Annotated in this window: 60 protein-coding genes and 1 pseudogene (1 of these 61 only partly in view); 20 read left to right on the forward strand and 41 right to left on the reverse strand. The window is 60.8% G+C overall.

From position 1 onward, the window contains the following. Nucleotides 1-55: 55 nt before the first annotated feature. Both KGB20_RS16280 and KGB20_RS16285 read right to left on the reverse strand, forming a co-directional pair. Entirely contained in the window at nt 56-868 is an 813-nt protein-coding gene (locus KGB20_RS16280) for a class I SAM-dependent methyltransferase (protein ID WP_057715441.1), read from the reverse strand. Between the two features lie 45 nt (nt 869-913). Continuing rightward, nucleotides 914-1,183 carry a DUF4242 domain-containing protein gene (locus KGB20_RS16285; RefSeq protein ID WP_057715442.1) on the reverse strand — a complete coding sequence of 90 codons (270 nt, stop codon included), beginning with the start codon at nt 1,181-1,183 and terminating at the stop codon, nt 914-916. A gap of 178 nt (nt 1,184-1,361) precedes the next feature. Between KGB20_RS16285 and KGB20_RS16290 the strand changes: the two genes are divergently transcribed. Continuing rightward, nucleotides 1,362-2,354 carry an AraC family transcriptional regulator gene (locus KGB20_RS16290; protein ID WP_150814995.1) on the forward strand — a complete coding sequence of 331 codons (993 nt, stop codon included), beginning with the start codon at nt 1,362-1,364 and terminating at the stop codon, nt 2,352-2,354. Between the two features lie 9 nt (nt 2,355-2,363). On the opposite strand, the gene KGB20_RS16295 is transcribed toward KGB20_RS16290, so the two are convergent. The 3 genes from KGB20_RS16295 to KGB20_RS16305 form a co-directional block, all read right to left on the reverse strand. Further along, entirely contained in the window at nt 2,364-3,581 is a 1,218-nt protein-coding gene (locus KGB20_RS16295; RefSeq protein ID WP_154910982.1) for a cytochrome c biogenesis protein DipZ, read from the reverse strand. A gap of 145 nt (nt 3,582-3,726) precedes the next feature. Beyond that, nucleotides 3,727-3,939 (reverse strand): hypothetical protein, encoded by a 213-nt coding sequence (locus KGB20_RS16300; RefSeq protein ID WP_150814952.1) that lies wholly within the window; start codon nt 3,937-3,939, stop codon nt 3,727-3,729. 48 nt (nt 3,940-3,987) lie between these two features. Then, nucleotides 3,988-4,251: a DUF2790 domain-containing protein gene (locus tag KGB20_RS16305; protein ID WP_057715446.1), complete on the reverse strand. Its 264-nt coding sequence runs from the start codon at nt 4,249-4,251 to the stop codon at nt 3,988-3,990. A 306-nt stretch (nt 4,252-4,557) separates the two neighbouring features. On the opposite strand from KGB20_RS16305, the gene KGB20_RS16310 reads away from it, so the two are divergent. Together KGB20_RS16310 and KGB20_RS16315 are read left to right on the forward strand one after the other, a co-directional pair. After that, nucleotides 4,558-5,298 (forward strand): response regulator, encoded by a 741-nt coding sequence (locus KGB20_RS16310; RefSeq protein ID WP_008050458.1) that lies wholly within the window; start codon nt 4,558-4,560, stop codon nt 5,296-5,298. Continuing rightward, the gene (locus tag KGB20_RS16315) at nt 5,295-6,626 is read left to right on the forward strand and encodes an ATP-binding protein (protein ID WP_150814953.1); all 1,332 of its coding nucleotides are present in this window, start codon (nt 5,295-5,297) and stop codon (nt 6,624-6,626) included. The genes KGB20_RS16310 and KGB20_RS16315 overlap by 4 nt, the downstream gene beginning before the upstream one ends. A gap of 81 nt (nt 6,627-6,707) precedes the next feature. Here the strand turns inward: KGB20_RS16315 and KGB20_RS16320 are convergent, their stop codons facing one another. Beyond that, nucleotides 6,708-8,033: an OprD family porin gene (locus KGB20_RS16320; RefSeq protein ID WP_154910981.1), complete on the reverse strand. Its 1,326-nt coding sequence runs from the start codon at nt 8,031-8,033 to the stop codon at nt 6,708-6,710. Nucleotides 8,034-8,362: 329 nt separating this feature from the next. On the opposite strand from KGB20_RS16320, the gene KGB20_RS16325 reads away from it, so the two are divergent. Next, nucleotides 8,363-8,983: a glutathione S-transferase family protein gene (locus KGB20_RS16325; RefSeq protein ID WP_154910980.1), complete on the forward strand. Its 621-nt coding sequence runs from the start codon at nt 8,363-8,365 to the stop codon at nt 8,981-8,983. Nucleotides 8,984-9,052: 69 nt separating this feature from the next. Here KGB20_RS16325 and KGB20_RS16330 read toward each other — a convergent pair whose 3' ends face one another. Then, nucleotides 9,053-10,459, reverse strand: coding sequence for a purine-cytosine permease family protein (locus tag KGB20_RS16330; protein WP_154910979.1), 1,407 nt, complete (start codon nt 10,457-10,459; stop codon nt 9,053-9,055). Between the two features lie 323 nt (nt 10,460-10,782). On the opposite strand from KGB20_RS16330, the gene KGB20_RS16335 reads away from it, so the two are divergent. From KGB20_RS16335 to KGB20_RS16355, 5 genes are all read left to right on the forward strand, one after another. Then, nucleotides 10,783-11,268, forward strand: coding sequence for a flavin reductase family protein (locus tag KGB20_RS16335; RefSeq protein ID WP_057715451.1), 486 nt, complete (start codon nt 10,783-10,785; stop codon nt 11,266-11,268). A gap of 208 nt (nt 11,269-11,476) precedes the next feature. After that, nucleotides 11,477-12,520 (forward strand): LLM class flavin-dependent oxidoreductase, encoded by a 1,044-nt coding sequence (locus tag KGB20_RS16340; RefSeq protein WP_046043514.1) that lies wholly within the window; start codon nt 11,477-11,479, stop codon nt 12,518-12,520. Between the two features lie 166 nt (nt 12,521-12,686). Continuing rightward, nucleotides 12,687-12,836 carry a hypothetical protein gene (locus KGB20_RS16345; RefSeq protein ID WP_167362844.1) on the forward strand — a complete coding sequence of 50 codons (150 nt, stop codon included), beginning with the start codon at nt 12,687-12,689 and terminating at the stop codon, nt 12,834-12,836. A gap of 90 nt (nt 12,837-12,926) precedes the next feature. Next, nucleotides 12,927-13,604 (forward strand): isochorismatase family cysteine hydrolase, encoded by a 678-nt coding sequence (locus KGB20_RS16350; RefSeq protein WP_154910978.1) that lies wholly within the window; start codon nt 12,927-12,929, stop codon nt 13,602-13,604. A 5-nt stretch (nt 13,605-13,609) separates the two neighbouring features. Further along, complete coding sequence (locus tag KGB20_RS16355) at nt 13,610-14,974, forward strand: purine-cytosine permease family protein (RefSeq protein WP_154910977.1); 1,365 nt, start codon at nt 13,610-13,612, stop codon at nt 14,972-14,974. Between the two features lie 183 nt (nt 14,975-15,157). Here the strand turns inward: KGB20_RS16355 and KGB20_RS16360 are convergent, their stop codons facing one another. From KGB20_RS16360 to KGB20_RS16375, 4 genes are all read right to left on the reverse strand, one after another. Beyond that, complete coding sequence (locus KGB20_RS16360; RefSeq protein ID WP_154910976.1) at nt 15,158-16,504, reverse strand: glutamine synthetase family protein; 1,347 nt, start codon at nt 16,502-16,504, stop codon at nt 15,158-15,160. A 20-nt stretch (nt 16,505-16,524) separates the two neighbouring features. Further along, nucleotides 16,525-17,079 (reverse strand): helix-turn-helix domain-containing protein, encoded by a 555-nt coding sequence (locus tag KGB20_RS16365; RefSeq protein WP_008000492.1) that lies wholly within the window; start codon nt 17,077-17,079, stop codon nt 16,525-16,527. Between the two features lie 25 nt (nt 17,080-17,104). Further along, a complete protein-coding gene (locus tag KGB20_RS16370) occupies nt 17,105-18,394 on the reverse strand; it encodes an NAD(P)/FAD-dependent oxidoreductase (protein WP_154910975.1) in 1,290 nt (429 codons plus the stop codon). Nucleotides 18,395-18,532: 138 nt separating this feature from the next. Beyond that, on the reverse strand, nt 18,533-19,735 hold the full coding sequence (locus KGB20_RS16375) for an NAD(P)/FAD-dependent oxidoreductase (protein WP_154862409.1): 1,203 nt from the start codon (nt 19,733-19,735) through the stop codon (nt 18,533-18,535). 313 nt (nt 19,736-20,048) lie between these two features. Between KGB20_RS16375 and KGB20_RS16380 the strand changes: the two genes are divergently transcribed. Beyond that, on the forward strand, nt 20,049-20,609 hold the full coding sequence (locus tag KGB20_RS16380) for an RrF2 family transcriptional regulator (RefSeq protein ID WP_154862408.1): 561 nt from the start codon (nt 20,049-20,051) through the stop codon (nt 20,607-20,609). Between the two features lie 93 nt (nt 20,610-20,702). On the opposite strand, the gene KGB20_RS16385 is transcribed toward KGB20_RS16380, so the two are convergent. After that, the gene (locus KGB20_RS16385) at nt 20,703-21,038 is read right to left on the reverse strand and encodes a hypothetical protein (protein ID WP_057715459.1); all 336 of its coding nucleotides are present in this window, start codon (nt 21,036-21,038) and stop codon (nt 20,703-20,705) included. Between the two features lie 381 nt (nt 21,039-21,419). Here KGB20_RS16385 and KGB20_RS16390 point away from each other — a divergent pair, with 381 nt between their 5' ends. Both KGB20_RS16390 and osmE read left to right on the forward strand, forming a co-directional pair. After that, the gene (locus KGB20_RS16390) at nt 21,420-21,659 is read left to right on the forward strand and encodes a hypothetical protein (protein WP_008053783.1); all 240 of its coding nucleotides are present in this window, start codon (nt 21,420-21,422) and stop codon (nt 21,657-21,659) included. A gap of 13 nt (nt 21,660-21,672) precedes the next feature. Further along, nucleotides 21,673-22,023, forward strand: a complete 351-nt coding sequence (osmE, locus tag KGB20_RS16395; RefSeq protein WP_150814964.1) for an osmotically-inducible lipoprotein OsmE — start codon at nt 21,673-21,675, stop codon at nt 22,021-22,023. 130 nt (nt 22,024-22,153) lie between these two features. On the opposite strand, the gene KGB20_RS16400 is transcribed toward osmE, so the two are convergent. Then, a complete protein-coding gene (locus KGB20_RS16400; RefSeq protein ID WP_150814965.1) occupies nt 22,154-22,342 on the reverse strand; it encodes an SPOR domain-containing protein in 189 nt (62 codons plus the stop codon). A gap of 217 nt (nt 22,343-22,559) precedes the next feature. On the opposite strand from KGB20_RS16400, the gene KGB20_RS16405 reads away from it, so the two are divergent. Next, nucleotides 22,560-22,922, forward strand: a complete 363-nt coding sequence (locus KGB20_RS16405) for an NUDIX hydrolase (RefSeq protein WP_154910974.1) — start codon at nt 22,560-22,562, stop codon at nt 22,920-22,922. A gap of 3 nt (nt 22,923-22,925) precedes the next feature. Here the strand turns inward: KGB20_RS16405 and KGB20_RS16410 are convergent, their stop codons facing one another. The 9 genes from KGB20_RS16410 to KGB20_RS16450 form a co-directional block, all read right to left on the reverse strand. Further along, the gene (locus tag KGB20_RS16410) at nt 22,926-23,624 is read right to left on the reverse strand and encodes an alpha/beta hydrolase (RefSeq protein WP_154910973.1); all 699 of its coding nucleotides are present in this window, start codon (nt 23,622-23,624) and stop codon (nt 22,926-22,928) included. Between the two features lie 42 nt (nt 23,625-23,666). Then, nucleotides 23,667-24,440 (reverse strand): 1,6-dihydroxycyclohexa-2,4-diene-1-carboxylate dehydrogenase, encoded by a 774-nt coding sequence (locus KGB20_RS16415; RefSeq protein WP_090454739.1) that lies wholly within the window; start codon nt 24,438-24,440, stop codon nt 23,667-23,669. Nucleotides 24,441-24,715: 275 nt separating this feature from the next. Continuing rightward, nucleotides 24,716-25,729 carry a benzoate 1,2-dioxygenase electron transfer component BenC gene (gene benC / locus KGB20_RS16420; RefSeq protein WP_154910972.1) on the reverse strand — a complete coding sequence of 338 codons (1,014 nt, stop codon included), beginning with the start codon at nt 25,727-25,729 and terminating at the stop codon, nt 24,716-24,718. Nucleotides 25,730-25,739: 10 nt separating this feature from the next. Beyond that, on the reverse strand, nt 25,740-26,228 hold the full coding sequence (gene benB, locus KGB20_RS16425) for a benzoate 1,2-dioxygenase small subunit (RefSeq protein ID WP_102672557.1): 489 nt from the start codon (nt 26,226-26,228) through the stop codon (nt 25,740-25,742). After that, entirely contained in the window at nt 26,225-27,589 is a 1,365-nt protein-coding gene (gene benA, locus KGB20_RS16430; protein ID WP_057715469.1) for a benzoate 1,2-dioxygenase large subunit, read from the reverse strand. Before benA ends, benB begins: the two co-directional genes overlap by 4 nt. 236 nt (nt 27,590-27,825) lie before the next feature. Beyond that, the gene (locus KGB20_RS16435) at nt 27,826-28,785 is read right to left on the reverse strand and encodes an AraC family transcriptional regulator (protein ID WP_057715470.1); all 960 of its coding nucleotides are present in this window, start codon (nt 28,783-28,785) and stop codon (nt 27,826-27,828) included. A 216-nt stretch (nt 28,786-29,001) separates the two neighbouring features. Beyond that, a complete protein-coding gene (gene catA / locus KGB20_RS16440) occupies nt 29,002-29,931 on the reverse strand; it encodes a catechol 1,2-dioxygenase (protein ID WP_057715471.1) in 930 nt (309 codons plus the stop codon). 53 nt (nt 29,932-29,984) lie between these two features. After that, a complete protein-coding gene (catC, locus tag KGB20_RS16445; protein ID WP_008053771.1) occupies nt 29,985-30,275 on the reverse strand; it encodes a muconolactone Delta-isomerase in 291 nt (96 codons plus the stop codon). Nucleotides 30,276-30,285: 10 nt separating this feature from the next. Beyond that, the gene (locus KGB20_RS16450; RefSeq protein ID WP_174245512.1) at nt 30,286-31,434 is read right to left on the reverse strand and encodes a muconate cycloisomerase family protein; all 1,149 of its coding nucleotides are present in this window, start codon (nt 31,432-31,434) and stop codon (nt 30,286-30,288) included. A 124-nt stretch (nt 31,435-31,558) separates the two neighbouring features. On the opposite strand from KGB20_RS16450, the gene KGB20_RS16455 reads away from it, so the two are divergent. Further along, nucleotides 31,559-32,446 carry a LysR family transcriptional regulator gene (locus KGB20_RS16455; RefSeq protein WP_057715474.1) on the forward strand — a complete coding sequence of 296 codons (888 nt, stop codon included), beginning with the start codon at nt 31,559-31,561 and terminating at the stop codon, nt 32,444-32,446. 232 nt (nt 32,447-32,678) lie between these two features. On the opposite strand, the gene KGB20_RS16460 is transcribed toward KGB20_RS16455, so the two are convergent. Next, nucleotides 32,679-33,578, reverse strand: a complete 900-nt coding sequence (locus tag KGB20_RS16460) for a polysaccharide deacetylase family protein (RefSeq protein WP_154910970.1) — start codon at nt 33,576-33,578, stop codon at nt 32,679-32,681. A 207-nt stretch (nt 33,579-33,785) separates the two neighbouring features. On the opposite strand from KGB20_RS16460, the gene KGB20_RS16465 reads away from it, so the two are divergent. Continuing rightward, complete coding sequence (locus KGB20_RS16465) at nt 33,786-34,466, forward strand: SOS response-associated peptidase family protein (RefSeq protein ID WP_154862405.1); 681 nt, start codon at nt 33,786-33,788, stop codon at nt 34,464-34,466. 159 nt (nt 34,467-34,625) lie between these two features. On the opposite strand, the gene KGB20_RS16470 is transcribed toward KGB20_RS16465, so the two are convergent. From KGB20_RS16470 to KGB20_RS16480, 3 genes are all read right to left on the reverse strand, one after another. Next, nucleotides 34,626-34,772 (reverse strand): hypothetical protein, encoded by a 147-nt coding sequence (locus KGB20_RS16470; RefSeq protein ID WP_167362858.1) that lies wholly within the window; start codon nt 34,770-34,772, stop codon nt 34,626-34,628. Between the two features lie 64 nt (nt 34,773-34,836). Then, the gene (locus KGB20_RS16475; protein ID WP_167362889.1) at nt 34,837-35,148 is read right to left on the reverse strand and encodes an AzlD domain-containing protein; all 312 of its coding nucleotides are present in this window, start codon (nt 35,146-35,148) and stop codon (nt 34,837-34,839) included. Continuing rightward, nucleotides 35,148-35,846 (reverse strand): AzlC family ABC transporter permease, encoded by a 699-nt coding sequence (locus KGB20_RS16480; protein WP_007978998.1) that lies wholly within the window; start codon nt 35,844-35,846, stop codon nt 35,148-35,150. Before KGB20_RS16480 ends, KGB20_RS16475 begins: the two co-directional genes overlap by 1 nt. Before the next feature lie 167 nt (nt 35,847-36,013). Here KGB20_RS16480 and KGB20_RS16485 point away from each other — a divergent pair, with 167 nt between their 5' ends. The 3 genes from KGB20_RS16485 to KGB20_RS16495 all read left to right on the forward strand — a co-directional run bounded on the left by KGB20_RS16485 (nt 36,014) and on the right by KGB20_RS16495 (nt 38,533). Then, nucleotides 36,014-36,949, forward strand: a complete 936-nt coding sequence (locus KGB20_RS16485; RefSeq protein WP_090457832.1) for a sensor domain-containing diguanylate cyclase — start codon at nt 36,014-36,016, stop codon at nt 36,947-36,949. Between the two features lie 285 nt (nt 36,950-37,234). Further along, nucleotides 37,235-38,110 carry a 4-hydroxy-tetrahydrodipicolinate synthase gene (gene dapA, locus KGB20_RS16490; RefSeq protein ID WP_154862404.1) on the forward strand — a complete coding sequence of 292 codons (876 nt, stop codon included), beginning with the start codon at nt 37,235-37,237 and terminating at the stop codon, nt 38,108-38,110. 60 nt (nt 38,111-38,170) lie between these two features. Then, on the forward strand, nt 38,171-38,533 hold the full coding sequence (locus KGB20_RS16495) for a DUF2784 domain-containing protein (protein ID WP_154910969.1): 363 nt from the start codon (nt 38,171-38,173) through the stop codon (nt 38,531-38,533). 19 nt (nt 38,534-38,552) lie between these two features. Here the strand turns inward: KGB20_RS16495 and KGB20_RS16500 are convergent, their stop codons facing one another. Next, nucleotides 38,553-40,097, reverse strand: a complete 1,545-nt coding sequence (locus KGB20_RS16500; protein ID WP_154862402.1) for a sensor domain-containing diguanylate cyclase — start codon at nt 40,095-40,097, stop codon at nt 38,553-38,555. Nucleotides 40,098-40,179: 82 nt separating this feature from the next. Beyond that, a complete protein-coding gene (locus tag KGB20_RS16505; protein WP_154862401.1) occupies nt 40,180-40,707 on the reverse strand; it encodes a DUF3087 family protein in 528 nt (175 codons plus the stop codon). A 233-nt stretch (nt 40,708-40,940) separates the two neighbouring features. Between KGB20_RS16505 and ppnN the strand changes: the two genes are divergently transcribed. After that, a complete protein-coding gene (ppnN, locus tag KGB20_RS16510; protein ID WP_057715483.1) occupies nt 40,941-42,314 on the forward strand; it encodes a nucleotide 5'-monophosphate nucleosidase PpnN in 1,374 nt (457 codons plus the stop codon). Between the two features lie 89 nt (nt 42,315-42,403). Beyond that, a complete protein-coding gene (locus tag KGB20_RS16515) occupies nt 42,404-42,844 on the forward strand; it encodes an NUDIX hydrolase (protein WP_154910968.1) in 441 nt (146 codons plus the stop codon). Between the two features lie 168 nt (nt 42,845-43,012). On the opposite strand, the gene KGB20_RS16520 is transcribed toward KGB20_RS16515, so the two are convergent. From KGB20_RS16520 to KGB20_RS16580, 13 genes and pseudogenes are all read right to left on the reverse strand, one after another. Further along, entirely contained in the window at nt 43,013-43,336 is a 324-nt protein-coding gene (locus KGB20_RS16520) for a DUF6124 family protein (protein ID WP_102672802.1), read from the reverse strand. Between the two features lie 901 nt (nt 43,337-44,237). After that, nucleotides 44,238-44,777, reverse strand: coding sequence for a type II secretion system protein (locus KGB20_RS16525; RefSeq protein WP_154910967.1), 540 nt, complete (start codon nt 44,775-44,777; stop codon nt 44,238-44,240). Next, nucleotides 44,752-45,126: a type II secretion system protein gene (locus tag KGB20_RS16530; protein ID WP_057715487.1), complete on the reverse strand. Its 375-nt coding sequence runs from the start codon at nt 45,124-45,126 to the stop codon at nt 44,752-44,754. Before KGB20_RS16530 ends, KGB20_RS16525 begins: the two co-directional genes overlap by 26 nt. A 4-nt stretch (nt 45,127-45,130) precedes the next feature. Then, the gene (locus tag KGB20_RS16535; RefSeq protein ID WP_090454714.1) at nt 45,131-45,604 is read right to left on the reverse strand and encodes a type II secretion system protein; all 474 of its coding nucleotides are present in this window, start codon (nt 45,602-45,604) and stop codon (nt 45,131-45,133) included. 2 nt (nt 45,605-45,606) lie between these two features. Then, the gene (locus tag KGB20_RS16540; protein WP_154910966.1) at nt 45,607-47,433 is read right to left on the reverse strand and encodes a secretin N-terminal domain-containing protein; all 1,827 of its coding nucleotides are present in this window, start codon (nt 47,431-47,433) and stop codon (nt 45,607-45,609) included. Next, nucleotides 47,430-47,948, reverse strand: a complete 519-nt coding sequence (locus KGB20_RS16545; protein WP_154910965.1) for a hypothetical protein — start codon at nt 47,946-47,948, stop codon at nt 47,430-47,432. Before KGB20_RS16545 ends, KGB20_RS16540 begins: the two co-directional genes overlap by 4 nt. Beyond that, nucleotides 47,948-48,496: a GspMb/PilO family protein gene (locus KGB20_RS16550; protein WP_150814696.1), complete on the reverse strand. Its 549-nt coding sequence runs from the start codon at nt 48,494-48,496 to the stop codon at nt 47,948-47,950. Before KGB20_RS16550 ends, KGB20_RS16545 begins: the two co-directional genes overlap by 1 nt. After that, complete coding sequence (locus KGB20_RS16555; RefSeq protein WP_057715492.1) at nt 48,483-49,028, reverse strand: PilN domain-containing protein; 546 nt, start codon at nt 49,026-49,028, stop codon at nt 48,483-48,485. The genes KGB20_RS16550 and KGB20_RS16555 overlap by 14 nt, the downstream gene beginning before the upstream one ends. 1 nt (nt 49,029) lies before the next feature. Then, a complete protein-coding gene (locus KGB20_RS16560) occupies nt 49,030-49,833 on the reverse strand; it encodes a hypothetical protein (RefSeq protein ID WP_057715493.1) in 804 nt (267 codons plus the stop codon). Beyond that, nucleotides 49,814-51,520, reverse strand: coding sequence for a GspE/PulE family protein (locus KGB20_RS16565; RefSeq protein ID WP_150814697.1), 1,707 nt, complete (start codon nt 51,518-51,520; stop codon nt 49,814-49,816). Before KGB20_RS16565 ends, KGB20_RS16560 begins: the two co-directional genes overlap by 20 nt. An 83-nt stretch (nt 51,521-51,603) precedes the next feature. Beyond that, entirely contained in the window at nt 51,604-52,137 is a 534-nt protein-coding gene (locus KGB20_RS16570) for a response regulator (protein WP_154910964.1), read from the reverse strand. Nucleotides 52,138-52,501: 364 nt separating this feature from the next. Then, entirely contained in the window at nt 52,502-54,052 is a 1,551-nt protein-coding gene (locus tag KGB20_RS16575; RefSeq protein ID WP_154910963.1) for an ABC transporter substrate-binding protein, read from the reverse strand. Between the two features lie 9 nt (nt 54,053-54,061). Then, a pseudogene (locus tag KGB20_RS16580) lies at nt 54,062-54,234 on the reverse strand (hypothetical protein) (its annotated part continues 196 nt past the right edge of the window); the annotation flags it as partial.

Consider the following 54,234-nt stretch of genomic DNA (forward strand, 5'->3'; position numbering starts at 1 on the left):
GGCTGATACACCGCTTTCGCGAGCAAGCCCGCTCCCACACTGGACTTGTGTCAACTCAACGCCGCGTGATCACCACCTCCAGGTATTCACTCGGCACCACCAGCGACTTGTTGCCCGCCCGGTTCAACCGGTTGATCAGCTCGGTCAAGTCGGTCTCCAGGGCCTTGGCGCCATCCTCGGGCAGCGCGGCGAAGGCCTTGTGCACCGGCCCGTACCACTGGCGGAAGGTGTCGATGAAATGCGCCGCCGAGCGATAGCGGAAATTGAACGTGCGACGCGTCACCTGGAGCAGGAATTCACGCTCGTCGAAATGCTCGTGCAGCCAGGCTTCGGTGCCCCAGCGTGAGGGTGGATTGGCACCCGGAGGGGGTGGCAGGTGCTGGCCAAGGGTCTTGAACATCTGGCCGACGAAACCTTCCGGCGTCCAGTTGGCCAAGCCAATCCGCCCGCCCGGGCGACAAACCCGTGCCAGTTCCGCGGCGGCTTTGGGCTGGTCCGGCGTGAACATCACACCAAAGGTCGACAGCACGGCATCAAAGCTGCCGTCGGCAAAGGGCAAGGCTTCGGCATCGGCGACCTGGAAGGAGACATTCAGCCGTTCTGCCCGGGCCCGTTCTTCGCCGCGTTCGAGCAAGGCGGCGACATAGTCGGTGGACGTCACCTGGCAGCCACGGCGCGCAGCCGCGAGGGTTGCGTTGCCGTTACCGGCGGCAACGTCGAGCACGCGCTCATCGCACAACAGGTCACAGGCTTCGGCCAGTTGCTCGCCGACGATCTGCAGGGTAGTGCCGATCACGGCGTAGTCGCCGCTGGCCCAGGAGGCCATCTGGCGGTTTTTCAAGGCAGTCAGATCAATAGGTGTACTCATGGAGAAGGTCTCTGGGTTGAAACACGAGTCGGGCCTGGCGGGCATTCACTCCGCCGTTGTCGGATCGATGATGTTCATGACCTGGGAAATGCGATTGGCGGGAAACCCGCTCACCCGAGCGTGCTCCCTGATCTGCTCTTCGTTCGGCGAGATGTACACGCAGTAGAGCTTGTCACCGGTGACATAGCTCTGCAGCCACTGCACCTCAGGCAACTCACGCAACGCCCGGCAGGACTTTTGCGAAGCGGCTTTCAAATCCCTATCCGATAATGCTCCGGCGCCCTGGATCTCACGTTCAATGACGAACTTAGGCATGGCAACCTCTCTTTATTGTTCTTGATGGCAGGGCGGCACTCACCCTGTGATCAAACTATCGCCCTGACGGGCGCTGGCGTCCTGTCCGATCGTCGCCCAACCCTGCCCGATCGTCCGGAGATTCCACGTTGCGCGCCGAGGCGCTCACAATCAGAAATCCTTCCACGGGAAACCCCCAATGGACGCTCTGTCGCAGACCCTGCGCGTCGTGCATCTGGTCGGCGCGATCTTTATCAACGCCCGGTTCACCGCGCCCTGGTGCTACCAGTCGCCCAGCGCCGACACCGCCGCGCCGTTTCTGGAGCCCGATGCGGAACGGGTAGTGATCTTTCACCTGATAACCGAAGGTGAGTGCTACGTTGAACTGGGCGATGACCCGCCGCTGCATCTGAGTGCGGGCGATGTGGTGATCTTCCCCCAGGGCGACGCCCATCGCATGTGCTCACGTCCCGGATTGCCCCCCGCCACGGGTGCGCGACTGGATGCCGTGCTGGCGCGCCGGCCCCGGCAGTTGAGTTATGGCGGGGGTGGCGCGGTCACCCGGTTGGTGTGCGGTTACCTGGCGTGCGACACGCGCCTGGCGGGCATATTGCTCAAGGGCTTGCCGGCGGTGGTGCGGGTCAATGTGCGCGGTTCGGATGCCGGTATCTGGCTGGAATCCTCCGTGCGCTATGCCCTCGCCGAAGCCCGCTCGCCCCGCCCTGGCGGTGAAGGGGTATTGGCCAAACTGGCCGAAGTGCTGTTCATCGAAGTGTTGCGCCTGTACATGAACGAACAAGGCGAAGGCCGCACCGGCTGGCTGGCCGGTGTGCGCGACCGCATCGTCGGCGCCGCCCTCAACGCCTTGCACAAAAAACCTTGCCACGCCTGGACGCTGGACGAACTGGCGCGCACCGCCAGCACCTCAAGATCGGTGTTGGCCGAACGCTTCCAGCAACTGGTGGGGGTGTCGCCGATGCAGTACCTGACGCAATGGCGCATGTTGCTCGCCGCCAACCTGTTACGCAGCAGCAACAGCTCATTGACGCGCATCGCCGAAGAAGTGGGTTACCAGACCGATACCGCTTTCAGCCGCGCCTTCCGTCGCGAGTTCGGTGCGCCACCGGCGGCGTGGCGGCGCGGACAGGAGAAAAAAACCATGGCCCACGGGGCAAGACCCGTGAGCCATTGATCGAGCAAGTTACGCCGCTGGCGTGCCGGCCTTGGCCTCCTCCAGCAACTGCTGAATCATTTTTTCCTGAGTGTCGTAACTACCTTCGCCGAAGTGGGTGTAACGCACTTGCCCCTTGGCATCGATCAGGTAGTGCGCCGGCCAGTACTGGTTGTCGAAGTTGCGCCAGATCGCGTAGTTGTTGTCGATCGCCACTGGGTAGGTGATGCCGTATTCCTTCACCTTGGCCCTGACGTTGTCGATGATGCGCTCAAAGCCGTATTCAGGCGTGTGCACGCCGATCACCACCAGTCCGTCCTTTTCGTATTTCTTCGCCCATTCCTTCACGTACGGCAGGGTGTGCTTGCAGTTGATGCAGTCGAAGGTCCAGAAGTCCACCAGTACCACTTTGCCTTTCAGGGCTTCGTTGCTCAGTGCCGGCGAGTTGAGCCATTCCACCGCGCCGGACAGCGAGGGCATGGCGCCTTGGGCATCGCCCATGGTGCTGTCTGCCTTGACCTTGCTGACCAGGTAATCGACGACTTTCGGCACGGCTTCCAGCACGCCTTTCTCCACACTGTTGACACCTTGCGATGAGGTGTTGGCCAGCAACAGGTCATTGGCCCCCGTTGCAATCACCGCCGCACCGGCGAGCACCGCAACCCCGGCGCCACGGCGCAACCAGCCGGTGACCGGAATCGACGGTTTCAAGCGATTGACCAGGCCGCGCCCGGCAAAGATCAAGATGCCCAGGGACAGCGCACTGCCCGCGCCATAGGCCACCAGCAACAGACTGGTGCCGGCGTTCGCACCTTGCAGCATGGCGCTGGTGAGAATCACCCCGAGGATCGGCCCCGCGCAGGGTGCCCAGAGCAGCCCGGTGGCGACACCGATCATGATCGAAGCCAGCGGCCCGGACATCTTGCGCGAGTCCGGGTCGATGCGATTGCCCAGCAGCACGAAGGGACGGGCCAGCCAGTCACCGACCCGGGCGGAGATCAGCGACAGGGCGAACAGCACCATCACCGCCAGCGCCACGTGGCGGCCGGTGTTGCTGGCCTGTATCACCCACTCACTGCTGACCACGGCCAGGCTGGAGACCAGGGCAAAGGTCAGGACCATGCCGCCGAGGGTCAGCAGGATCGAAGAGCGTGTACGGTCGGCCCCGGCAAACAGGAACGGCACGACCGGCAGGATGCACGGGCTGAGGACGGTCAATATGCCGCCCAGGAAAGCGATGAGTAACATGGGATCACCTAATGCAAATTAGAGGGCAACACAGAACCCATGTGGGAGCGGGCTTGCTCGCGAATGCGTCGGGTCAGACGACACATCGTTGATTGAACAATCGCTTTCGCGAGCAAGCCCGCTCCCACAGTGGATCGAGGTGTTTTCAAGCGGTCTGCTCATCCAGTAACTGCCCTTGCGGCGTGCGGCTGGAACCGTCTTGCGCCAGGAAACCCTGGGTGCCCTTCTCTGCCACCGGCGTGAGCTGGAAGCAGGTGTTGCTGGCGCAGGCGCTTTGCTCGACAGCGGCGTTGGCATGGGCCGCCGCACCGGCGGCGGAAAAGACGATGGCGGTCAGGTAGCGGGTAACGTTGTTCATGATGTCCTTCCTGTTGCAAATGGATTTGGCGGGGGTTGATCGCGACACTCAGTTTTCCGAGTTGCAGTTGTCGGCGAATTTGCTGTAATCCAGCACCTGGGTTTTTGACTGGGAGTCGAGGTACGTCAGCCGCGCATTCACCACGCCGCAGGAAGGCGTAGTGTCCTCGGTCAGCGACACCACTTTCCTGATATCCAGTTGGGTGCCATAGGTGTAGGTTCTGGGAGCGACATCGGCTTCGGCACGGGCCGACAAGGTGCAGATGTTCAGTGCGGCAAACAGGCAGGCTGCGTAGATGGCTTTGGTGTTCATGGCGGACTCCTCAAGGTTTCAACAGGTCAACTGTTCGTTGGGCCGAGGCGCTCTGGTTTGCCTCGATGGAACCTATTAAAAGCCTGCGAGGTATCTCGTCTGTGTCGGGAATCGGCGTGAATCAATCGCTGCGTATCAGAACGGTGCCTGGATACAAAGCAATACAAAACCGCTGAAAATCGGCTTTTTTGCCTTCGTGTGTATCCGCAGGCAAGCCGGATACACTGCAATACAAAGGGCGGCAGGCGAGCCCGCCCAGGCTCGATAGACTGTGTGGCATTCCCCATTTACCAGAGGTTTGGCCCAATGGATCACGTTGATCACATCCTCATCGTTGACGATGACCGCGAAATCCGCGAACTGGTCGGCAACTACCTGAAGAAGAACGGCCTGCGCACCACGGTCGTGGCGGATGGACGGCAAATGCGCGCCTTTCTGGAAACCACCCCGGTGGACCTGATCGTGCTGGACATCATGATGCCGGGGGACGATGGCCTGCTGCTCTGCCGCGAACTGCGCGCCGGCAAGCACAAGGCCACGCCAGTGCTGATGCTCACCGCCCGCAACGATGAAACCGATCGCATCCTCGGCCTGGAAATGGGTGCCGACGACTATCTGGTCAAGCCATTCGCTGCCCGTGAACTGCTGGCGCGGATCAACGCGGTGCTGCGACGCACGCGCATGCTGCCACCGAACCTGGTGGTGACCGAAGCCAGCCGCCTGTTGGCCTTTGGGCGCTGGCGCCTGGACACCTCGGCCCGTCACCTGCTCGATGAAGACGGCACCATGGTGGCCCTGAGCGGTGCTGAATATCGTTTGCTGCGGGTGTTTCTCGACCATCCACAACGGGTGCTCAACCGCGATCAATTGCTCAATCTGACCCAGGGCCGCGACGCCGACCTGTTCGACCGCTCCATCGATCTTTTGGTCAGTCGTCTGCGCCAGCGCTTGCTCGACGACGCTCGCGAACCGGCCTACATCAAGACCGTGCGCAGCGAAGGCTATGTGTTTTCCCTGCCGGTGGAAATCCTGGGCGATCAATCATGACCCTGGCGCTGCATTGGCCGCGGACCCTGGCCTCGCGGCTGTCGCTGATATTCCTGATCGGCCTGATCCTCGCCCAGGCGCTGTCCTTCGGCGCGCAGTACTACGAACGCTACGAGTCCTCGAAAAACACCATGCTCGGCAACCTGGAAACCGACGTTTCCACGTCCGTTGCCATCCTCGACCGCTTGCCCGCCGATGAGCGAGCCGCCTGGCTCAAACAACTGGAGCGGCGCAATTACAGTTACATGCTCAATGAGGGTTCGCCGGGCACGCCCATCCGCACCGACATGCCCGATGCGCCCATTGCCATTGCCTCGATCAAAGACGCCATCGGCCACGATTACCCGATGACCTTTACCGACATCCCCGGGCCGAAAAAACATTTCCAGGTGCACTTGAACCTGGCCGATGGCAGCCCGCTGACCATCGACGTCCGCCCGGCGATGGTGCCGTTGTCGCCCTGGCTGCCCATCGTGTTGCTCGGGCAACTGGCGCTGATGCTGGCCTGCTCCTGGCTGGCGGTCAGAATCGCCATCCGCCCCCTCACCCGCCTCGCCGGTGCCGTCGAAACCCTGGACCCCAACGCCCATCCCGTACTCCTGGACGAAAAAGGCCCGACCGAAGTCGCCCACGCCGCCAAGGCCTTCAACGCGATGCAGGCACGCATCGCGGCGTACCTGAAGGAACGCATGCAATTGCTCGCGGCAATCTCCCACGATCTGCAAACCCCGATCACCCGCATGAAACTGCGCGCCGAGTTCATGGACGACTCCAGCGAAAAAGACAAACTGTGGAACGACCTGGGCGAAATGGAACACCTGGTGCGCGAAGGCGTGGCCTACGCCCGCAGCATCCACGGTGCCACCGAAGAAAGCCGCCGCACCGACCTCGACTCGTTCCTCGACAGCCTGGTGTTCGACTATCAGGACGTGGGCAAGGATGTTCAGCTCAGCGGCAAGAGTGCCGCCGTCATCGACACCCGCCCCCACGCCTTGCGCCGGGTGCTGGTCAACCTGACGGACAACGCATTGAAGTTTGCCGGTGCCGCCGAGTTGCGGGTGCAAAAGCAGGCCGATGGCAATCTCTCGATCAAGATCCTCGACCGTGGTCCGGGGATCGCCGAGGAGGAACTCAAGCAAGTGATGGAACCGTTCTACCGCGTTGAGAATTCCCGCAACCGCAGCACCGGCGGCACCGGGCTGGGGCTGGCGATCGCCCAGCAACTGGCGGTCGCGATTGGAGGCTCCTTGACCTTGAGCAATCGTGAAGGGGGCGGGTTGTGTGCGGAGTTGCGATTGCCGGGGCAGAAGGGTTTGGCTCAGGGGTGAGAATGCCGGACCAACCGTAGAAAATGGTCGGCTGTCAGGCTGCCTTCGCGGGCAAGCCCGCACACAGGGGGGGCGCCGTGATTACAACAACGACAAGGTGTAATTGATGATGAACCGGTTCTGATCCACGTTGCGCCCGGCATCGGTATTGGACCTGGCGTTACGCAGTGTGAACCCCACCCCCTTGAACGTACCCGATTGCAACACGTAGTCCAGGGTCATGTCGCGCTCCCACTCGGACTGGTCACTGGCGTTTTCCGCCTTGATGTCCGTGCCCTTCAGATACACGATCGAGGCTTTCAGGCCCGGCACGCCCAGGGGCGCGAAGTCGTAGGTGTATTGGCCGAAATTCGTCTGCTCGCCGGCCCGGGCAAAGTTCTGGATCATCTTGTCGGTGGGCAGGTAGACACTGCCGCCGCCCGCCCCCTTGTCCACCAGGCTGCCCTGGTTGGGCTGGACGAAGTTGCTGCCATCGCCCACACGTTGATGCCCCACCGACACTGCGTGACCGCCGTGGCTGTAGGTGACCATCGCGGCCCAGGTGCTGTTGTCGATTTCACCATCGTTGTCGTCGGTGTAGCCCGATACCCGATAGCCTTGCGCGCGGCCGGAGGCAGAGCTGTTGGCACCGCTCGATGTGGTACGGAAGTAACGCAGGTCGGTGGTGAGCGAGCTTGCGCTGTCGATGAACAGGATGTGCGTCAGGCCGAGAAAGTTCTGGTTGTAGAAGTCTTCCAGCTGCGCGAAGTAATACTGGGTCTTCAGGTTCCTGGCGAGGTTGTAGTCACCGCCGGCGTAGTAGAACTTGTTGCTGTCCTGCGTGCTGCCGGCGACCGACAAGCCTGTGCGGTCCGTCGAGGCGCGCCCTACCGCGTGCTCCAGCACACCGCCGGTCAACGTCAGGCCATCGATGTCGCTCGAGGTGACCTGCGCGCCGGTAAACGATTGCGGCAACACACGGGCATCGTTCGCCAGAAGAATCGGCAATTTCGGCAGCAAGGTACCATAGCGAAATTCAGTCTTGGCCACGCGCATTTTCGCCGTAGGGCCGAAGCTGCTCCAGGCATCGGCCGCGCCATCGCCGTCAGAGGGAATCATGCCGCTACCGACGTGGCGCCCCGCTCCGCTGTCCAGCGTGATGCCGAGCAACGCCTGGGCATCGAGCCCGAACCCCACCGCGCCCTGCGTAAACCCGGACTCATAGCGCAACACGAAACCCTGGGCCGCCTCTTCGGTTTTCGAGGGGGCAGCGCTGCCATCGCGATTGTCGCTGTTGAAGTACAGGGTGCGCATCGACAAGCTGGCCTTGCTGTCTTCCAGAAAGCCATGGCCTGCGGTATCGGCAGCCTGTGCGCACACCGAACTGGTGACCAGCAGGACTGCGGTGGGAATCGCTCGTTTGAACATAGGGGGCTCCTGGGTGTTTCTTATCGTTATTTGAAGGTTTCACCGCCAGACAAGACTCGATTACCGCCCACGCAACAGCGCTCGATGAGTGACATGAGTCATCGGACGTTCGAGGCGAGGGTTGACTGACTGGCTTGTGAAACTCTTAAAACACTTCGAGAGGCTATTATCAAACGCGGTGAAAGTAGTTTTCGTACAGGGATAAGCCTTGTCGCACAGGGGTATGGACGATCACTGTTTTTGAATATCGGTGCGGCGGATTTTCATCATACTGACTTCATCGGCAGCGATCGGTGGCTGCTGGTATGTCACTACAAGAGCAATGACCCATGAACGATCAAATCGAACTTTACGGCGCGAACACCGGCAACAGCCTGAGGGCCGCGATTGCCCTGGAAGAGTCGGGCATCGCCTATACGGCACGCAAGCTCGACTTGTATGCACAGGAACACCGTGGTCCGGCCTTCCTGGCGCTTAACCCGGCCGGGAAAGTGCCGACCCTGATCGATCACGGGACAACTCCGGTGCTGGTCATCAACCAGTCCAACGCCATCATCCAGTACGCCGATTCCATTGCGCCCGGAAGGCTGGCACCGGCGCAGCCAGGACCTGATCGCACCCGGGTGATCGACCGCTATTTCTTTTTCGTGACCGATGTCATCGCCCCCAGCCACGCCGCCTTTTTCCTGCACCAGGCGGGGCAGACCAAGGCGGCGGCGATCATCGATCTGCGCGTGATTGAACAGCTCACCTACTCGGAAAGCTTTCTGACGGACGACTTCATGGCCGGAGCGCAGTTCTCCATGGCCGACATTTCGGCCTTCACCATTGCCACGGCGTTCCGTGATCGGCTGGACTGGAAGCAACTGCCTCAGCTATCACGCTGGTTCGACACAGTCGAAGCCAGGCCGGCGGTTCAACGCGGCCTGAATGTGTTCAACCATTCCTGAGCGTTCGCCGAAAACAAAAATGCCCCCATGTCGCCGGGCATTTTCTGACGAACACGAAACGACTTTTCCTCAGTCGGTGTAGCCGAACTTCACCGAAGGGCTTTCCTGCGCCTGGCTTCGCGTAGCGAGGCAGTAATACAACGGGCACGTCACCACCAGCCCCACCAGCCACGACAGGTCCGCGCCCGCCACCAGATTGGCATACGGTCCGACGTACAGTGAAGTATTGGCGAATGGCAGTTGCACGATGATGCCGATGAAGTAGGCAATGATCGCATGCAGGTTGAAGCGACCGTAGATGCCGCCGTCAGCCCGGAAGATCGAGGCGATGTCATAGCGACGACGCTTGATCAGGTAAAAGTCGATCAGGTTGATCGAGGCCCAGGGCACCAACACCAGCAACAGCGCCAGAATCAGGCCGATGAACTGCGAAATGAAATTCGCCGAGGCTCCCAGCGCCACCACGCAGCAACCCGCCAGCACGATGCCCGACAACACCACGCGCACCTTGATGCTGGGCGTCCATTGGCTGGCGAAGGTCTGGATCGAGGTGATGATCGACAGCACTGCGCCATACAGATTCAAGGCGTTGTGGCTGATGATGTTGAGCAGGAACAACACCATCAGGATCGGCCCCAGCCAACCGGTGGACTGCTTGACCGCCGCCATCGCCTCGGTGCCTTCCGGGGTCGCCAGTACCGCCACGGCGCCGAAGGTGAACGACAGGATCGTGCCCAGGGTCGCCCCCAGATACGTGGCCCAGAATGGCTTGGCGATCCCAATATCCGCAGGCAGGTAACGCGAGTAGTCCGACACATACGGCGAGAAGCTGATCTGCCAGATGATGCCCAGCGACACCGTGGCCAGCCAGCCGGACAGGTTGAATCCGCCGCGGGTGAAGAAGTCCGCCGGCAGATCATGGGCGAAGATATAGAGGAAACCGGCGAGCAAGGCACTGCCCATCACCCAGGTGCCGATGCGGTTCAGGGTATGGATGAAGCGATAACCGATCACCCCGATGGCCGTGGCGCTTAAGGCGCCGATGAGAATGCTGGCCGGCACCGGAACCGACGGCGCAATGCCGACAATCGATTTACCTGCCAGCACGATGTTGGAAATGAAGAAACCGATGTAGATCAATGCCGCGAAGAACACGATCAGCAGCGCGCCATAGCGGCCGAACTGACCACGGCTCTGCACCATCTGCGGGATGCCCATGCACGGTCCCTGGGCCGACGCCAGCGCAATCACTACGCCGCCGACCATGTGCCCGAGGGCAATCGCCAGCAACCCCCAGAACAGATTGAGGTGGAACACCTGGACCACCATGGCGCCGGTGACGATGGGCAGTGGCGCGATATTGGTGCTGAACCACAGGGTGAAGAGATCGCGGGCCTTCCCGTGGCGCTCTGCGAGTGGAACGTAGTCGACCGTGTGGTTCTCGATCAACGGGTCTTGCCGGGACATCTGGGACATGTGCATGAACTCGAGTTTGTCTGTTCTTATCTTTGTATGAAGCCAAACCGGGGGGACTCTCTGGCCGCCCCTCAGATGCGGACCATATTATGGTATTCCAAACTTTAAACAAGACTGATCCGGTCTTTGAACAAGCATCTGAGCCGGCATCCTGCCCGATCCACGCCAGCGTTTGCTAGCTTAAAGCCCAGCAATCATTGGGTTTAAGACGAAAGCCTTACGTTTATCGGTTCACCTAAAAAGACCTTGCAATCGATGTATTACGGTATACCATCAGACCTATAAACACATAAAAACGCGTCACACCACCCGAGGACCGTCCAATGATCGATGCCGCCATCTACAAACAAGTCATGGGTTCGTTCCCGTCCGGAGTGACCGTGATCACCACCCTGGATGACGACGGGCAAATCGTCGGCCTGACCGCCAGCGCCTTCAGTTCGTTGTCGATGGACCCGGCTCTGGTGCTGTTCTGCCCCAATTACAGCTCCGACTCCTACCCGGTCCTGATCAAGAACAAACGTTTTGCCATCCACGTGCTTTCCGGCGGCCAGCAAAGCGAAGCCTATGCCTTCGCGCGCAAAGGCAAGGACAAGGCCCAGGGGATCGAGTGGACGTTGAGCGAGCTGGGCAACCCGATTCTGGCCAATGCCACGGCGGTCATCGAATGTGAGCTGTGGCGCGAATATGAAGGTGGTGACCACGCCATCATGGTCGGCGCGGTGAAAAACCTGATCGTGCCCCGCCAGAGCAGCGGGCCACTGGTGTATTGCCACGGCAAGATGGGCGCGTTGCCGGTCCTGGCCTGATCCCCTTGTGGGAGCGGGCTTGCTCGCGAAGAGGCCGGCACACCCAACATCAATGTTGTCAGGCATACCGCTTTCGCGAGCAAGCCCGCTCCCACAGGTTGCTCACTGACCAGTGAGAAACATTTGCACAGATTTCGTATTATGGTATACCAATAATCAACAGGCCCGCGATCGACTGGCCGACAACAATAGATCCGAGGTAAGCGTCATGAAGTTTTCCCTGTTCGTACACATGGAACGTTGGGACGAAAGCGTCAGCCACCGCCAGTTGTTCGAAGACCTGACCGAACTGACGCTGATGGCCGAGGCCGGTGGTTTCAGCACCGTGTGGATCGGTGAACACCACTCCATGGAATACACCATCTCGCCAAGCCCGATGCCGCTGCTGGCTTACCTGGCGGGCAAGACCACCACCATTCACCTGGGTGCCGGCACCATCATCGCGCCGTTCTGGCATCCGCTGCGGGTGGCCGGTGAATGCGCGTTGCTCGATGTGATCAGCAACGGACGCATGGAAGTCGGCCTGGCCCGTGGCGCCTACCAGATCGAGTTCGACCGTATGGCCGGCGGCATGCCGGCCTCCTCCGGCGGCCAGGCGTTGCGGGAAATGGTTCCGGTGGTGCGGGCATTGTGGAACGGTGACTACGCCCATGACGGCGACATCTGGAAATTCCCGACCTCCACCAGCGTACCCAAGCCGATCCAGCAGCCGAACCCGCCGATGTGGATCGCCGCCCGCGACCCGGACTCGCACAACTTCGCCGTGGCCAACGGTTGCAACGTCATGGTCACGCCGTTGATGAAAGGCGACGAGGAAGTCCTCGACCTGAAGAACAAATTCCAGGCCGCGCTCGACAACAACCCCGGCGTGCCGCGGCCGCAACTGATGGTACTGCGTCACACCCACGTGCACACCGCCGACGATCCTCAAGGCTGGGAAGTCGGGGCCAAGGCAATCTCCAGGTTCTATCGCACCTTCGATGCCTGGTTCGGCAACAAGACCACCCCGGTCAACGGCTTCCTCGCACCGAGCCCGGAAGAGAAATTCGCCGGTCGCCCTGAGTTCGAACTGGAAAGCCTGCACAAGACCGCCATGATCGGTACCCCGGAAGAAATCATTCCGCGCATCAAGTACTACCAGGAACTGGGGGTCGACGAATTCAGCTTCTGGTGCGATAACAGCCTGCCCCACGCGGAAAAGAAAAAATCCCTGGAGCTGTTCATCAAGCACGTGGTGCCAGCGTTCCGCTGATTGCGCCGCCCTGCTCCCCGGACGCGAAGCCGGGGGTCAGCACACCTCAACTGTGGGAGCGAGCTTGCTCGCGATGGACGCCAACGATAACGCGGGCCATCTGAAACACCGCGTTGCCTAGAGTTTTTCGCGAGCAGGCTCGCTCCTACATGGGTCGATTCCAATGATGACTGGTCACCTCCCATCACTCGCCCTTCCCTCCGGCGCCGCGCGGGCTTACCTGCGCGGTGAATGGACCGCTTCGCACCTGCATTTCAAGCGCCTGCGCGCCAGCGTTTCGGCCAAGCAGAACGGTTTCTGGCAAATAGTTCACTGAGCCCACCCGAACAGCCAATCACGCACCCCGCGTCTCGCCATTGCATGGCGCGTACGGTGCATCGTGTTTCGTCTTGATCAGGTTTGCCCAATGAACAATAACAACGCGCTGTTGATCATCGACATGCAGCAGGAGGACGGCTTCGTCCTGGAAAACTTCGACACAGTGGCTACCAATACCGCCACCCTGCTCGATACCGCCCGCCGTCAGCGGATGCCTGTCCTCTATACCCGCCACATCAATCAGGCCGACGGCAGTGACCTGCCCCACGGCGAACCTCTGGCCGCCGACGGTGGCCCCGGCAGTTACCGCGCCGGCACCCGCCAAGTGGAAATCATCGAGTCGCTGACGCCGCAGTCCGGTGAATTGATCATCGACAAGGGCCGTTACAGTGCCTTCCACCGCACCGACCTCGATGCCCGACTCAAGGCAATGGAGGTCGACACGCTGATCGTCTGCGGCGTGTTGACCGACGTCTGCGTGCTGACCAGCGTGTTCGATGCCTTCGCCCTGGGTTATCGCGTGCGCCTGGTCAGCGATGCCTGCACCACGACCACCGAGGCCGGGCATTACTCGGCCCTGCTGATCATGGCCAACTGGGTCTACGCGCTGGAAATCCTCACCACGTCCGAGTGCCAGCGCGCCCTGCAACAGCTCGATCACATCAGCCTGATCCCCGAGCAGCCGGACCTGTTTGCCCACCAACCCCATGAGCTGCAAAGCACCATCGCCCGTCTGCAATCCCACCTCGTCCGGACTCAGGAGTGATCGCCATGCAAGTCGAAAAAAGAAGCATCGATTTCATCCCCGAAACCGAACGTCACGGCAAACCGGGTTCGCTGTTCTACATCTGGTTCGGCGCCAACATGAACATCACTACCATTGCATCCGGCGTGTTGCCGGTGGTGATGGGACTCAACCTGTTCTGGAGCGCGCTGGCGATCATCATCGGCTCGTTGCTGGGGGCGATTTTCATGGCCTCCCACTCGGCCCAGGGACCGAAGCTGGGCATTCCGCAAATGATCCAGAGCCGGGCGCAATTCGGCGTGTTGGGGGCGGTGTTGCCGCTGCTGTTCGTGATGCTGATCTACCTGGGTTTCTTTGTCAGCAACACCTTGCTCGCGGCCCAGGCGCTGGAGTCCGTCAGCCCACTGCCGATGTCCGGCAATATCTACCTGATCGGCGCGTTGTGCTTCGTCGTCGCGCTCTATGGCTATCGGTTGATTCACCGCTTGCAGAAGCTGCTGTCGATTCTGTCGCTGGTGGTGTTCGTGGCCGCCACGGTGCTCGCCTTGCAGTTGCCGATCCCGGCCGAACAATGGCTGCCAACAGGCTTCTCGCTGTCGAAGTTCCTGGTGGCAGTGAGCATTGCCGTGACCTGGCAACTGTCCTATGCACCTTATGTCGCCGACTATTCGCGCTACCTGCCTAGCAACACGCCCACCGCCCAGGTGTTCTGGTACAGCTACGCCGGCACGGTCAGCGGCGGCGCGTGGATGATGATTCTCGGGGCAATCCTGAGCGTCGGCATCGGCGACTTTTCCAGCAACGTCGGCGGGCATGTCGCCGGCCTGTTCGGCGCTGGCGCGGTGCTGCTGTTCGCCTTCATCGTCTACGGCCAAGTGTCGATCAACGTGTTCAACCTGTACGGCGCGTTCATGTCGACCATCACCGTGATCGAACCTTTCGCCCGGCTCAAGGTGACCCCGCGGGTACGCGGTCTGTTCATGCTGCTGATCAGCCTGGTGGCCACGGCCCTGTGCACCATCAGTCAGGACGACTTCATCAGCTTCTTCCTGAATTTCATCTTCTTCATGAGCTACTTCCTGATCCCGTGGACGGCGATCAATCTGGTGGACTACTACTGCCTGCGCAAAGGCCAGTACCGAATTGACGACATCTTCGACTTGAACGGGATCTACGGGCGGGTCAACCGGATTGCCTGCGGCAGTTTCCTGCTGGCGATTGCCCTGGAAATTCCGTTCATGAACACCACGCTGTACGTCGGACCGGTGGCCACGGCGCTGGACGGGGTGGACCTGGCGTGGATCGTCGGGTTGCTGGTGCCGGCGCTGAGTTATTACTGGCTGATGAAGCTCGGCAAGCGAGCGCCGATGATGGAGTCAGCGGCCGACTAAATTTCAGGCAAAAAAAATCCCAGGCAGCTGATGGACGCCTGGGATTTAAAAATGCATAAACCGTGGTGGTGAACGCGGCGCGGATATTACGGAATATTTCACGCTGTAACAAGATATTTTTATTCACTATCCAGTTAATAAACGTTCCAAGTCCTTAAATATCCACATATTTTCTAAGGGCGACTAGAGAAACCAGCGATACTCCCGCGCGCTGATGTCATGCAGAAATGCCAGATGATCCTGACGCTTGTTTTCGCAGTAGACGTCCACGAACTCCGCCCCCAAGCCTTCGCGCAGCACTGCATGATTTTGCATGGACTGCACCGCTTCGAGCATTTCCAATGGAAAATCGATGCCACTGCCGCGGTCTTCGTTGAGCGGTGCAATCGGCTCGCGCTCCCCTTCCAGGCCTTGCTCCAACCCCACCAGAATCGCCGCCAACGCCAGATAAGGGTTGGCATCGGCGCCGGCCAGACGATGTTCAATGCGCAGGTTCTTGATGTCCGACTCCGGAATCCGCAAGCAGGCATCGCGATCCTCGAAGCCCCAACTGGCACGGGACGCGACGTTCACCGTGCCGCTCAGGCGGCGCATGGCATTGTGGTTCGGGGCAAAAATCGGCATGCAGTGCGGCAACACATCCAGGCAACCGGCCACCGCATGGCGCAGCGCCCGCTGCCCGTTCGCCGCCAGCAGGTTGTTGCCGGCCTGGTCATACAGGCTAACATGCACGTGCATGCCGCTGCCGGGGTGTTGCAAGTAAGGTTTGGCCATGAAGCTGGCGCGCAGGTTGTGCTTGAGCGCCACGCCCCGGGTGCTGCGGCAGAACAGGGCCGCCCAGTCGGCGGCGCGCAGGCCGTCATCGCAATGGCCGAAGTTGATTTCGAACTGGCCCGGGCCGAGTTCGGCGGTGATCACCGTGGCATCGACGCCCTGGGCTCGAGCGGTCTCGACCATTTCATCGAGCACCGGGGCGAAGCGCGACAAGCGCTCGATGTGCATGTTCGGCTGATCGTCGGCATCGCCGGTCAACTCATCACGGGGAAATTGCGGCAAGCCGTCCTTCAAGCGGCTGTCGAACAGGTAAAACTCCAGCTCGAAGGCCACCACCGGGAAAATGCCTTTGCGGTGCAGACGGTCCAGCACCCGCGCCAGCACTTCACGGGGTTCGAATTCGATGGGTTTTTCGGTGCCGTCGGAGGTGATCAGCATCTGGCCCAAGGGCTGCTTTTCCCAGCTCACCAGCTTCAGCGTGCCGGGCACCAAACGGCGCAGCGCGTCCGGGTCACCATCGTTGAAGCAGTAATCGCCGATCTTGAACAGCCCACCCTGGGTGCCGAGCAGCACGCAGTTCTGCGGCAGCTTCAATGCACTGCCGGCAGCGACTTTTTCCAGCATCTCGATCGGGTAGCGCTTGCCGTAGAAATGCCCCGGAATGTCCAGGGAGATCAGGTCGACGTAGCGCACTTCGGGGTTGCAGTGGCGGAAGTTGCGAACCTCGGCCAGCAGTTCAGAGCACACAGCATCCATCGTTTTGTTCCTTGTTGTTATCAGGTGTAAACCCAAAGCACGCGGGTCAGTTGGTCGGACAGGTTGCCGTAGCGGCAGTGCGCATGGCTGGCCAGTTGAAAGCTGTCGCCGGGATGCAGGGTCACCGGTTCGTTGTCGTCGAGCCACAGGGTCAGTTCCCCTTCCAGGACATAACCGCCCTGCTCGGAGCTGTCCTTCATGTGCCGGTCACCGCTGCTGGCACCGGGTTCGAGCTGGCTTTCGAGCATCGAGAACGACGCGCGCATTTTCGGCGAAACGAGGATGTCGGTGATGCCGTCGGCGTAATACAGCGTGCGGCGCTCGTCCGGGCGGGTGACCCAGGACAAGGCCATGGGTTTGGGCAGGCTGTAGAAATAGGTGGTCGGCACCCCCAGGGTTTCGCTGATGGCGGTCAGGTCCGCCACCGTCGGGCGCGACAGGCCGCGCTCGACCTGGGACAGAAAACCCACGGAGCGGCCAATTTTGTCCGCCAGTTCCTTCAGGGTGTACTTCTTGTGTTTGCGCAGGTCCTGGATCAGGATCGCCAGCGCCGAGATTTCTTCTTGCATGTCCATCTAGAGGCTTCCAGAAAGTGTCGCTTCAAATGCTGTCGCGCAGTCGATACCAGGCCTTGCCGATGGCTTCCAGCGGCGCGGCCAGGTATTTGCCGCCGGGAAAACTGCCGTTGTTCAGGCCCTGGTACAGGGACAGCTCGTCGGGCTGACCGAGTACCGCATCGGACACCGCCCTCGCCGCAGCCAGTGTCGGCAGCACGCCATGCCCGGAATACCCCTGCATCCAGTACAGATCGCCACGGCGGCCGATATCCGGTGTGCGCTTGAGGGTCAGGTCGATGTGGCCGCCCCAGGCAAACTCCAGGTCGACGCCGGTGAGTTGCGGGAACACGCGCTCCAGGAACGGCCGGGTCGCGGCAGCGATGTCCTTGGGCATGCCGCCCAGGTAAGTGCAACCGCCGCCGAACAGCAGGCGGTTATCCGGGGTGCGGCGGAAATAATCGAGCACGAACTGGTTGTCGGTCACGCACACATTGCTCGGCAACAGCGCGGTGGCTAACTCCTTCGTCAGCGGCGCGGTCGCGACCTGATAGGTCCCGACCGGCAACACGCAACTGGCCAGTTGCGGGTCGAGTCGATCGAGGTAGGCGTTGCATGCCAGCACCAGTACATCGGCGCGAATACGACCGCGCTCGGTGGTCACCACAAACCCGTCGCCCTCCTCGGCATAGCTCAGCGCCTTGCTTTGCTCGTGGATGCGGCCACCGGCCCGCTCGATCGCATCCGCAAGGCCCAGGGCCAGTTTCAGCGGATTCAAATGCCCGCCCTCGGGATCGAACAGGCCGGCCTGATAACGCTCGCTGGCAACCCACTGCGGCAAATCGCTGCGCTCGATAAATTGCAGTTTGTCGTGGCCCCACTTGTGGCTCGCCTCGTGTTGCCACTCGGTCAGCAGGCCTACCCGACGGGGCATCACCGAGGTCCAGAGATGACCGGCGCGATAGTCGCAATCGAACTCATGGCGGCCGGGCAAGTCACGCAGCTCGCGCGCGGCCCAGCGCATGCCGTCCCACAAGCGCCGCGCCCGTTCGTAACCCAGCGCCGCTTCCAGCGGTGGCATGTCGCACGACCAGCCGAGAATTGCCTGGCCGCCATTACGCCCGGACGCGGCCCAGGCCACCCGGCTGGCTTCGAGCAAGGTCACGCGCTTGCCGGCCAGCGCCAGACGCAAAGCCGTGTGCAATCCACTGAACCCGGCCCCGATGATCAGCACTTCGGTGTCTTGTTCACCTTCCAGTGCAGCTCGATCGACCAGACGATCGGCGCAGGTATGGGCGTAGTAACTGGCGACATGCCGGGTGGATTGCTGAAACATACGGCCTCGTGAAATTTTGTATTTTTAATTTCATGAAAAAATACACGGTAAATTTCACACAAGCAATCAACGCGTAAAAAATCCCGCTCAGGCGAACCCGAGCGGGATGTTTTTATTCAGACGTGACGTTCGAATCAATCAGGCCACGGGAATCATCGGATCCGCCGAAGCCAGCGCCGAGGCGCGATCAGCCGCCGGTGGGTAGATCCACTGGGTGTTGATCTGAGTCTTCAATGCCTTGGCTTCGTGCTTGACCAACTTGACCTGACGATCCCAACCCTCGGTGTACACCGCGCCCCAAGCGCCCAGATCGAGGCAGGTCACGTATTTCGGCTGGCTGTACGGCGTCGGGTCGACACCGAGAAGCTGCGCGGCGACATTGTTGCCGGCATGGCGGCCCAGCGAAATAGCATGCTGACAGGTCATCAAGGCGTAGTTGCCGATCTCGTCACTGGCCGCATAGGCGACGTCGCCGGTAGCGAAGATGTCGTTCTGGCCAATGACTTTCAGGTGCGCGTCAACATGCAGACGGCCCAGGTGATCACGTTCGGCGGGAATCTGCTCGGTCAGGGAGCTGGCGCGAACGCCGGTGGTCCAGACCACGGTTTTTGCATCGATGCGCGCCCCGTCGGACAGGGTGACACCGTCGGCATCGACCGACACAACCGAAGCTTTCAAGTGCCATTTCACGCCGGTCGCCACGCTGGCCTCGACGATCGATTCGGCGATTTGCTCACCCATCGAGCCGCCCACTTTATCGCCGCGGTCCACGATGATCACATTGATGTCGGCACGGTCGCCGAGGATGGCCTGCAGGCGGGTCGGCATTTCAGTCGCCGTTTCGATCCCGGTGAAACCGCCACCGGCCACCACCACCGTGTTGCGCGCCTTGCTTTCGGGCTGGCTGGCCAGCGCCTTGAGGTGGTTTTCCAGGCGAACGGCCTGCTCGATCTGATCGACGTCGAAGGCATGTTCGGCCACGCCCGGAGTGCTCGACGAAGCCAGACGACTGCCGGTAGCCAGAACAAGTTTGTCGTAGCTGCAGACTTGTCGGGTCCCTGCGGCATCGACATAGCCGACCTGCTTTTGCTCGACGTTGATGGTCTGCGCCGCGCCCTTGATGAACTTGACCCCTACAGCATCAAACAGATCGCCAATCGGCGCGGCCAGTTGATGGGCATTCGGTTCGTAGAAGCGCGGACGCACGCGGAGTTCGGCCTGAGGCGCCAGCACGGTCACTTCAACATCGTTGTGGCCGTGAATGTCGAACAGGCGCGTGGCACTCAATGCGGTCCACATGCCACCGAAACCTGCGCCGATCACCAGAATGTGCTGTTTCATTTTTTGACTCCTGGGGGGAATGACCAAGTGTTGAAAATAGTTGAGCGGTTTAAGGACCGACGCGGGCTTGTACCCAGATAAGCGCCTGCCACTGCGACCGAGCAACTACGACTGTATTGATCCTAGTTAGGTCCTGCAACAGGTTTTTATCGAGGGCTGCCACCGAAAAACGCGACCCATGACCTGAGCCCCCTGTATTCAGCGCATCACAGGAGTGTTTTGTTGTCATGAAAAAAGATTCAACGAGAAGGGATTCGTTGCCTTGCTTACTTTCGGCTGTTAGAATTTACGACTGATTCAGTCGGAGATTTGCATGTCTCTTTACAGCGCGGGTGTCGAATACGGCATCCACTGCCTGCTTTTTCTGGTGGGTAATGGCGGCGACTCGCGCGAAGCGAGCGTGCGCGACCTTGCCGATCTGCAAGGCGTCCCTCAGGACTATCTGGCGAAAATCTTCACCAAGCTGGCCAAGGCCAGACTGGTGGTCGCCACCGAAGGCGTGCGCGGTGGCTTCAAGCTGGCCCGGCCCGCCGACGAAATCACCTTGCTGGATATCGTCAATGCCATCGACGGCCGCAAGTCGATTTTCGATTGTCGGGAGATCCGTGGTCGTTGCGCCGTGTTTGACGGCGCCCCGCCTGAGTGGGCACTGGAGGGTCTGTGCGCGATCAATGGCGCGATGATGGTTGCGCAAAAACGCATGGAAGAGGCCCTCGCGCAACAAACCATCCTCGACATCGCCAGGAAATTCGGGCGCAAGGCCCCGCCAGAGTTCGGCGTCAAAGTGGAAAGCTGGATGAACGAGCGCCGGGAACGCAAAAGTGCCACCCAGGCCAGTGAGCAAATCATCCCGACGACCAACCTTTCAGACTGATCCACACAAAAAAAACCGGATGCGCACCAGACATCCGGTTTTTTCTGGATTCAGGCGAACATCGGTCGCTGACCGATTTTCGGTCTCCCGCGCTTACAAACAGTCGCGCACGATTTTGCGCAGGTCGCCGGACTTGGCCCAAGGTGGCCCCTGATACAGCGAAACCCGGCTGCCTTCCTTGTACTTCACGATATCCAGCACTTCGTCGGCCGTGATCACGCTGGGCGCGGTGATGCGGAATCCGTTGGATATCGAAACCTGGGTCGTATTCGATACTTCCTTTTGCCAGGCAGGCAACACGCACGCCGCATACTCTTTTGGCGTCTTCTCGCTGTGCTTGCTGACATTCGGCTCACCCGGTACCAACGAAGCCGGCAACGAGCACCCGCCCAGCAATGCCAACACGACTCCCCCCATCAACATCCGCATGCTGTTTCCTTTAATTTGAAATAAGAAAATGTAGCTCGCCGTCGTCCCTACAGCCATCCCCAACGATTCAGCGACTGTCATTGATATCGCTTGCCCCGGTTAGTTCCTTGAATTCAGATAATCCATCCATCTTTCGCAGGCGTCATGGTTGGTCGCTGCCTCCAGGTCAGCGATCAATTTCTGGGCCATGGCCCTGAAATCATCGGTTGTGGTCATTTTACGTCGTCCCCGCAGGAACAATCGGCATTTGAGTAGGACAGCTTACTTTTTCGTTCGCTGTTGTTTTCCCGACCAAAGGAGACCCCGCTGATTCAGACGAACACAACATACGGCGCGGTAAACAGGTCTAAAATTTTGGTGTGCAGAGTTCAGGAGGTCATCATGTGGCTTAACGAATCGGAACAGGAACTTCGGCGCGATCTGCAAGGGCTTGCGTCAGATTTGCGCTGGTCGGCCGTCGAGCTGTTGCGCATCGAGCAGCAATTGCGCCTGCTCGGGAGCGAAGTCGACGCGCAAGCCGTTCAAAGACTGTGTTCTTTATTTCAGGGCGATGAAGAAAAGCTGTCCGGCTACGCCGAGGAAGTGAAGGCCAAGGTCATTAGCCGCAACAAGGCTCAATAGCGGGAGCGCTGCCATGAACAGACCTCTATTCACGCTGGTCGTCGTACTGACCGCGTTGGCAGGCTGCAGCACCAACTCGATCTACAAGGATCAGCCGCTGGTCGCGAAAGTCGACACCGGCATGACCCAGGAGCAAGTCCGGCAAATCGGCGGCCAGCCGCTGGCGGTCAGCAATCGTAGCGTCGAACCCGGTACGTGCTTTGACTACAAACTGACTCATGCCGACCATCAGCAGCCGTACAACGTCAGTTTCGACGGCCGCGGCATGGTCGACCACAAGAGCTTCATGACCTGCGCGGAGTGGAGCCACACGCAGCAAAAGGCCAGGGAACCCTCCCGCCCCAGCGGAGGCGGCGGCTACTAGCGCCCTTGAGGATTTTGCAGGCTGTAGGAGCGAGCTTGCTCGCGATGGACTCAAGCGCGGCGGGTTTAGCCAGGAAACACGCGTTATCGTTAGCGACCATCGCGAGCAAGCTCGCTCCTACAGGGGGGCTTCATTTTCCCGCAGGCCTGCCGGCACGTGCCCTGTAGCCGGGCAGCGATGCGGCAAATGCCAGCGCTTCTTCCCGACTGGCAAACGAGCCAAGCCGGTCACCCTGGGTACATACCCGCCAGGGGCCGTTGTTCACGCTGAGTACGTCATAACCATTCATGTGCATCTTGTTCAACATCGGAACGCTCATAGTCACCTCCTCTCGGGCAGTGATCTCAGGTTGACTTGCCTACCTTACACCCACCCTTGTCCAAAATACCGACCAGACGTCGCCATGGAAATTCCCGAAATCGATTGCACTTTTCCTCGCATTGCCCCCTCGAATTACTTGTAAAGTGCTCAATCGGCCCTGGCCCGAATGCTGCATTTCAATGCCTGTTCCATGTCAACCGGCCATTAGGTAATCAATGAAAGTACGCGCAACGATCATCTGCGAGCAGGAACGGCATGTACTGCTGGTACGCAAGCAAGGAGGACGCTGGACGCTGCCCGGCGGCAAGCTCGAACAGGGTGAAAGTGCAGCCGATGCCGCCGTTCGCGAACTGCTGGAGGAAACCGGCCTGCGGGTCGACGAGTTGATATACGTGCTGGAACTGGAGTCGGGCGGCACCCGACACCACGTATTCGAGGTGTCGGTGCTGAATCTGGAGCAATTGCGACCGCTGAACGAAATCACCGATTGCATCTGGCACCCGCTTGATGCGCTACACAACCTGAACATCAGCGACGCCATGCGCAGTATTGTCAGCACCTTTGTGCGCCGCTTGTAGGCTCTAGCCTTTGGCCAACGCCGTCGCAGCCCTGTCGATCAAGGCCGCCACTTCGGCGGGCATCGACGCCAATGACGCGTGGCTGGCATTCAAGGTCAGGATCTCCCTGGCGTTGAGTCGCGCGGCCATCCATTGCTGGTTCTGTGGCGCGATCATCCGGTCTGCGGTCGAAATCTGATACCACGATGGCTTTTTCTTCCAGGCCACCGTGCCAATGGTGTCACCGAAGGTACTCGCCAGCGGCGCTTTCTGGGTGAGGCCCATGACCAACCCTTCGGTCGCCGGCAGGTCCTGACAGAAACTTTCGTGGTAGAGCTCAGGCTTGACCCACAGGTATCCGTCGCTGTCGGGAGCCAGGTTGGCCGCCGCCGCTGGCAGATGCCTTTGCGTGATGCCACCGGGGCTTTCACCGGCGTCCGGTGCGAATGCGGCGATGTACACCAGGCCCACCACATTCGGCATATCACCCGCTTCGGTGATCACCGCGCCGCCATAGGAATGCCCCACCAGCAGCACCGGACCGGGCACCTGGGCGACCATCTTGCGCGTACGCTCGGCATCATCGGCCAGCGAAGTCAGCGGCAACTCGACGGCACGAATGCGTGTGTCACCCCGGCTGACCAATTTAACGATGACCTTGTTCCAGTGGGCAGCACCGCCCCAAAAACCATGGACCAGCACGATCGTGGGTTTATCACTCATCACCATGACTCCGTTTGCCGATGGGGTTGTCTGTCGTTCGCCTCAGCCCTGATCGCCGCCGCCCACGGGCATGACCATGCCGGTGATATAGGACGCGTCGTCGCTGGCCAGAAACAGAATAGCCCCCGCCTGCTCATCCAGGGTGCCGTAGCGTTTCATCAAACTGCTGTCGAGGGTCTGGTCGACGATCTGCTGGTACCAGAGTTTTTCCTGCTCACTCTGCTCGGCACCATTGCGGGGTATGCGTCGCGGCGGTGCTTCGGTGCCACCAGGCGCCGTGGCATTGACTCGCACGCCGCGACCGGCGGTTTCGAACGCCAGACAAGCGGTCAAGGCATTGACCCCACCCTTTGCCGCACCGTAGGGCACGCGGTTGAGGCTGCGGGTAGCGATGGAGGAAACGTTGACGATCGCACCGCTGCCCTGCTGCAACATGAACGGCAGCGCGGCATGGCAACACCACAAGGTCGGGAACAGCGAACGGCGAACCTCGGCCTCGATCTGTGACGCTTCATAGTGCTCGAACGGCTTGGCCCAGATTGTCCCGCCGACGTTATTGACCAGCACATCGAGGCGACTGAAGCGCTCGACGGCGGTTTGCATCACCCGACTGCATTCCTCGTATTGCTCAAGGTCGGCGGTCAGGGCCAGTACCTGGGTGGTTGGCGCCAACTGTTGCTGGACTTCGAACACCAGGTCGGAGCGATCCACCAGGATCAGCTTCGCCCCTTCGGCGGCCATACGCTCGGCCACCCGCCGCCCGATACCTTGGGCTGCGCCGGTGATCAGCGCGACTTTTTCGTGAAATCTGTTCATGTGTACCTCATGAAGAAGGTTGCCGTTCAACTGTGGGAGCGAGCTTGCTCGCGAAAGCGGTGTCACGGGCAACATCGATGTTGAATGTTCCTGCCTCTTCGCGAGCAAGCCCGCTCCCACATGAGTCCTGTGTCGGGCATGGCATTTGCGTACGACTGCTACCAACTGTGGGAGCGGGCTTGCTCGCGAAAGCGGTCTCAGGGGCAATATCAATGCTGGATGTTCCGGCCTCTTCGCGAGCAGGCTCGCTCCCACATTGGGTATTTGTGCGTGACTCAAGCCGCGCTGGCAGCAAATTTTTCGTAGTAGAAATTCGCTGGCTTGATGCCTTGCTCGCCAATGTACCGGCTGACGGCCTCGACCATCGGCGGCGGGCCGCACAGGTAGACGTCGACGTCGCCATCGTTCAAATGCCTGGGCTCGATGTGCTGGGTCACATAGCCCTTGAGCGGGTGTTGGCTCTCGGGGCTGGCGACGCAGGCGCTGAAGGTGAAGTTGGGGATGCGCGCGGCAAAGGCTTCGAGGCGGTCGAGTTCCACCAGGTCGAAATCGTGGGTCACGCCGTAGATCAGATGCAGCGGGTGATCGCTGCCCTGCTCGGCGATCTTCTCCAGCATCGCGGTGAACGGCGCCAGCCCGGTGCCACCGGCCAGCAGCAACAACGGCCGACGGATGTCGCGCAGGTAGAAGCTGCCCAAAGGACCGGCCAGGCTCATGCAGTCGCCGGCCTTGGCCATGCCGGTGAGGAAGCTGCTCATCAGGCCACCCGGCACGTTGCGGATCAGGAAACTGACCTCACCGTCGCGCTGCAACGAACTGAACGAATAGGCACGGGTCTGCTCGCTGCCGGGAATCCCCAGGTTCACGTATTGCCCCGGCAGGAACGCCAGTTTGCTCAGGGATTCGCCCTTGATCGACAGCGCGATAGTGCTGTCGGACAGTTGGCGCACGGCACTGATGGTCGCGTCGTAGCTGGCCTGACGGGTGCGGCAAACCTGCGAGGACGTCGGTACGCGCACCACGCAATCGCTCTGGGCACGCATCTGACAGGTCAGGACAAAGCCCTGCTCGGCCTCTTCAGGGCTGAGGGCGTCTTCGATGTACTCCTCGCCCAGATCGTAGGTGCCGGCTTCGGCAAAACACTTGCAGGTACCGCAAGCACCGTCTCGGCAGTCCAGCGGGATGTTGATGCCCTGGCGGTACGCGGCATCGGCCACGGTTTCGCCGACGTTGGCGTCGATGAACCGGGTGACGCCGTCTTCAAAATTGAACGCAATGGAATGGGTCATGACGGCAGTCTCACAAGTGGTAGACATCGATGACCTGGCGAACGTAATCGTTCTTCAGAATCACTTTCTTGGCCAGGATCAGCGGGTTTTCACCGCGCACGTCGAGGGTGTAGAAACTGCTGCCGAAATAGCTGTCGACGGTCTTGTAGCGAAAACTCAGGGTGTGCCAGTTGAAGCGCACCTTGCACAGTCCGTCGGCCTGTTCGAGCAGCTCGATGTTGCTGATGTTGTGGGAGGTGCGGGTGTCCGGCACGCTGGCGCTGGAGCGCTCGGTCTTGATGCGGAAGACGCGGTCTTCAAGGCCCGTGCGGTTGCCGTACCAGATCAGCGAGATTTCCCGCTGCGGGTCTTCGGTCAATTCGTCGTTATCGTCCCAGGACGGCATCCAGAATGTCGCGTCGGGGGCGTACAGCTCCAGCCACTCGTCCCACTGACGATCATCGAGGTAGCGCGCCTCGCGGTAGAGGAAATCGCGAACGGCATCGTAAGAAATGGTCATTGCACGTCCTCCACGGCGATCAGCTTCGACTGTTCGGCAGCCAATGCCTTGAGCATGGTCTGCTGCCAGTACTTGTGTTGCAGCACGAACAGGCCTTCGTCCTCGGTGCGCACGCCGCTGAGCAGCGGATGCAGGTCGATTTCTTTTGCAGCCTCGTCAGCACCTTCGATCCAGTGTTCGGCGCCACGGGACATGTCGTTCCAGGTGGTGACGCTGCCCTGGTAGCTGGTCTGACAGGAGCGGAACTCTTCCAGATCGTCGGGCGTGGCCATGCCGCTGACGTTGAAGAAATCCTCGTACTGGCGAATCCGGCTGGAACGGGCGTGGTCGCTCTCGCCTTTGGGGGCGATGCAGTAGATGGTGATTTCCGTGCGGTTGACCGAGATCGGCCGGGCAATGCGGATCTGCGAGCTGAACTGGTCCATCAGGTACACGTTGGGATACAGGCACAGGTTGCGCGAGTTCTCGATCATCCAGTCGGCGCGGGCCTTGCCGAAGTCTTGCGCCAGCTCATCGCGGCGCTCGTACAGTGGACGGTCCTCGGGATTGGCCCAACGGGTCCAGAGCAGCATGTGGCCCTTGTCGAAGGAATAGAAACCACCGCCCTGCTTGGCCCAGCTGCCGGCGCTCATGGTCGGGTTGGTGTCGCCGGCTTCGCGCTGCTTGCGCTGGTTCTGGGTGGCCGCGTAGTTCCAGTGCACGGAGCTGACGTGGTAGCCATCGGCGCCGTTCTCGGCGGTGAGTTTCCAGTTGCCTTCGTAGATGTAGCTGGAGGAGCCACGCAGCACCTCCAGGCCATCGGCGGACTGGTCGACGATCATGTCGATAATCTTCGCCGACTCGCCCAGGTGTTCGACCAATGGCAGCACATCAGCTTTCAGGCTGCCGAACAGGAAGCCGCGATAGGACTCGAACCGCGCAACCTTGGTCAGGTCGTGGGAACCTTCGCAGTTGAAGCTCGACGGGTAGCCGGCGTTGGCCGGATCCTTGACCTTGAGCAGCTTGCCAGAGTTGTTGAAGGTCCAGCCGTGGAACGGGCAGGTGTAGGAGCTCTTGTTGCCGGACTTGTGCCGGCACAGGGTCGCGCCGCGATGGCTGCAGGCGTTGATAAAGGCATTGAGCACACCGTCCTTGTTGCGCGCGATGAAGATCGACTGGCGCCCCATGGTGGTGGTGTAGAAATCGTTGATGTTGGGGATCTGGCTTTCGTGGGCCAGATACAGCCAGTTGCCTTCGAAGATGTGTTCCATCTCCAGATCGAACAACCGGGGGTCGGTGAACATCTCGCGCTTGCAGCGATAGAGGCCTTGCTCGGGATCGTCTTCAAGCAGGGAATGCAAATATTCGGGTCGCAGGGTCATGGCCGCCGCCTCCATTGTTATTGTTCAGGCAGGGGTCATGCTAGGACGGGGGGGCAGGCTGGAATATCCGCGCAGTGCAGACCTTTATCCGTTTTGTGCAATGTGTTTTTTGTAGGAGCGAGCTTGCTCGCGAAAAACCTGAGAGCACTGCGGGGTGTCAGGTTCCCCGCGTCATCGTTGACCTCCATCGCGAGCAGGCTCGCTCCTACAGTAGATCGGGCGCCATTGCTGGCGCCTCAATGCCGGCGCTTGAGGGTATCGGACGGCAATTCGCCGAACTGCTTGCGGTAGCTGTCGGAGAACCGGCCCAGGTGCAGGAAGCCGTAATCCATTGCCACTTCGGTGACGTTGCGCACGTTGCAGGTTGGATCGCTCAGGCAAGCGTTGATGCGTTCCAGGCGTTTCTGGCGTAGATAGTTTTTCGGCGTAAGGCCGGCATTTCGCTCGAACAATCCGTACAACGAGCGCAGGCTCATGTGGGCCTGGCGCGCCAGCTCTTCGCTGTCGATGTCCTGCTTGAGGTTATTGGCGATGTAGTCGGCAATCGCCTCGAACGTGGCCGTCTGCGAGCCCAGTTCGAGGCGGCTGACGTTGGTTTTCATCAAGCTGAGCATCTTGCTGACGATGATCTGCGTGTAATGCTCCTGGACCCTGGGGATCTGCTCGGTGGATTCGGCCTCCTGGCAGATCATCGCCAACAGGTTGACGAAGCCTTCCAGTTCATCGAGCTGATAACGGTTTTCCAGAAACCGCACGCCCTGCCCCGGATAGCGCCAGCGCTGCTCATCGCAGACCGATTCAAACAAGCGGGTCGGGACTTTTAGGATGAATTTTTCGCAATCGGCGGAGTACGTCAGGTCCACCGGATCGTCAGGATTGATCAGCAGCAATTCGCCGGGAGCGAAGTAATGTTCCTGGCCGTGGCCACGCCACAGGCAATTGCCGCGCAGCAGCACTTGCAGGTGATAGATGCTGTCCAGCGCACCGGACGTCACCCGCACACTGGCACCGTAGCTGATGCGGCACAGGTCGAGGCTGGCGAACTTGCGATGGTCGAGACTGGCCAGCGGGCTGCCGGCACGGGGCATGAGAATGCAGTGGTTACCGACGTGCTGATTGACGTAGCCCGACACCGCATAGGGGTCGGCATGGTCGAAAACTCTGCTGCGCTGACTCAACAGTTGAGCTTGCATCATCGGGTCACTCTCGTTGTTGTTATAGGTTGCGTCGGGGCATTCTAAGGCAGTACTTGCAGTGGCGTATCAGTGGACTGACCTGTGGGCATTCTCAATGAAACCTGTAGGAGCGAGCCTGCTCGCGATGGACTTGAGGACGCCGCGGGGAATCAGGCACCCGGCGTTATCGTTAACGTCCATCGCGAGCAGGCTCGCTCCTACAGGGAATCAGGACAATCAGTCCTCGAGTGCGCGAACCCGCTCGTGGCGCTGCTGTTCTTCAGGCTGGGCCGAGGACTGCAGGGTGAAATCGAAGTCGATTTCGGCAAAGCGACCGCTCACACCATGGGCCGCCGCGCGCTGCTGATCGTCGCTAAAGGTGATTTTGGCGATCAGTTCGTCACGGGTGGCGTAGGCGAAATCGTCGTGCAGGTATTGATCGCCGTCAAGGTTGATCTGGGTGGTCAGGTGGCGATGATCCGGCGCGGAAATGAAGAAGTGCACGTGCGCCGGACGCTGGCCATGACGACCCAGTTGATCGAGCAGTTGCTGGGTCGGACCGTCCGGTGGGCAGCCATAGCCCGACGGCACGATGCTGCGGAAACGATAGCGGCCTTCGGCGTCGGTCACGATACGGCGACGCAGGTTGAATTCCGATTGCGTGGTGTCGAAGTACGAGTAGGTGCCACCGGTATTGGCGTGCCAGACATCCACCACGGCGCCGGCCAGGGGTTCGCCAGCAGTGTTGAACACGCGGCCTTGCATGAACAGGGTCACACCCGGATCGACGCCGTCGTCCAGACGCGCTTCGCCTTGCGACAGCGGCGCACCCGCCACGTACAGCGGGCCTTCGATGGTGCGCGGGGTGCCGCCGGACTTGCCGGCCTGCTCGTCTTCGGCGTCCATCAGCAGATCGAGGTAGTGCTCCAGACCGAGACCGGCCACCACCAGCCCGGCTTCCTGGCGAGCGCCCAGCACGTTGAGGTAGTTGACGGCTTTCCAGAACTCTTCCGGGGTCACGGCCAGGTCTTCGATGATGTTCACCGAATCACGCAGGATGCGATAGACCAATGCCTTGGTCCGTGGGTTGCCGGCATCGTTGAGCAGGCCGCTGGCCTCTTCGAGAAATTTCTGGACTTCGGCAGTGTGGGAAATCTTGACGTTCATTTTGAAGGGTTCCTCATCTTGTAATTATTAGCGTAGCGCTGAACAGGCTGGGCTCAGCGGTCATCGTCACGGATGGAAGAAGGATGCCGGCACATCGCGTCGATTTCGATGGCCATGTACGGGAACAGCGGTAATTGCATCAGCAGGTCATGCAGTTCCTGAACGCTGTCGACATCGAACACGCTGTAGTTGGCGTAGTGCCCGGCGATGCGCCACAGGTGGCGCCACTTGCCCTGCTCTTGCAGGCGCTGGGCCAGGGCTTTCTCGTCAGCCTTGAGTTTGGCTGCCGCTTCGGGATTCATGTCGACCGGCAGATTCACGGTCATTTTTACGTGGAACAGCATAATGCTCTCCTCAGGCTTGATGAATGGCGGTGGATGTCTTGTCGCGGCGGAAGAACGCCAGGCGCTCTTCATCCAGGCTCAGGCCCAGGCCCGGCGTTTTCGGCACGTGCAGTTCAAAATCGCGATACACCAGCGGTTCGCTGAGAATGTCTTCGGTCAGCAGCAACGGGCCGAACAGTTCGGTGTCCCACGCCAGCTTGTTCAGGGTGACGAAGGCATGGGCCGAGGCCATGGTGCCCAGGCCACCTTCAAGCATGGTGCCGCCGTACAGGGCAATACCGGCCGCTTCAGCGATGGAGGCGGTGCGCAATACGGCACGTGGGCCACCATTCTTGGCAATTTTCAGGGCGAACACCGAAGCTGCGCCTTCGCGGGCCAGGTTGAACGCATCTTCCACGCATTCGATGGATTCGTCGGCCATGATCGGCGCCGGGCTCATGGCGTTGAGGCGAGCCATGCCGGCGCGGTTGTTACGCGAGATCGGCTGTTCGATCAGGTCGATGCCGTTGGTGCCGAGGATCCGGCAGGCCCGCAGCGCCACCGCTTCGTCCCAGGCCTGATTGACGTCGACCCGCACGCTGGCGCGGTCACCCAGGGCCTTCTTGATGGCGATGACGTGGGCCAGGTCGCGGTTGACCTCCCCGGCGCCGATCTTCAGTTTGAAGATGCGGTGGCGACGCAGGTCGAGCATTTTTTCCGCTTCGGCGATGTCCTTCTCGGTGTCGCCGCTGGCCAGGGTCCAGGCCACCGGCAGCGCATCGCGAACACGACCGCCAAGCAATTCGCTGACCGGCAGGCCGAGGCGTTTGCCCAAGGCATCGAGCAGTGCGGTTTCAATACCGGATTTGGCGAAGGTGTTGCCACGAATGCTGCGCTCCAGGCGCAACATGGCAGCGTTGACGTTGTTGCTGTCCTGGCCGATCAACAGTGGCGCGAAGTGCGTGTCGATGTTGGTCTTGATGCTGTCCGGGCTTTCATTGCCGTAAGCCAGACCACCGATGGTGGTGGATTCGCCGATGCCTTCGATGCCGTCGGCGCAACGCACGCGGATGATCACCAGGGTCTGGTTCTGCATGGTGTGCATCGCCAGCTTGTGCGGGCGGATGGTCGGCAGATCGACGATGATCGTCTCGATCGACTCAATGGCTGTTGCAAGCATTTCGATACCCGTCAGGTTCTTGAAGTTCTGGAATCGATTCTCGTACGGCTTTTTTCCTGAAGCCAATATAGAATTGGTCTGACTTGATACCTTAAAGGTATGCAACTGATTGGCTGGAGGCCCCATGGAACTGCGGCACCTGCGTTACTTCCAGGTATTGGCTCAAACCCTCAACTTCACCCGCGCGGCCGAGTTGCTGCACATCGCCCAGCCGCCCTTGAGTCGGCAAATCCAGCAACTGGAGGACGAACTGGGGGTGATGCTGCTCGAGCGCGGCCGACCGCTGAAGTTGACCGACGCCGGGCGGTTTTTCCACGAGCACTCCACCGCCCTGCTCGAACAACTGAACAAGGTCTGCGACAACACCCGGCGCATCGGGTTGGGTGAGAAAACCTGGCTGGGTATCGGCTTTGCGCCGTCGACACTGTATGGCGTGCTGCCGGAACTGATCCGCCGGTTACGCAGTGGCGAGCCGCTGGAGCTGGAGCTGGGGCTTTCTGAAATGACCACCCTGCAACAGGTGCAGGCGCTCAAGGCCGGGCGCATCGACATCGGTTTCGGTCGAATCCGTATCGACGACCCGGCCATCGTCCAGACCGTGCTCACCGAAGACCGCCTGGTCGCCGCCCTGCCCGCCGGGCATCCGTTGCTCGCAGGGCCCATCAGTTTGCGGGAACTGGCCAAGGAACCCTTTGTGCTGTACCCCGGCAATCCAAGGCCGAGTTACGCCGACCATGTGATTGCCCTGTTCGAGTCCTACGGCGTGAGCATCCACGTCGCGCAATGGACCAACGAACTGCAAACGGCGATCGGGTTGGTGGGGGCGGGAATCGGCGTCACGCTGGTACCGGCCTCGGTGCAGTTGCTGCACCGCGACGACATCGGCTTCACCCCGCTGCTGGAAGACAACGCCACCTCGCCGATCATTCTCAGCCGACGGGTGGGCGATGTATCGCCGGGGTTGAACCATTGTTTGCGGATGATTGATGAGCTGCTGCCACCGGCAGCGTAAGGTAATAGAACAGGCGATAATCACCTGTGGCGAGGGGGCTTGTCGGATCGCCGCACCGCCCCGTTCGGCGGCGCAGCCGTCGCAAGCTGAGATGGTTTTAGGGCCGCTGCGCGCCCCAACGGGGGCAAGCCCCCTCGCCACAGGTCAGTGTTCACTGGGAACCTGGGGCAGCCCGCAACCCGCCCGGTGAAATTCGCAATGAGTGCGATCCAGTTCTCATTTCTGCAAGCGTCTAACGGGTGTTCCCGCCCCAGATCCAGTTCCAGAACCCCGGCAACTCGACTGGCTGCGAACCGTCGCGCACGGTGCGCGCCATGGCCGCCCGCTGTAATTCAGCCTGATCGTCGTAAAACGGCTTGTCGGCGGTTTTCACCCCGGTCTCCCGGGCGCTGTCGAGCAGAATCTGCAGGTATTCGCGGGTATGCCGGGCGGTATAGCGGTTGAGGTCGTGGAAGGTCACCACCACCGGAATCACGCCATCGACCACCGGCAACTCGCCGCGGGCAATGCGCTCGCGAACTTCGGACATCGAGCGCAGCATGTGCGACCGGCGCCGGGGGCTGGCGTTGAAGCCCCAGATCTTGCCGTCATTGGCGCTCAAGTCGGTGAGCAGTACATGCAGACCATGCCGCTGATAAGCGGCGAAGGTGCGTTTGTCGTAGTTCCAGAATGGCGGGCGCAACAGGGTTGGCGCAGCGCCGGTAATCGCAGCGATGTCGGCGCTTCCATCGATGAGGGCCTGCTCCAACACGGGTGGGTCAAGGGAACGATGATTGGTGTGCCTGGGTGTTGCCGTGTGAAAGCCCAGGATATGACCTTCGGCATGTTCACGACGCATGATGTCCCGGCCCAATTCGCTGCCACCGGCTCGCGGAGCGCGGGTTTGCACGAAGAACACGGCCTTGATGTCCGATTGCAGCGGGTTTTGCGCCAGGCTCTCCAATACAGTGACGGTCGGATTCCACCAGCTCGATGCACTGGGGCCGTCATCGAAGGTCAGCAGAAACCGGATGGGGGGTTGCGCCTGCAAACGCTGCTCGGTCCGCGGAGTCATTTCGATGGGTGCGGCGATACAGCCGAACAAACCCACTGCCAGGGCGCACACCGTTAAACACTTGAACAATCGTTTCATCTTTTGCCTTGGGCCAGACCATCACGGTCGATACTTCAATGGGCAAGGATCCTTCGCCCGCTCATCCGTCGTCGGCCCGCATCCAGACGACGGGCCGAGGTTGGATAGGGTACACAGGGTTTGGTTCCGGTGCTTGCCAGGCCCGTTTCGCCACGAGCAACTAAACTCAAAGCTTCGGTCGGAGCGTCTTAACCGGAGTGTCAGGCCATGTGCGGACGACTGTCGCAATACCGTGGAATCCACGACTTCGTAGCGGTGCTGAGCATCCCCGATGCGCTGATCAATCGCGTCGGCAACGAACCCCTGGGGCACTATAACGCCGCCCCCACCACGCAACTCGCCCTGCTGCACCTGGAGAATGAGCGCCTGCACGCCGATGCCGTGCGTTGGGGTTGGCGACCGCACTGGGCGACGGATCGCGTGGAGCCGGTCAATGCCCGGGTCGAGAAAGTCGCCCACGGCCCGTACTTTCGGGCGATCTGGCCCCATCGCGCGATCTGCCCGATTGATAACTGGTTCGAATGGGTCGACACCGGCGAGGCCAACAAACAACCGTGGCTGATTCGGCGACGGGACCGCGCCCCGGTTTTCTGCGCGGCCATCGGCCAGTACCCCATCGGTGGAGCGCCCCACAGGGAGCACGACGGTTTCGTCATTCTGACGGCCGACAGCGCGGGCGGCATGCTTGACGTGCATGACCGCCGACCGGTGGTGTTCTCACCCGAACTGGCGCGGGAATGGCTGGACCCGGCCACGCCCAGGGAGCGAGCCGAGGAAATGGCGTTATCCCAAGGCGAGGCCAGCGATGTATTCGAGTGGTACAAGGTCGACAGGGCCGTTGGCAATGTCAGGAACCAGGGCGCCACGCTGATCAAGGAAGTCCCATGAACTGATCAACCGCTGTAGGAGCGAGCTTGCTCGCGATGGACTCAAGAGCGCCGCGTTTAGCCAGTAAACACGCGTAATCGTTAACGACCATCGCGAGCAAGTTCGCTCCTACAGCAGCATTACGCTCAATGGCGGGGCTTCGTTGTATTCCCGTGCTGCTCAGAACTTGCGGTCAGGCTCTGACAGTTCCTTACCGTCGTCAGGATGCTTCCAGTCCGGTACCGAACGTTTCTGCTGCTCAATCTCTTCTTCCGTGGGTTCGTCCTCATCTTCTTCCGGGTCCGGTTGCTTGGGTTCATTGGCCATGTTCACCTCTCTTCCTGAAGGGATCGGTCATCAACTTAAGCTTAGATCAGTTCCCCTGCCCCGCTCAGAGCCACCAGCGCAGCAAAAAGAAGAAGCCCATGCTCAACAGCATGCTGAGCAACGTATTGCGCGTGTAGAGCACCAGCCCGACCGCCACCAGCGAGCTGATCAGATAGGGATTGTCCCAGTGCAGATTCAGCTGTTTTTCCGGCATGAACACAATCGGCCCGCAGATGGCGGTCAACATGCCCGGTACGGCAAACCCGAGGAACTGCCGGGCATTGCTGCTCAAGCGTAGCGGCAGTCGCGGTTCCAGAAAAACATAGCGGTTGAGGAACACCAACACGCCCATTCCGATAATCACTGCCCAGACCATCATGTGCGTCCACCGTAGAATTTATTGCAGACAAACCCGGCGGTCATGCCCGCCAGCCCCGACAGCACCAGCGCCGAGCCCCATTGCCAGTAGCTGAACAGCACCGAGCAGAACAGCGACACCGCCACGCACACCACGGTCGGCACATTGCGCACCACCGGGGTGATCAGGGCGATGAAGGTCGCCGCGATGGAGAAATCCAGGCCCAGGTGTTCAAGGCCGGGAATGCTGCTGCCGAGCACAATGCCCGCCAGGGTGAACAGGTTCCAGGCGATGTAGAACGTCAGGCCCACGCCCAGGGCGTACCAGCGGTTGAACTGCTGTTTGTCGTGCTGGCTGGTCAGGGCGAACAACTCATCGGTGAGCAAGAACCCCAGGCCCGCGCGCCAGCGCCCCGGCAATGGCGAAATCACCGAGCGCATGCTCATCCCGTAGAGCAAATGCTGGGAGGTCAGCAGCAGTGTGGTCAGCAAGATCGAAAAAATCCCGGCACCGCCCTTGAGCATGCCGATGGCCACCAGTTGCGCGGCACCGGCAAACACAATGCTCGACAGGCCCTGGCCTTGCAGGGGCGTGAGGTTGGCTTCGATGGCCATGGAACCGGCCAGCAAGCCCCAGGGCGCGGTGGCCAGGGACAACGGCATGATCGCCGCTGCGCCGCGCAAAAAGGCACTGCGCGGCATGATTGAGTTGGACATAACGTTCTACAGACAGGGATAGACCCCAGACTGTGCCAGCAGTCGCGGCCGAAGGCTTGAACAATCTTGCTCACTGATACGTGGCGTGCCATTCATCGGCTGCCCGCTTGATTCGCCAAAGTGCTAGCAACATGATGGCCCTGCATTTTCATCGAGGCAGGCCCTTCATGAGTTCAGTGGAAACCGACAGCGACGTTTATAAAACCCTGCTTGAATCGACCCGGGCGATTCCCTGGCGCATCGACTGGAAAACCATGACGTTCAGCTACATCGGGCCACAGATCGAAGAACTGCTGGGCTGGAAACAGCACAGCTGGGCGTCGGTCAATGACTGGGTCGAGCGCATGCATCCGGATGACCGCGACTACGTGATGGACTTCTGCGTCTCGCAATCGCGCGCCGGTATCGATCACGAGGCCGACTATCGCGCACTCACCGAAAGCGGTGAGTACGTCTGGATCCGCGATGTGGTGCATGTGGTGCGCAAGGACGGCGAAGTCGAGGCGCTGGTAGGTTTCATGTTCGATATCAGCGAGCGCAAGAAAACCGAAGAGCACCTGATCCGCCTGCAAAAGCAGCTTGAAGAGTATTCCTTCCAGGACGGCCTGACCGGCATCGCCAACCGGCGCATGTTCGACACCGTGCTGGAGCGCGAGTGGAACAATGCCCAGCGCACCGGCTTGCCATTGTCGGTGATCGTGCTGGATATCGACTACTTCAAGCAGTACAACGACCATTACGGCCACATCAAGGGCGACGAATGCCTGCGCCGCGTTGCGCAAACCTTGTCCCTGGCGGCGAACCGGCCACGGGATTTCATTGCGCGGATCGGCGGTGAAGAGTTTGTCTGGCTGCTGCCGGAAACCGATGCCGAGTCAGCGCGGCTGGTGGCGCACAAGTGCCTGCACCTGATTCGCCAGCAGCAGATTCCCCATGAATTCTCGAACGTGTCGAAGCTGCTGAGTATCAGCCTCGGCGTCGGCACCACCCTGGCGTCGATGCACGCGACGGCCCTGGAATTCGTCGAACAGGTCGATCATCTGCTGTACAAGGCCAAGCACAATGGCCGAATGCGCGCCGAGTACGCCGATTTTCGTGATTGACAAACGGCGCGCCGGCTTTTAAAACTGAGCGCCTCACTCAGGGTGTAAGCAAGTATGTCCGCAACCTTCAATCTCGACTCTTCCGTCATTGGCTTGATTGCCAAGGCGCAAGGTTGCGTTGCGCACGCCCTCAAATCGAAGAAACAGTCGCTCATGTGACCGGGGCGCGCTGTCCCGTCAGATGAGCTGACAGGACATTGAGCGCGACGGACCACCCTCCCCTTGCTTACTCTCCTTCCATGCCCCTGACGGTGACGAATTCGGTCAACCATCAGGAGAAAGTGCATGTCAGCGTTTCAAGGTATCTGGGTTCCACTGGTCACACCATTCCACAACGGCGCCATCGATTTTGTCGGCTTGCGCCGGCTGGTCAGCCATCTGCTGGAAAAAGGTGTCGACGGTCTCATCGTTTGCGGCACCACCGGAGAACCGGCGGCGATGGGCAAGCATGAGCAACTGGCGGTGCTTGATGCGGTGCTGGAACTGGCGCCGGCGCAACAGGTGGTCATGGGCCTGGCCGGTAACAACCTGACCGAGTTGTTGCAGTTCCAGAGCGAGATCCTCAAGCGCCCGGTGGCTGGCCTGCTGGTGCCGGCACCGTATTACATCCGCCCTTCCCAGGCCGGCCTCGAAGCGTTTTTCCGCACGGTCGCCGATGCCTCCAGCGTACCGCTGATTCTCTACGACATCCCATACCGTACCGGCGTGACCTTCGAACAGGCGACCCTGCTCAACATCGTCGCCCACGAGCGGATCGTCGCCATCAAGGATTGCGGCGGTAATTTTTCCAACACCCTCGCCTTGCTCAACAGCGGCCTTGTCGACGTGCTGTGCGGCGAAGACAACCAGATCTTCAATGCCCTGTGCCTGGGCGCCAAAGGTGCGATTGCCGCGTCGGCGCATGTCCATCCCGAACTGTTCGTGCAGTTGCACCGGCAAATCCGCGACAACCAATTGGCCGAAGGCCGCGCCACGTTTTTCCGTTTGCTGCCACTGATCAACAGCCTGTTCCTGGAGCCCAACCCGGCCCCGGTGAAAACCGCACTGGCCCTGCAAGGCTTGATCGGTGACGAACTGCGCGCGCCCATGCAACGCAGCAGTGAACCGATGACCGAGCGTTTGAAGGGTGTACTCAGCGCATTGGGCCGCGACAATCGATAGAGCAACGGCCTGCGGCCCGAGTAACATGGAGCGATTCGTTCAGCCTTCAGGGGCACCGACATGCTGTACCGAATCGCCGCCGACGGGCTGATGCTGTTTCACTTGCTGTTCATCGTGTTTGTGTTGTTCGGCGGGTTGCTGGTGCTCAAATGGCGCCACCTGATCTGGTGGCACCCACCGGCCGCGCTGTGGGGTATGGCGGTGGAGTTCTTCCACCTGCCCTGCCCGCTGACCGACTGGGAAAACCGCATGCGCCATGACGCCGGGCAAACCGGCTATGGCGGAGGATTCATCGAGCATTACATTTGGCCGGTGATTTACCCGGTGGGGCTGACGCCGGCTATTCAGTTGGGATTGGGCGCCGTGGTGTTGCTGATCAACGTGCTGATCTATCTTCGGTTGATCAAGCGATGGACCGCCTGATCTTCAACCAGCCCGACGTTCAGTTGGCGATCACGCTCATGTTCCGCCCACTGGCCTTGGCCACGTACAGCGCCTTGTCTGCCGCACCAATCAGGTCTTCGGGGCGGACCGGGGACGCGGCATTGCTGGCACAGACGCCGACACTGACAGTCACGGTGCCTTCCGGGCTGTCACTGTGGGCAATGTCGGCCTGCAGTACCGCACGGCGGATTTTCTCCGCCACCAGAAATGCCCCCACATAGTCGCTGCCGGGCAGCACCACGGCAAACTCTTCGCCACCATAGCGGGCGGCCAGGTCACCGGGACGCTTGATGCTGTCCGTGATGATCGCACTGACCTTGCGCAAACACTCGTCACCGGCCAGGTGGCCGTAGCGGTCGTTGAACGGTTTGAAATGGTCGACATCAATCATCAACAGCGCCAATTCGGACTGGCTGCGTCGGGCACGGCCCATTTCGGCATCGATGAAAGCATCGAGCTGACGGCGGTTGGCCAGCCCCGTCAGCGCGTCCTTGAGGGCCAGGCCTTCGAGGTTGCGATTGACCTCCAGGAGCTTGTCCTGGGTGTCCAGCAACTCGACCTGCACCAGGTTCTGCTGTTTCATCAGTTTGATAAGCCGAAACCCCAGTACCCCGAGAAAACCCAGCAACAGCGTGACGATGCCGGTGCTGAGCAGCGTCTCCTTGCGCCAGCTGCCGAGCACCTCATCCTTGTTCAACGCGGTAAAAACGATCAGCGGATAACCCTCGACCCGGCGATACCCTATCACCCGCTCGACACCGTCGATGATCGACCTGATCGTCGCCGTCCCCGCGTCGCCCTTGGGCAACAACTGGGTGAACAACGGGCTCTTGGCGAGGCTGGTGCCGATGTCCGCCTCCTTGAAGGGTCTGCGAATGACAATGCTGGCATTGTCGGCGATCAGGTTGATCACGCCGTTACTGCCCATGTCGATGCTGTCGTAGAGCTGCAGGAAATGGCTGAGGTAAATCGTCGCCACCGCCACCCCGGCAAAGCTGCCGTCGGGATGATTGAACCGGCGCGAAACCGTCATGATCCATTCACCGCTCGAACGGCTCTTGATCGACGGCCCGATGTGCGGCCCACGGCTGGGGTTATCGCGATGGAAGGTGAAGTATTCGCGGTCGGAATTGTTGACGCCGGTTTGGCCGGCGCCGTTGGAATTGGCGATCCATTGCCCTTTTTCGTCGAAAACGAACACGCCATGGAGCTGACTCAACTCACTGCGCTGGGCATTGAGCAATGCCGGCAGCCGGGATTGATCCACACCCTCGTGCTCCAGCCGATCGACCAGGGTGAACAACAGTGTGTCGGCCTGCTTGATCGTTGCCTGCGCTTGCGATGCCAGGGTCTGCGCAAGGTTGGACATCGTCACTTCCTTGTCATGCAGGTAGTACTGGCGCGAGCTCCAGGCTTCCCAGATCACGATAGCCACCATCGACAGGCACACTGCGAGCAGCAGGATCACCGCCGAGCGGACCTTGAGCCGGGGCACGGCTGGCCGGAGCATTTCAATATGATCGTTGATCGATGGATGTCCCATGGTGCTCCCTGATTGTCTGTGACAGGGCGATACTTCCTGATCGCCTCTTTTGCACTATGCCTGATACAGGCTCGCAATGATGTTAGCGCGACGCCTGCTTTACCGCCTCCAGCCACGCCGGATCCAGCCGCGTCTGTTCGGTGTCGATGCCCAGCGCTTGCATTCGCTCCTTGTGCTGATCCATTTCGCGGAGCAACTGGCCGTGGTCGCTGGAGTTGCCATCGAGTTGATGCATCTGGTTCAACCCCAAATGGTAGAAACGCAACAGCTTCATCGCAACCGGATCGCCCTTTTCCACGGCCGTCGTTACATGATGCATGACATTGGTAACGCTCATCAGGCTGCGCTTGAGTTGCCAACTGTAGACCGCCGGCGCCATCCATTCCTGGCGCCAGAACACCTTGCGCATCAACGCTGCCATCGCCAGCACCGCAACGAACACGCCACCGGCATTGAAGCGCAGATTGTCGCCTCCCGGCGTGCCGAACAGAGCCACCGCCGCCGTGGACAGCACCATCGCCAACGCCAGAAAGATCAGGGCAATGATGACCGTGCTGCGCCGGGTCTGTTGCCGGTAGGTCTGGGCGTTCATCGGCTGGATTTCGAACATTGCGTCGGGTTTCCTGAGCTTCAATGGTAAAAAGGGGTCTGAGGCAAAAAGACTGCGGGCCATTATCGCCTCTGCGCGGGATTTAGCTATGCTGGGGCTCCTTTTCATCTTTTCATCGTCAAGCAGGGACATGGCGAGACAGCGCAGTTCGTGCCATCTTCTTTCATGAATACACATTATTCGGATGCCATTCGTTGTTGTTGTGTGAATGACATCGTTTTAAGGATCATTGAATGACCCAACGCCAAGTTATCAACGCCTCCGTCAGTCCCAAAGGCAGCCTGGAAACACTCTCGCAACGGGAAGTCCAGCAATTGAGCGAAGCCGGTTCCGGCAGCACCTACACCCTCTTCCGCCAGTGCGCCCTGGCCATCCTCAACACCGGCGCCCATGTCGACAACGCCAAGACCATCCTTGAAGCCTACAAGGATTTTGAAATCCGCATTCACCAGCAGGACCGTGGCGTGCGCCTGGAACTGCTGAACGCCCCGGCCGACGCCTTCGTCGACGGTGAAATGATCGCCAGCACCCGGGAAATGCTGTTCAGCGCCCTGCGTGACATCGTCTACACCGAAAACGAACTCGACAGCCAACGCATCGACCTGAGCAGCTCCCAGGGCATCAGCGATTACGTCTTCCACCTGCTGCGCAACGCCCGCACCCTGCGTCCTGGCGTCGAGCCGAAAATCGTGGTGTGCTGGGGCGGGCACTCGATCAACACCGAAGAATACAAATACACCAAGAAAGTCGGCCACGAACTGGGCCTGCGCAGCCTGGACATCTGCACCGGTTGCGGCCCCGGCGTGATGAAAGGCCCGATGAAAGGCGCCACCATCGCCCACGCCAAGCAACGCATCCACGGCGGCCGCTACCTGGGCCTGACCGAACCCGGAATCATCGCCGCCGAGGCGCCGAACCCGATCGTCAACGAACTGGTGATCCTGCCGGACATCGAAAAACGCCTGGAAGCCTTCGTCCGCGTCGGCCACGGCATCATCATCTTCCCGGGCGGCGCCGGTACGGCCGAAGAGTTCCTGTACCTGCTGGGCATCCTGATGCACCCGGGCAATGAAGGCCTGCCCTTCCCGGTCATCCTCACCGGGCCGAAACACGCCGCGCCGTACCTGGAACAACTGGACGCATTCGTCGGTGCGACCCTGGGCGAAACCGCCAAGCAGCACTACCAGATCATCATCGATGACCCGGCCGAAGTGGCGCGGCAGATGACCCAGGGCCTCAAGGCGGTCAAGCAGTTCCGCCGCGAGCGTAACGACGCGTTCCACTTCAACTGGCTGCTGAAAATCGACGAAGGCTTCCAGCGCCCGTTCGACCCGACCCACGAAAACATGGCCAACCTGAAACTGAGCCTCGACCTGCCGTCCCACGAACTGGCAGCGAACCTGCGCCGCGCGTTCTCCGGCATCGTCGCCGGCAACGTCAAGGACAAGGGCATCCGCCTGATCGAAGAACACGGGCCGTACCAGATCCGTGGCGACGCGGCGATCATGCAACCGCTGGACCTGCTGCTCAAAGCCTTCGTCGCCCAGCACCGGATGAAACTGCCGGGCGGCGCGGCGTATGTGCCGTGTTATCGGGTGGTGGCATAACCCTTTCGGTGTAATAACGCCGACATGAGTTTTACCGTCGCGAGCCGCAGTGAAAGCTGCGGTTCGCGGCACTCTATGGAAAGAAAAAAATGCGCCAACGTAATTCCGCCAGACTGCTGGTGATCAATCCCTCGCAACAGGTTCTGCTGTTTCACTTCCAACACAAAAACGATGCCCTCGCTGGCCAAAGCCACTGGGCGACACCCGGTGGGGGGCTTGAGCAGGGTGAATCCTTTGAGGTTGCGGCGGTTCGTGAACTGTTTGAAGAGACGGGTTTACTCATCGACACGGTGGGGCCGAGCGTTGCAGAACGCAGTTTTCCGATGATGCTGCCAAGCGGCGAAACGGTGTTGTCCGTTGAGCGCTATTTCGTGGTTCATACCGACAGTGAACACCTGTCCCGGGAGGGATGGACGGCTAACGAAGTCCGGGTAATGGCTGACCATAAATGGTGGTCGGTGGCAGAGCTGCAAGAGACCCGAGAAACGGTGTGGCCGGAGCAGTTGATCACGATGCTGGAAAACGCCTGAAGCGTGCAAGCGAACACAACCCCTGTGGCGAGGGGGCTTGCCCCCGTTCGGCTGCGCAGCAGTCGCAAATCCACTCAGCGCGGTCAGCCTGAAAAACCGCATTGCCTGATTTTGGGGCCGCTGCGCAGCCCAACGGGGGCAAGCCCCCTCGCCACAAAGGTTCTGTGTTTAGTCCAATGGGGCAACATTATCCAGAGCGCGGTTGACCGCCAGGTCGGCCAGCATGATCACCTGCTGGATGCCCAACAGCATGCTGCGTTGCGGGCCGTCCAGAAACGTGGCGAAATCAGTCGCCATCACGCTTGCTGAAGCCAGCGATTCACAGGCGTGGGCCAACAGGGTTTCGGTGTCGATGTTCGGGGCCATGACGAACATCGTGCTGGGATTGTGAGGGGCGATGCTTTTGAGGATGGCAGGTTTCAGGTGGAGAGTTGATGCACGCTGACTGGTATCGGCTTTTGATTCGGGGGGATTTGGCGTGGGTTTGACCATGACGAAGCTCCTTGATTGATGGAGCCGCCACAATTCGCTGCGAAGCGAAGAAGGTGGCAGCCATACGCGGGTTCGCAGACCGGGAATCAAGGAACCCGGCAGACCCGAAAGTCTCCCGCGCACAGCCGCCATAACGCAAAACAGTGGGCGCACAAAAGCGTCAACTGCAAGGAAACGGTGGCGCTGAGCGCCTTGATTAACCTGGGCTGCGAAACCCGATCGCTGAATTTGCAGCGACCCGGCAACGATAGAATCAGGGTCCAAGGCCCACAAGCCGGCGGATTCTGGCGTAGATGTAGGCAACGACGCAAGGCGGTGTAGCCTCACTCCTGGTCCTACAGCCGCCTCTGACATCCACAAATTCCTGTGGTGTGAGCCAAAGGATTATCGTTGGTTGTAAGACCGCCATCGCGAGCAAGCTCGCTCCCACAGAAGAGCAGAGCAAAAGCAGGGCCCCGTACCCCCACGCTCTTCACCACTCATCAGGCCGAGCGTTAGCTCGCCTGCAGCTTTTGATCTTGATCCACCCGTCCCCTCGGCAGGCTGAGCGGAGGTGTTCATCCGGGGATTGGCGCGCAGCGCCGTTCGACGCAGTCGAACACATCGCATGTAGGTGCCAGCGAAGCCAACCGGAGGGCGATGCCCCCGGATGAATGCCGGAGCGAAGGAACCCCGAGCCTCAGCGAGGGGCCGTACGTAAGGGGCGAGACTTTTTGGTTCCTTTTGTGTCGTTTGACAAAAGGGACTCACCGTAAGGGCGAAACCGCCAGCCGCCGTTACCGCAGCAATGGATATGTACACGGTCAACAAAAGACAGGTCGGCTGTCAGGCCGCCTTCGCGAGCAAGCCCGCTCCCACAATTGGACCGGGTACATTTGGCGGAAATGTGTTGGCTGAAGGTTCAAGGCTGCAATGCCTGAGGTTCAGTGGACTGTGCTTTCGGTGGCCCGTCGGTGCCTTCGAGGGAGACTTTCTCGGCCACGAACTGCCAGTCCTTGTAGCTGGCCATGCCTTTGAAGTCCGCCCACTGGCTGGGAAAGTTCTCTTGCTTGAGCGGCTTCTGCTCGGACGGGCAGTACACACCGCTGATCCGCCCGTCGAAATCACGCATCAGCTCCCATTCGCCACCTGTCATCGGCTCCGGGTACAACTGTCGCAGATGATGCCTGGCCGACGGAAAACGCTCGTCCTGCAACAGGTCCTTGAGTTCTTTCGGATACTGGGCCATACCGGGCGAACTGCGGTAATAGCTGCGCAGCGCCTGGGCATATTGCGTACCGACCCAGAGCAACTGGTTTTCGCGATCGCGGCGCGCAGCGGTGGCCCACAACTCGCCGGCACTGGCCAGGCCCATGCCCAGCACGACGACCAGAAACAGCACGCCCAGGTAGGTGAAGCCGTCCTGGTTCGAAGGTTTACCACTCGGAATACAGGCTGCCATCACGCGCCCTCCCGCTGGCCCCACTCTTGATATCGGCCACCCCGCCCGCCACGCCATCCGGTGGCGCGACTATGACCCAGGTGTCCTTGCGCTCGGCAATCGGGTCCAGCGGCTGGTTGCGCAGGTAGCGCAGTTCGACCAGCTGTTCGATGGAATCGGGATAACGCCCGGTGTCTCCATAGTAATGATCCAGCGCCTCGCGCATGGACGACAGGCTCTGATGCAAGGTGGTCTCTTTGGAAGCTTCCAGGCTGCTGAAGTAGCGTGGCAAGGCGATCGTCATCAGGGTCGCGATGATTGCCATGACCACCATCAGTTCAATCAGGGTAAAGCCCTTTTGCCGACGCATATGCTCACCACTCTCGGTAGGCGATGCCATTGAGGCCCTTGCCGCGGGCCTTGGAGTAAACGTCAAAGACGTCCTGGCCCTCGCGCGGGTTCTCAGCCGAACTGTCATAGGAACGCAGGCCCCAGCCGCCCTCGTCGTCACGCTTGACGGCTGCCAGCGGGTCACGGGGGATGCGCCGCAGGAAGTAGAACTTGGCGCCCTTTGCGCTGCGCGTGTCACGCACCCCCTCGACCAGTACTTGCAGGTTCGGCGGGTAGCCGCTGCTGTCGAGCGACTTCTCGATGTAGCCCGCGTCGAAGGCTTGTTTGTAAGCGTCGATGGCATCGCGGATCTGGTACAGCGCGGTTCGCAGGTCCTGCTCTTTGCCCCGACGCACCACGGTCTCGGTCAGCGGTGCGGCCATGCCGGCCAGCAGGCCGACCAGGGCGAGCGTCACCACGACTTCGACCAGGGTAAAACCGCGTTGCGAGGCGTTCATGATCAAGGCTTCCCGACGGTAACGGTGGTGGCGATCGGGGCGGCCATGGGGTTGACCTGAACCGTGGTGCTCATCGAACGGTCCGGTGCCTGGATGTGCATGCTGGTTTCGGTACCGGTCGGGAATTCCATGTCCGACGGACTCTGGTACGGCAGATTGCGCACGATCCGCGGGGTGATCGACAGCACCAGTTCGGATTTGATGACGTCGTCCCTGTTGCTGCCGAACAGGCGACCCAGGCCGGGAATGTCGCCAAGGCCGGGAATCTTGTTGCCGGTGGCGCCGTGGTCGTCGCGCACCAGACCGGCGAGGATCTGGGTTTCGCCGTCATGCAGACGCAAGGTGGTCTGGGCGTTGCGGGTATCGACCTGGACCGGAATGGTGCCCTGAGCGGTCGGTGTCAGCGGCGTGGCGTTACTGACTTCCAGCGCGATCTTGATCGCCACTTCGTTGTTCAGGTGCACGATGGGCTGCACTTCGAGCTTCAGACCGACGTCGAGGTAGGTCACGCTTTCGGTGATTACCGGGCCCTGGGTCGAAGGCACCGAGGTGGCGCTGATGATCGGCACGCGCTGACCGATGTGGATGCGCGCCTGTTCGCGGTTGCTGACCCGAATCACGGGGCTGGCCAGGGTATTGATGTCCTTGTCCTGGGCATTGATCTTGGCCTGGGGCGATGGCGAGATCGTGATGCGGTCGGAGTTGATGCCCTTGAGCTGATCGAGAAGGGTCACCGCCGATCCGTCGCTGTTGACCACGCCGAAGGTGTTTGGCCATTGCAGGCCAAGGTCGAGAATGCGCTGGCGGGCGACTTCCATCACTTCCACTTCCAGCACCACTTCCGGGTTGGACTGGTCCTGCGATTGCAGGAGTTTTTCCGCCATGCGCACAGCGTCACCGGTATCGCGCATGGTCAGGGTGTTGAGGCGCTCATCGACGAACACGTCGCGGGTCTTGAGCATGGTCTTGATCATGTTCAACGCCGTGTTGGCATCGATGCTGGTCAGGTAGAAGGTGCGCATCACCAGCTCCTGGTAATCCTTGAGTTTCTGCGGCGAGTCCGGGTAGATCAGCACGGTGTTTTCATTGACCACTTTCTGATGCAACTGGTTCTGTTGCAGCAGCAGATCCACGGCGTCTTCGATACGCACGTCACGTACGAAGATCGTGGCTTTCATGTCCGGGCGCAGGTCCTTGTCGAAGATGAAGTTCAGGCCGGCGACCTGGGACAGCACTTCGAAAATGGTCTTGAGGTTGGCATCGCGAAATTCCAGGGTCACCGGCCGGTCAAGGCGCGTGCGCAGTTGTGGGTACTGCACCACGTTGCGGCTCTGCACCAGGCGGATGCTGCCTTGCAGTTCCAGGGCGCCTTCGTTCTTCGGGTCCAGTTCGAGAATCTGTCTGACCTGGCGGTCGGCACCGTAGATGTCACCGCGACGCAGGTCGCCACGGGCCAGTTCGAGTTTCTCATCCATGCTGCGCAGGTAGTCGAGCTGGCGCAGGGAATCCTGGGCACGACGGTTGTTCGGTTCGATGTTCAAGACCCGGCTGTAAGTCATGCGGGCCCCCGCGAAATTACGCTGGGTGCGGTCCATGTCGGCCTGGGTCAGCAGCGCCGTCACGGCGCGGGCCCGTCCGCTGTTGAGAGCCATGTGCAGTTCGGTATCGCGAGGGTTTTCCCGCAATCCTTCTTCGATGCGCGCCAGACCGGCTTCATATTGGCCCGATTCGATCAGGGCCGAAGCTTCATCCCTGGCAACCTGCGCCGAACTGCATGCGGCCAGCCCCGCGCAGAGACAAAGGCTCATCAGCAAACGGGATTTGCTCATTCCGTACTCCCCACAGACAAGGTCTGCGCCAAATGCAGAGGCAGGTAGACCAGGCTCAGTTCCTTATCGGAAATCCGCTCGATCCGCCAGGTTTCGTCGATGACATCCCCTTTGCGCACGACGTATATTTTTTCGCCGCTCTGCAAAAACACCTGCAGATCGGAACGGTCATCCAGCCTGCCGACAAACTGGAAGGGCAACGGTGGTGCAGTGGGGACTTGCACCACAGGAGTAACGACTACCGGTTGTTCAGTGACGGTGCCCGGGGCCATCGCCGCTATCCAGCTGCGGGCGGCGAACAGGTCGCCTGCCGGGCTCAGGTCCTTGATCGGCGCCAGCGCAGCGGCGCTCGATGCAGCCGTCGATGCGCCAGGGGTCTTGCCCTTGGCTGGCGTAGCCACGGTGGCCACCGCAAGGTCGCTGTCGCCGGCCTGATTGAAGTATTCGGGGAGCCAGGCGAGCGCTGCCGCTACACCGAAGAACGCCACCCAACCCGACACTCGTTTGGTATTCATCATGACCTCGACAGGTAAAGGGTCATGCGGATCCGCCCGGTCAGGTCGGTATCGGCGATATTCTTGCGCTGTAGCTCCACATCCTCGAGCACCACCGCCGGCAACTGGCCGAGCAAGGCGTGCAGGAAACGCCGCAGTTGCGGGTAGCTGCCACGTACCGGCAGCAGAATCTGATAACGGGCCAGGTGGGTCTTGGGGTCCACGCCCAGTGAGTATTCACCCCGGGACAAGGTGATGCGTTCCTGGGCAGCCAGGGCGTATATCTTGTCGATGGCCACGGTGGCCTGGGGCTGGGACGGCAACTTGCTGCGAAAATCGTCGAGCTGGCGCTGCGGCACCACCGGCGCGGCCACGCTGCCGTCTTCGACCTTGGCCAGGTACTCGGTGGCTTCGCGAGTCTGCTGGCTGAGGCTTTGCAGCGACTCCCAGTCCGGCAGCAATCCCACCAGGCCATAGCTCAGCGCCAGCACCAGCATGGCCATCCCTGCCAGCCCCGGAACGCCCAGGCCTTGCAGGTATTCGTGGACGATCAATTTATGGATTTGCATCGCCGATCTCCCAGGTAGCCGACAGGTTGAACTGCACCGGGTGTTCCGGCACGTTGGCGACAATTTCGTGGCTCAGCAGCGATACGTCGGACAGCTCGTCGCTGGCTTCGAGACGGCGGTGGAAATCGAGCATGGCGTCCAGGTCCAGTGCCTCGGCGCTGATCCGCACCTGGCCCTTGCGGGCGTCCGGGGTCAGGGTCAGCAGGGCAATGTTGTCCCGCGGCATGGCTTCGAGGGTGGCGAACAGGCGTTCCCAAGGGCGGCGCAACTGCTGGGAGACCTTGCGCATTTCCGCCAGGTTATGCGCCTGCTCGCGAATTTGCGCCGGGGTCAGGCTGAGCTTGCTGCCGGTATCGCCGGTGAGCACTCGCTGTGTGATTTGCAGATGACCTTGCTGTTGTTCGGCTTCGTGGCTCAGGTGCTGTTGCACCAGCAGGCAGGTCAGTGTCAGCACCACGCCACCGGCCAGCAGGCTCCAGCCCAAGGGGCCTGCACGGCGGCGCGGCTGAAAGTCGAGCATCAGGGGGCGCATGTCAGGCCACCGCCCGAGACATGAGGTACAGGCAATCGCGTACGGCTGTCCGGTCTTCTTCGAGGGTGCGCAGATGCACACCAGGCACGTCAGGAGGCGAATCGATGCGCGCCGGTGCATGCAGGTAGACATTCAACGGCCGTTCGCTGCTGGAAGCCTGCAACTGGTGTTCACGACCGATCAACGCGGTCAGCGCCGCATCGCTGTCGCTGCTGCCCACCGATCGCACCGAGGTCCAGCGCCCTTCCCTGGCCAGCAGCAACACGCTGCGCACCGGTTCGGCGACCACGAACAGGAAATCCCCGGCCTCAAAGCTTTTATCGAAATGGTTGAACGCCGTCATCAGGTACGGCTGCACCGAACGCAAGCGCAAACCGCGAGCCCTGACCAGGGCGCGCAGGCGTTCGAGCAAGTCCTGTGGCAGCGCGGTGGCGATGCGGTCGTAACCGGCGGGTTCGGCCGAGAGCACCAGGCTCCAGGGTTGTGTCGGGGCACCGTAGAGGTCTTCGAAACACAGTTGGGCGAAGCCGAGCAATTCGGCCGGGCTACTGATCTGCTCACTCCAGGGCACCAGGCAATAGCGGCTGAAGTGCCCGGAGATCACCACCGTCAGTTCCGCCCTGGCAACGGTGTGTTCGGCCAACAAACGGTCGAGGGTATCGAGGGCCACCGTCCAGGCCTGGAAGCCTTCGTCAATGTAGCCGACGCTGCCCAGCCAGTGGGTTGCAGCGCCTTGCCGCTGCCCCAGGCCAACACCGCTTGCGCCGAGCACGGCGACAAATTGCTCACGAGATAAAAGTGACACGATTGATCTCCTCGAGAGTCGTCCGGCCTTGTTCCACCATCTCCAGCGCCGACTCGCGCAACAGGCGCAAGCCACGTTTGCAGGCGTGCGCCTTGATTTTCGAAATGGGTTGGCGTTCGACGATCATTTGCCGCAATTCGTCGTCCAGGTGCAGCAACTCGGCAATTGCGCTACGCCCGCGATAACCGGTGCCCCGGCAATGCCCGCAGCCCTTGCCATGGACGAACCGGTAGTGAGCGACCTTTTGCGGATCAAGCCCCGAGACCTCCAGCTCTTCTTGCGTCGGGCTGTAGGGGCTGCTGCAACTGGTGCAGACCAGGCGGATCAAACGCTGGGCCAGTACGGCATTGAGTGCCGAGACCAGGCTGTAGGGATCGATTTCCATCTGGGTGAAACGGCCGATGACGTCGAACACGTTGTTGGCGTGAATGGTGGTGAACACCAGGTGACCGGTGAGCGCCGATTGCACGGCGATCTGTGCGGTGTCCGGGTCGCGGATTTCACCGACCATGATCTTGTCCGGGTCATGGCGCAGGATCGAGCGCAGGCCCCGGGCGAAGGTCAGGCCTTTCTTCTCGTTGACGGGGATTTGCAGCACGCCCGGCAGTTGATATTCCACCGGGTCCTCAATAGTGATGATCTTGTCCACGCCGTGGTTGATCTCGGTGATCATCGCGTACAGGGTGGTGGTCTTGCCGCTACCGGTCGGCCCGGTCACCAGCACCATGCCGTAGGGTTCGGCGGCCAGCCGGCGCAGCTGGCGCAGGGTTTCTTCTTCAAAGCCCAGGGCCTGCAACTGCACGCCACAGACCTTGTCCGCCAGGTCCTGTTTGTCGAGTACCCGCAGCACCGCGTCTTCGCCGAAAATGCTCGGCATGATCGACACCCGGAAGTCGATCTGTCGGCCGCTGATGCCGATCTTGAAGCGACCATCCTGGGGCACGCGTTTTTCGCCAATGTCCAGTTCGGCCATGACCTTGACTCGGGAAATCACTTGCTCGGCGAACTCGCTGCCCTGGATTTTGCTGATGTTGTTGAGCACGCCGTCGATCCGGTACTTGATCACCAGGCCGCTGCCGGTGGTGCCGAGGTGGATGTCGCTGGCGTGCATTTTCAGCGCGTCGTACAGGGTCGAGTTGACCAGTTTGACCACGACGCTGGAGTCTTCGCTGATGCTGGTCAGGGACAGGCTTTGCAGGTTATCGGTTTCGGCGCCGGCGTCGCTCTGGGCGTTGAGCGACTCCACCGCATGGAAGCTCTCTTCGTGACGCGCCAGATAGGCCTTCAGGTCATCGGCATGCACCAGGTACAGCGGCGCGCCTTGCAGGCACTCATCGATCCAGGCCAGGCGTGCACTGTCGAAGGGGTCGGCGAACACACCGATGACCGCATCGTTGTGACGCAACAGGGTGAATTCGCGCTTGAGGCATTGGGCCAGGGTCACCCGGTCGAACACCGGCGTGGAATTGAACAGGCTGTCGGTGTCGAGCACCGGGTAGTGCAGGGTTACGCCGAGGCATTGAATGAAAGGCATGGGAGCCAGTGCGCACAGCCGCCCCAAAGCGTCCAGCATCCGCTCGCCGGAACTGGTGGCCAGGGCTCGGGCCTGGGCCAGTTGCTCACTGGTAAAACGAGTCGGTGAACATTCCGGTTGCGCCGGTTCTACGGCAAAGGATAGACGGTCCATGGCTTGCTCTCCTACGCCCGGGGCTTTGGGCCCTGTCGGCGCGGCGAGCCATTCGGCGGAGGCCGGAACGTCTTGTCGCGCCACTACTCCCCGGTGAGCAACTGTTCGTCGTCTGGCGCCTTGGAGGCCGATGTACTTTTTCGGCGATCTGCCAGCACCCAGCTACCGTCGTACAACTGCAGCGGGAAACTCTCGGTCCTGCTCTGGCGTCGTTCGACAAAGCCTTCGGAAGTGCTCACCCCCACTTTGGGTTCGCGTTGCCTGCCCAGAAGATCAAGCACGGCACGGGCCAATTCCGCCAATGGAAACGGTTTGAACAGGATATGGCTGACGCCCAGTTGCCGGGCCCGCTCGCAAACCTCTGCGGTTGGATGCCCTGTGATCAGCACGAAATGACACTTCCTGTTCTGGCGGACGGCATCGAGCACCTGAAAGCCTTCCATATCGGGCAAGCGGTAATCGAACACCATCACATCGGGCGCGAAATCATCGGCTTCAGCGATTCCTTGCGCACCGTCGTGGGCAATCCGGACTTCCAGTGCTTGCGCCTGCAGGTAACCCTGGAGGTTCTGCGCCAGCAACTGTTCGTCATCAACAACCAGTACTTTATTCAACAAGGTGGACTCCTTGAAACCGCAGGTCCGGATTTTGAACCTGACGGAGTGCGCGTCCTGACAGGACTAACGCACACTTCATGCCAGGCTGGGCACCGGTAATTTGAGGACTTCATGTCCTTGAATTTAAAAAACAATGCCTTTTCGTAGCGCAATTCCATCCCCCAAAAACGGGGAAAGCGACGTGATTGGCACTGGACTTTTCCCCCCACTGTTGGGGAAACCCCCTATTGATCGGCAATCCGTTCGATTCGATTGCGCGAGCGCAATGGCGCCGACGCCCTCATCCCGGTTAAGCGTAGCCCTGCGGTTTCGCCAGTGGAAGCGTCTGCACCGGGCGGTATCGAGTTTCATGATCGGCCTCCGGTCAGGGCTTGGCAGCAATGGGTTTATAGGGCGCGACCAGATAGAAACGCTGGTCCGGCAGATCCACCGTGACGATATGGGCACCGCTCAAGCCCAGGCGCCGGCCCGGACCAAAGCTGATCAGCGGTGTCAGCCCGGTATCGAAGTCACGCAAGCCTTCCAGGGCCCTGACCAGCTTCTCGCGACTGGCATTGCGCCCGGCCTGCTTCATGCCTTCGCTGAGCAGCATCATCGAACTGAACGCGCCCACTTGCAGCACCGCATGCTGGCCACCGAGGCCCTGGTGTTCGCGCAACTGGGTCAAGGCCAGGCGCCCGGCCTGGGTCCAGTCGCTGGGCACGAACGGATAGGCCAGGAACACCCGTCGGGAAAATCCGCTGGGCACCTGCATCAGATTGCCCGCCACCTGGTTCGAGGCGGCGAACAGGTAAGGCACCTGCCCCGCCGTTTGCAAACGCTCGGCCAGACGACTGAAGCCGCTGCTGCTGCCCAGGTAAAACACCGAGCGCGACCCCAAGGGAAAATCATCCCCGGCCGGGTCATAGGCTTGCAGGCGCACCTTTTGCCAGGCGTGCCCCTGCAAGTACTTGCTGAGCTCCTGCGCCGCCAGCCGTTGGCCAGGTTCGTCCGGGTAGGCGATCAGCGTCGGCCCCTGAAGCACCCGCAGGCTCGCACTGGCGTAGTTGGCCAGGGCGATCAATTGGTCGCGAAGGCCCGGCAGTGGCTCGAATATCTGCGGGCTGGTGTGGAGCGTGCCCTGCAAGGACAGCGGCCCGATCAGGGGAATGCCGGCCTGTTCCAGACGCATGGCGAAGTTCAGGTCCAATGCCGGCGCCATCGGTGCGATCAGGGCAAACACCTGCTCTTCATTGATCAACCGGTCCAGCGCCTTTTCGGCACTGGCGCGGTCGGCGCCGGGGTCGAGGATGGTCAGGCGCAACTGCCGGCCATGAATTCCGCCCGCCTCGTTGATGCGCGCCACGCAGCCATTGAGCACCGCTGCCACCGTGATGCCCTCCTCGCCCAAGGGGCCGGAACCCGGCAACAACGTACCCAGGTGCAGACTGTCGGGGGCCAGTCCCGGAACGCGGTCTTCGGCCAGGTGCTTGAGGTACGCCGTGAGGTTGCGTTGGTCGATCATCGACAACACGAACCGTGGCATCGTCGGATCGAGCCGATTGTTGCCCGGGTCGCGCCCCTCTTGCACCGCCCGCGCCAGGGTGATTTCGCTGTAGGCCGGATAACTGCGGCCGTTGATGTGCTGCTGGCCTTGGCTGCTGGCCAGTCGCGACCAGCGCAGGTCCGGCGGTCGCACCTCGCCTTCCGGGCGCCCGAGGCCATCCTCGCCATGACAATTGGCGCACGGCACGCGGGTGGCCGGCAGCAGCACGCCCGCTGCGCCGACCCGGACCATGATCGGTTCGCCGCTGGCCGACACGCCTTCGTGGTACAACCGTTTACCGGCACTTTCGCTGAGGCTCAGCGGCAGCGCCTGGGCGGTGAGCGCGATGCTGCCGAAGAGCAGCAGGCCAAGGACGAGGGCAGTATTCATGGCCGTGGCTCAGCGACTGGCCACGGGCATTGTCAGCAACTGCAAGCGCTGGGCAATGGCGGCGGCCGGGGCGGCGGGACGGATTTTGCTCCAGCGTCTGTTCGCCGCGTCACCGACGATCAACCGTGTGGAGTGCTGCAAGGGGGTCGGCACGATCTGGTCGATGCGACCCCATACAAGGT

The organism is Pseudomonas sp. BF-R-30 (assembly GCF_019956175.1).
Taxonomy (GTDB): domain Bacteria; phylum Pseudomonadota; class Gammaproteobacteria; order Pseudomonadales; family Pseudomonadaceae; genus Aquipseudomonas; species Aquipseudomonas jessenii.

What these genes read in the sequence shown, in the direction of transcription:
- KGB20_RS16280 (WP_057715441.1), bottom strand. Translation starts at nt 868, where the DNA reads ATGAGTACACCTATTGATCTGACTGCCTTGAAAAACCGCCAGATGGCC.
- KGB20_RS16285 (WP_057715442.1), bottom strand. Translation starts at nt 1,183, where the DNA reads ATGCCTAAGTTCGTCATTGAACGTGAGATCCAGGGCGCCGGAGCATTA.
- KGB20_RS16290 (WP_150814995.1), top strand. Translation starts at nt 1,362, where the DNA reads ATGGACGCTCTGTCGCAGACCCTGCGCGTCGTGCATCTGGTCGGCGCG.
- KGB20_RS16295 (WP_154910982.1), bottom strand. Translation starts at nt 3,581, where the DNA reads ATGTTACTCATCGCTTTCCTGGGCGGCATATTGACCGTCCTCAGCCCG.
- KGB20_RS16300 (WP_150814952.1), bottom strand. Translation starts at nt 3,939, where the DNA reads ATGAACAACGTTACCCGCTACCTGACCGCCATCGTCTTTTCCGCCGCC.
- KGB20_RS16305 (WP_057715446.1), bottom strand. Translation starts at nt 4,251, where the DNA reads ATGAACACCAAAGCCATCTACGCAGCCTGCCTGTTTGCCGCACTGAAC.
- KGB20_RS16310 (WP_008050458.1), top strand. Translation starts at nt 4,558, where the DNA reads ATGGATCACGTTGATCACATCCTCATCGTTGACGATGACCGCGAAATC.
- KGB20_RS16315 (WP_150814953.1), top strand. Translation starts at nt 5,295, where the DNA reads ATGACCCTGGCGCTGCATTGGCCGCGGACCCTGGCCTCGCGGCTGTCG.
- KGB20_RS16320 (WP_154910981.1), bottom strand. Translation starts at nt 8,033, where the DNA reads ATGTTCAAACGAGCGATTCCCACCGCAGTCCTGCTGGTCACCAGTTCG.
- KGB20_RS16325 (WP_154910980.1), top strand. Translation starts at nt 8,363, where the DNA reads ATGAACGATCAAATCGAACTTTACGGCGCGAACACCGGCAACAGCCTG.
- KGB20_RS16330 (WP_154910979.1), bottom strand. Translation starts at nt 10,459, where the DNA reads ATGTCCCAGATGTCCCGGCAAGACCCGTTGATCGAGAACCACACGGTC.
- KGB20_RS16335 (WP_057715451.1), top strand. Translation starts at nt 10,783, where the DNA reads ATGATCGATGCCGCCATCTACAAACAAGTCATGGGTTCGTTCCCGTCC.
- KGB20_RS16340 (WP_046043514.1), top strand. Translation starts at nt 11,477, where the DNA reads ATGAAGTTTTCCCTGTTCGTACACATGGAACGTTGGGACGAAAGCGTC.
- KGB20_RS16345 (WP_167362844.1), top strand. Translation starts at nt 12,687, where the DNA reads ATGACTGGTCACCTCCCATCACTCGCCCTTCCCTCCGGCGCCGCGCGG.
- KGB20_RS16350 (WP_154910978.1), top strand. Translation starts at nt 12,927, where the DNA reads ATGAACAATAACAACGCGCTGTTGATCATCGACATGCAGCAGGAGGAC.
- KGB20_RS16355 (WP_154910977.1), top strand. Translation starts at nt 13,610, where the DNA reads ATGCAAGTCGAAAAAAGAAGCATCGATTTCATCCCCGAAACCGAACGT.
- KGB20_RS16360 (WP_154910976.1), bottom strand. Translation starts at nt 16,504, where the DNA reads ATGGATGCTGTGTGCTCTGAACTGCTGGCCGAGGTTCGCAACTTCCGC.
- KGB20_RS16365 (WP_008000492.1), bottom strand. Translation starts at nt 17,079, where the DNA reads ATGGACATGCAAGAAGAAATCTCGGCGCTGGCGATCCTGATCCAGGAC.
- KGB20_RS16370 (WP_154910975.1), bottom strand. Translation starts at nt 18,394, where the DNA reads ATGTTTCAGCAATCCACCCGGCATGTCGCCAGTTACTACGCCCATACC.
- KGB20_RS16375 (WP_154862409.1), bottom strand. Translation starts at nt 19,735, where the DNA reads ATGAAACAGCACATTCTGGTGATCGGCGCAGGTTTCGGTGGCATGTGG.
- KGB20_RS16380 (WP_154862408.1), top strand. Translation starts at nt 20,049, where the DNA reads ATGTCTCTTTACAGCGCGGGTGTCGAATACGGCATCCACTGCCTGCTT.
- KGB20_RS16385 (WP_057715459.1), bottom strand. Translation starts at nt 21,038, where the DNA reads ATGCGGATGTTGATGGGGGGAGTCGTGTTGGCATTGCTGGGCGGGTGC.
- KGB20_RS16390 (WP_008053783.1), top strand. Translation starts at nt 21,420, where the DNA reads ATGTGGCTTAACGAATCGGAACAGGAACTTCGGCGCGATCTGCAAGGG.
- osmE (WP_150814964.1), top strand. Translation starts at nt 21,673, where the DNA reads ATGAACAGACCTCTATTCACGCTGGTCGTCGTACTGACCGCGTTGGCA.
- KGB20_RS16400 (WP_150814965.1), bottom strand. Translation starts at nt 22,342, where the DNA reads ATGAGCGTTCCGATGTTGAACAAGATGCACATGAATGGTTATGACGTA.
- KGB20_RS16405 (WP_154910974.1), top strand. Translation starts at nt 22,560, where the DNA reads ATGAAAGTACGCGCAACGATCATCTGCGAGCAGGAACGGCATGTACTG.
- KGB20_RS16410 (WP_154910973.1), bottom strand. Translation starts at nt 23,624, where the DNA reads ATGAGTGATAAACCCACGATCGTGCTGGTCCATGGTTTTTGGGGCGGT.
- KGB20_RS16415 (WP_090454739.1), bottom strand. Translation starts at nt 24,440, where the DNA reads ATGAACAGATTTCACGAAAAAGTCGCGCTGATCACCGGCGCAGCCCAA.
- benC (WP_154910972.1), bottom strand. Translation starts at nt 25,729, where the DNA reads ATGACCCATTCCATTGCGTTCAATTTTGAAGACGGCGTCACCCGGTTC.
- benB (WP_102672557.1), bottom strand. Translation starts at nt 26,228, where the DNA reads ATGACCATTTCTTACGATGCCGTTCGCGATTTCCTCTACCGCGAGGCG.
- benA (WP_057715469.1), bottom strand. Translation starts at nt 27,589, where the DNA reads ATGACCCTGCGACCCGAATATTTGCATTCCCTGCTTGAAGACGATCCC.
- KGB20_RS16435 (WP_057715470.1), bottom strand. Translation starts at nt 28,785, where the DNA reads ATGATGCAAGCTCAACTGTTGAGTCAGCGCAGCAGAGTTTTCGACCAT.
- catA (WP_057715471.1), bottom strand. Translation starts at nt 29,931, where the DNA reads ATGAACGTCAAGATTTCCCACACTGCCGAAGTCCAGAAATTTCTCGAA.
- catC (WP_008053771.1), bottom strand. Translation starts at nt 30,275, where the DNA reads ATGCTGTTCCACGTAAAAATGACCGTGAATCTGCCGGTCGACATGAAT.
- KGB20_RS16450 (WP_174245512.1), bottom strand. Translation starts at nt 31,434, where the DNA reads ATGCTTGCAACAGCCATTGAGTCGATCGAGACGATCATCGTCGATCTG.
- KGB20_RS16455 (WP_057715474.1), top strand. Translation starts at nt 31,559, where the DNA reads ATGGAACTGCGGCACCTGCGTTACTTCCAGGTATTGGCTCAAACCCTC.
- KGB20_RS16460 (WP_154910970.1), bottom strand. Translation starts at nt 33,578, where the DNA reads ATGAAACGATTGTTCAAGTGTTTAACGGTGTGCGCCCTGGCAGTGGGT.
- KGB20_RS16465 (WP_154862405.1), top strand. Translation starts at nt 33,786, where the DNA reads ATGTGCGGACGACTGTCGCAATACCGTGGAATCCACGACTTCGTAGCG.
- KGB20_RS16470 (WP_167362858.1), bottom strand. Translation starts at nt 34,772, where the DNA reads ATGGCCAATGAACCCAAGCAACCGGACCCGGAAGAAGATGAGGACGAA.
- KGB20_RS16475 (WP_167362889.1), bottom strand. Translation starts at nt 35,148, where the DNA reads ATGGTCTGGGCAGTGATTATCGGAATGGGCGTGTTGGTGTTCCTCAAC.
- KGB20_RS16480 (WP_007978998.1), bottom strand. Translation starts at nt 35,846, where the DNA reads ATGTCCAACTCAATCATGCCGCGCAGTGCCTTTTTGCGCGGCGCAGCG.
- KGB20_RS16485 (WP_090457832.1), top strand. Translation starts at nt 36,014, where the DNA reads ATGAGTTCAGTGGAAACCGACAGCGACGTTTATAAAACCCTGCTTGAA.
- dapA (WP_154862404.1), top strand. Translation starts at nt 37,235, where the DNA reads ATGTCAGCGTTTCAAGGTATCTGGGTTCCACTGGTCACACCATTCCAC.
- KGB20_RS16495 (WP_154910969.1), top strand. Translation starts at nt 38,171, where the DNA reads ATGCTGTACCGAATCGCCGCCGACGGGCTGATGCTGTTTCACTTGCTG.
- KGB20_RS16500 (WP_154862402.1), bottom strand. Translation starts at nt 40,097, where the DNA reads ATGGGACATCCATCGATCAACGATCATATTGAAATGCTCCGGCCAGCC.
- KGB20_RS16505 (WP_154862401.1), bottom strand. Translation starts at nt 40,707, where the DNA reads ATGTTCGAAATCCAGCCGATGAACGCCCAGACCTACCGGCAACAGACC.
- ppnN (WP_057715483.1), top strand. Translation starts at nt 40,941, where the DNA reads ATGACCCAACGCCAAGTTATCAACGCCTCCGTCAGTCCCAAAGGCAGC.
- KGB20_RS16515 (WP_154910968.1), top strand. Translation starts at nt 42,404, where the DNA reads ATGCGCCAACGTAATTCCGCCAGACTGCTGGTGATCAATCCCTCGCAA.
- KGB20_RS16520 (WP_102672802.1), bottom strand. Translation starts at nt 43,336, where the DNA reads ATGGTCAAACCCACGCCAAATCCCCCCGAATCAAAAGCCGATACCAGT.
- KGB20_RS16525 (WP_154910967.1), bottom strand. Translation starts at nt 44,777, where the DNA reads ATGGCAGCCTGTATTCCGAGTGGTAAACCTTCGAACCAGGACGGCTTC.
- KGB20_RS16530 (WP_057715487.1), bottom strand. Translation starts at nt 45,126, where the DNA reads ATGCGTCGGCAAAAGGGCTTTACCCTGATTGAACTGATGGTGGTCATG.
- KGB20_RS16535 (WP_090454714.1), bottom strand. Translation starts at nt 45,604, where the DNA reads ATGAACGCCTCGCAACGCGGTTTTACCCTGGTCGAAGTCGTGGTGACG.
- KGB20_RS16540 (WP_154910966.1), bottom strand. Translation starts at nt 47,433, where the DNA reads ATGAGCAAATCCCGTTTGCTGATGAGCCTTTGTCTCTGCGCGGGGCTG.
- KGB20_RS16545 (WP_154910965.1), bottom strand. Translation starts at nt 47,948, where the DNA reads ATGAATACCAAACGAGTGTCGGGTTGGGTGGCGTTCTTCGGTGTAGCG.
- KGB20_RS16550 (WP_150814696.1), bottom strand. Translation starts at nt 48,496, where the DNA reads ATGCAAATCCATAAATTGATCGTCCACGAATACCTGCAAGGCCTGGGC.
- KGB20_RS16555 (WP_057715492.1), bottom strand. Translation starts at nt 49,028, where the DNA reads ATGCGCCCCCTGATGCTCGACTTTCAGCCGCGCCGCCGTGCAGGCCCC.
- KGB20_RS16565 (WP_150814697.1), bottom strand. Translation starts at nt 51,520, where the DNA reads ATGGACCGTCTATCCTTTGCCGTAGAACCGGCGCAACCGGAATGTTCA.
- KGB20_RS16575 (WP_154910963.1), bottom strand. Translation starts at nt 54,052, where the DNA reads ATGAATACTGCCCTCGTCCTTGGCCTGCTGCTCTTCGGCAGCATCGCG.